Here is a 57289-nt window from a genome sequence, read left to right as displayed (position 1 = left end):
AAAAGCTTGAAGGCGGCTAAAAAAGGAGTGGATATCAATGTTTTCTGTATTATGGAAGCTCGGCTGGTTTTTTAAAAACGCATGGCGGCGCTATACGATCGCGATCGTCCTGTTGTTAATCGTAAATGTACTTGAGATGTTTCCGCCGAAACTGCTCGGAAACGCGATTGACGATATGCAGTCAGGCGCTTTTTCGCCGATGCGGATGTTCGGTTATATCGGTTTATTGATCGGGCTCTCGCTCGTTGTTTACACGCTCTCATACAACTGGATGTATCAGCTGTTCGGCGGGGCGAATCTGATCGAAAAAATCCTCCGGTCAAAGCTGATGGGGCATTTGTTAAAGATGACGCCCCCGTTTTACGAAAAGAACCGAACAGGGGATTTGATGGCGAGGGCGACAAACGATTTAAAAGCGATTTCGATGACGGCGGGTTTCGGAATATTGACGCTTGTGGACTCAACCATGTTTATGCTGACGATTCTGTTTACGATGGGATTTTTGATCAGCTGGAAGCTGACGCTTGCATCGATCATTCCCCTTCCGTTGATGGCTGCGGCGATCAGTATATACGGAGGAAAAATTCATCAGCGTTTTACAGAGGCGCAGAAAGCGTTTGGCGATCTAAATGATCAGGTGCTTGAATCCGTATCAGGTGTACGGGTGATCAGGGCATATGTTCAGGAGAAAAACGATGTCAGGCGGTTTAACAGCATGACGGCCGATGTTTATCAAAAAAACATGAAAGTCGCGCTGATCGATTCGCTGTTCGAGCCGACGGTGAAGCTGCTTGTCGGAATCAGCTATTTAATCGGTTTGGGGTATGGGGCTTACCTTGTATTCCGCAACCAGCTTACGCTCGGGGAGCTCGTCTCCTTCAACGTATACTTGGGGATGCTGATCTGGCCGATGTTCGCGATTGGCGAGCTGATCAATATTATGCAGAGAGGGAATGCATCGCTCGACAGGGTAAATGAAACGCTTCGCTATCAGCCTGATGTGAAAGAAGCACCGCATCCTGAAACTGCAGAACCCGGAGATATCGTCTTTGACAAGGTCAGTTTTACGTACCCACGCTCAAGCTCGCGCAATCTTTCGGGGATTTCATTCACGGTTTTAAAGGGACAGACCGTTGGAATCGTAGGGAAGACGGGGAGCGGAAAAACGACATTGATCAAACAGCTTTTGCGACAGTATCCGGAAGGGGAGGGGACGATCAGCATTTCCGGTGTGCCGATCGGGCGTCTGCCGCTTGATGAGCTGTACAGCTGGATCGGATACGTGCCCCAGGATCATGTGCTGTTTTCAAAAACGGTAAAAGAGAACATTTTATTCGGCGGATTACGGGCAAAAGAACAGGAGGTAGAGGACGTGATTCGGGCCGCCCATTTGGAAAAGGATATTGAGCTTTTATCCGAGGGGCTTGAAACGATGGTCGGCGAGAAGGGAGTGGCATTATCAGGCGGACAAAAGCAGCGGATTTCGATTGCGAGAGCGTTGATCGCCAACCCCCATATTTTAATTTTGGACGATTCGCTGTCAGCGGTGGATGCGAAAACGGAAGCGGCGATTATCGAAAACATCCGCCAGAATCGGAAAGGAAAAACAACCATTATTACCTCGCACCGTATGTCAGCGGTCGAGCATGCCGATTTCATCCTTGTCCTGGAGGGCGGCAAAATCTTAGAGCGGGGAACGCATGAAGAGCTGATCGAAGGGAAAGGTTGGTATTTTGAGCAGTATGAAGCACAGAAGCTGCCTTCAGGGGAAGAAGGGGGGACTGTGGCATGAAGACCGGAAAACGGCTTTTTCAATATGCACTTTCTTATAAACGCATTTTGATCTGCGCCCTCTTGATGCTCGCGGTGGCCGTCGCAGCCGAACTGACAGGGCCGATGATCGGAAAAAAAATGATTGACGACCATATTTTAGGGATTGAAAAACCGTGGTATGAAGTCTCGGAAAAGAGCGAGTATACAGTTTCCTATAAAGGAAAGGAATACGTCAGGGAGGACAGAGCAGATTCAACGCTTAACAAGCGGAAGGAAGTCCGCGTTTTCCAAGTCGGCATGGCATATTATTTCGTAGATGAGGCCGTTCCTTTTGATGGAAAAAGGACGGCAGAGGACGGAGCATTGCGAATCACGGGTGGAGGACAGACTGAATCCTTTCCGGCCGTCCGGCTGTCGGCGTCTGAAGTTTTCTCGTTTTATGAACCTGAAATCAAAGGGCTTTTATCGCTCGTATTGCTGTACCTCGGACTTCTCATCGTCTCGATCTTTTTTCATTACGGGCAATTCTATCTTTTGCAGATGAGCGCCAACCGCATTATTCAGAAGATGCGCCAGGATGTTTTTGCCAACATTCAAAGGCTGCCTGTACGCTATTTTGACAATTTGCCGGCCGGCAAGATTGTCGCGCGGGTAACGAATGATACGGAAGCGATCCGCGACCTGTACGTTACCGTCCTGTCGACGTTTGTGACCAACATGATATATCTGGCCGGGATTTTTGCAGCCTTGTTCATGCTTGATGCCCGACTTGCGGCCCCCTGCCTGATCATATTGCCGCTGATTGCGGTTTGGGCGGCCTTCTACCGCAAATTTGCGTCAGGCTTCAATCATAAACTCAGATCGATCAACAGCGAGATTAACGCCAACATGAATGAGGCGATTCAAGGAATGCCGATCATTCAGGCATTCCGCCGCCAAAAGGACATCATGCGCGAATTTGAAGAATTAAACGACAGCCACTTTCGTTATCAAAACAAAATGCTCAATTTGAATTCGCTGATGTCGCATAACCTTGTCGGCGTTCTGCAAAAAGTCATGATCGCTGTTTTAATCTGGTACTTCGGAGGAGCTGCGCTCAATGCAGAAGGGATGATTTCGATCGGCGTTCTTTATGCATTTGTCGATTACGTGACCCGGCTGTTTGAGCCGATTACCGGGATCGTCAACCAATTTCCGAAGCTTGAGCTTGCAAGGGTATCATCTGAGCGTGTATTCCGGCTTTTGGATGAACCGGGTGTCGATGTTGGAGAAACGAGCGGAGACAGCGTGAAAGGGCATGTTGTGTTCGAGGATGTCTCATTTCGGTACGGCGATGACGGTGAATATGTATTAAAAAACATTTCGTTCGAGGCGAAACAGGGTGAAACCGTTGCCTTGGTCGGTCATACGGGATCAGGCAAAAGCTCGATTATGAACGTTCTTTTCCGCTTTTACGATATCCAAAAAGGCGATGTCAAAATCGATGGAACAAGCATTTATGATCGGCCGCGGCAGGACATCAGACAGCATATGGGCATCGTGCTTCAGGACCCCTACCTGTTTGCCGGTACGATTGCTTCGAATGTCAGCCTTGAGAATGAAGAGATCACAAAAGAGCAGATTGAAGCCGCATTAATGCATGTAGGGGCTGACAAACTGCTTGCCCATTTGCCTGAAGGCTTTGACGAGCCGGTTATTGAAAAAGGCAGCACCCTCTCCTCGGGGGAGAGGCAGCTCATTTCATTTGCAAGGGCGCTCGCCTTTGATCCGGCCATTCTCGTGCTGGACGAGGCAACGGCCAATATCGATACCGAAACAGAAGCCGTGATCCAAAAGGCGCTTGACGTTGTCAAAAAAGGGCGCACGACCTTTATCATCGCCCACAGGCTGTCAACCATCAAAAACGCTGATCAAATTCTTGTGCTTGATAAAGGGCAAATCATCGAAAAGGGCAATCATGAGGAGCTCATGAAACAAAAAGGGCAATATTATCAAATGTATGAGCTCCAAAAAGGCCGGGGAACGCTTGTGGGGTGAGCCCCGGCGTTCAATAAGCCAGTCCGGCCCGTGCGCGGATAAACCGGCCGCTTTCAAGTTGCGTGTAAAGAAAGTGGGCGGTGTCGCCGGTTGTAATCTCTTTTCCATTGATCGGCAAGAAATCACGCTCAACCCGGTACCTTTCACTTGCCGGACCATCGGGAAGATAGGTCGGGCAGACGATTGTCCAGTCCAGATCTGTTTTCACGAGGCGCTCATACACGTCGGCATGCTCTTTTGCCGCACGAGTTGAGCGCCTTTTTGATTCATCTGATTCAAAGCGGTAAAGTGACGGATGTTGCCTCGAATTTAAAATTCCGGCGGTTCCGATTGTGATCAGCCTTTTTTTGTTTTGTTCATTCATGGCGCGTATAATGTTTTGGGTGGAGACGGTCAATGTATCGTCTCCATCTGTATTTAAACAGCTGACAACGATGTCGGCTTCTCTTATTAAAGCTTGAACGTCATCCGGGTTTCTTGCGTTTCCCGAAAGCGTCCGGCAGCATGTATTCGGCAGATTTGGATGCTCTGAGCGGACAAGAGCGTAGACGGAATGTCTGCCGTCTTCTGCAAGCCGATTTAGAAAAGCTCGTCCGACACGGCCTGTACCTCCAAAAAGCGCAATCTTCATGACGTATCCCTCCCATTTGGTCTATCATACGTCAGATCGGCCGAAAGAAAAAGTCCAAGGAAAGCGATAAGCCGCATAAAACGGCCGAATATTGACGACATATTCGTGCAAGAGGGAAATCCCGACAAATTGAAGCAGTTCCCAGTTTATGCTTGCGACAAGCTGCATGCCGACTCCTCCTTTCTATCAGCATATGAAAACCAGAGAAGACGGGTGCGGGATTTTCCCATGCAAAAAGAAGGTGCAATAGTGCACCTTCTGCTTTAGCCATGATATGAAGTTGATGATTATTGTTGTCCGCCCATAGAAGCTTGAGCTTGAGCAACGAGACGTTTTGTAATTTCTCCGCCGACGGAACCGTTTGCGCGTGAAGTTGTTTCAGCGCCAAGGTTTACGCCGAACTCGGAAGCGATTTCGTTTTTCATTTGATCGATCGCTTGAGCGGCTCCGGGTACAAGCAGCTGATTTGAAGAATTTTGGTTAGCCATTCTTTTCAAACTCCTTTATCAATTAGTGTGGTTGGGCCGGCTGGATTTGCACCAGCTTGCGGCTGAAAGCCGCTGCCTCTCTGGCTGAGCCCAATGCTGCCTTGTACTACGTATTATGATGGATTGGAGCGAAATCCATGCATAAATCAATCTGGTAAATGTTGAAAGGTGAAATTTAAGCGGAAGGGGAAAGCTAAGGGAAAAAGCAAGGAGGATGCCACATGTGTCCTGTGTGCAATGGAATGCTGGCCGAGGCAAGGATTTGCCCGAGGTGCGGCAGCGAAATGGCCGATGCCGGGAGAGTGACCGATTTTTACGGCCCTTACAGCCCGTATATGGAGTTTGATTCTTTTATGCGGAAAGAAACGAGCTGTATTCATTTATATACATGCCAAGACTGTTCTTACGATGAAAGGGTTGAAATTGAATTGACCGAAGGATAGCGGGTGCTAAGCTTCGGTCAACTTTATTTCCTGTCCGTCATCCTTCAGAGCGGATGCGGAGCTCTGTTTCTTTATCAAAGAAGTGCGATTTATTCATGTCAAAAGCAAGAGCAAGCGTATCGCCTGCCTGGACGTCGGTCCGCGAATCGACCCTTGCGATGAACGGCTGGCCGCCGGCCTGGGAGTAAAGCATTGTTTCGGCGCCCATCAGTTCAGCAACTTCAATAGCTGCATCGATTTTTGACTCCTTCGAGGCTTCGATGAAGACTGGCTCGTCATGAATGTCCTCAGGCCTGATGCCCATGATGATTTCTTTTCCGACGTAGCCTTTCGCGCGCAAAATTTTCATTTTCCCTTCAGGAACAAGAACGGAAACATCGCCGAATGTAAAGGTTTTTTCCGTGAGCTTGCCGGTGAAAAAGTTCATTGCCGGAGAGCCGATAAAACCGCCGACAAACACGTTTTCCGGGTTTTCATAGACCTCTTTCGGAGCGCCGACCTGCTGGATGACGCCGTCTTTCATGACAACGAGCCTCGTCGCCATCGTCATCGCCTCTGTCTGGTCATGCGTGACATAGATCGTCGTCGTTTGCAGGCGCTGGTGGAGCTTGGTGATTTCTGCGCGCATCTGAACCCGCAGTTTGGCGTCAAGGTTTGATAAAGGCTCATCCATCAAAAACACTTTGGCGTCGCGGACGATGGCGCGTCCCAATGCGACCCGCTGGCGCTGGCCTCCGGAAAGCGCCTTCGGCTTTCTGTCCAAATACTGTTCAAGGCCTAAAATTTTGGCGGCTTCATGAACCCGTCGCTTGATTTCATCCTTCGGAAATTTTCTAAGTTTTAAGCCGAACGCCATATTGTCATAGACGTTCATATGCGGATAGAGCGCATAATTCTGGAACACCATCGCGATGTCGCGGTCCTTCGGAGCGACATCATTCATCCGCTTTCCGTCGATGGTGAATTCGCCTTCCGTAATTTCTTCAAGGCCGGCAATCATTCTGAGCGTTGTCGATTTTCCGCAGCCTGAAGGTCCGACAAACACGATAAATTCTTTGTCTTCTATATGAAGATTAAAATTGTCCACAGCTGTCACTTTATTGTCGTACACTTTGTAAATCCGGTCCAGCACAAGCTCTGCCATGTTTCTCCCCCTTTTTATGTAAGCGCTTTTATTTGTTTTCAGTTTATAAAATTGAATCATTCGTGTAAATGGACATGATGCACAATTTGGATTCGTGCACTTTGCTGTTTAGCGTGCCAATGCATTCATGATCATGTAGACGGCGCAAGCTTCTTCAAACTGTCTGATATCGATTGCCGTTTTGTCGATAAATCTGTCGATTCTGTACTGCAGGCTGTTTCGGTGGATAAACAGCCGCTTCGCCGTCAGGGAGGCATTCAGGTTGCACTTCATATACGTCTTGATGGTCTGCGCTGTCTCAGAGTCTGACAGCGCGTCTTTAACCAGATCCGAAAACGCCCCCGTCTTGATTTTCCCCGGCTTTGCCGTCATAAAAGACGGAAGGAACTGATAAAAAGAGGAGACGCTGCCGTGATCGTGATTCGCCAGAATATGCTGAAACATCTGTTTCTCAAAGCCGATTTTTTCCCGAAGCGAAGCGTTGATGTGATGAAGCTGGCCGCTGAAAAAGACGGGATTTGCCAAAAAATCGCTTGTCAGCGCGTCCGCAAGCTCTGTGAGCTGCTGTTTGGAAAGGGACGGTGACGGATCTTCATGAATGATCAAGGCTTCATGAAGGCTGTACCACACCACGAGAGGGCGTTCGAAAAATCCGCTGACCGCTTCCTTTATAGCGTATCTTTCTTCGGGGGAATGTTTCATTTTGAAAAAATGCCCTTGGACGAACTGAGCGTTTTGCGGGTTTTCCAACGGGGCATTTTCGAAAAAATACCGGTGCCATTCTTTCTCACGGGGCGTCAATTCCGATGGATGCGGTTCATAAAAAGGCCGGAACAAAGCGAAAAGCAGCCGTTTTTCCCGATCGGTAACCGCCTCTTTCAAGACGCCGAATGTCTCTCCGTCGTCCGTTTGAAACCAGAGTGCTTGATGTTTTGGAACCGATCCGGAAGCGACCAGCCGTTCCCCGTACAAAGCTTTTAATTTTTCCAGCATTTGAAAAACTTCCTTTTCTGTTTACTCGTAAATATGGAAGAGCATTAACTCATGAATTTCGCTTTTAAGCGATGGTTCATCATCGTGCGGCGGATAGACGCTTCCCCATTCGATTTCCCCTGATTGATGATAAATCCCTTCATAATGCGTTCCTTTATGGTAAAACGAGATTTTCCAGCCGGGCAGTTTTTCTTTTTTAAACAACGGTTTCCATTGAAAGTGAGAAATCATAAAGTGCCACGCTCCTTCATCGATTTCAAAACGATCCGCCGAACCAAGCTGCTAACTAGACGTTTGATTTGTTATCATTGTATCTTATTCACAGGAAAGATCATAGGGCTCTTTTCATAGAAAAATGCCGCGAAGAGTCGTGTTCTCCGCGGCTTAAGAGTTTTGCCACAGCTTCTCGGGAAAAAGGATCGATTGCTCGGTTAAGTAAGAAGCGTATTCAAAATTCATTCTTTTCGTCAGCCGGCTGACGGATGTTAAACCGGGATGGGCGAAGATTGCCCGCCCGGGCCGGGAGTTGGCTTCAAACATCCAGACGTTTTTCGATTCGTCCATTCCAAGATCAAAACCGATTTCCCCGATAAAGCCTTCCGTTTTTTCATCGATTACACTGCTGATCAATAGGGCCGTTTTTGTCAGCTTTTGCAGAATATGAAGCCGTTCTTTCGGATCATCATAGATTTGGGCTAGCGTTTTCACGACGCCGCCCTTTGACATATGGGTTGTAATCCCGCCCCTTTCCGCGATTTTGACGGCGATCGCCGTAACCGTCCATGTGCCTTTTCTGTTTTTGTTCGTATGGACTCTGAAATCGGCCGGGTGGCCGTCAATCCTGATCAGTTCAATTCCCTGCTGTGCGATATACGGGATTTCTTCTTTTCGCTTTTGTATGTCATTCAAAAATAGGTCCGCAGATGAATAAGATTTGTCACCCTCCGCATGCCTGGCAAGGAGCCCGTTTTCCCCTTGTCTGGATAGCTGGAAAATTCCGTTTCCAAGGCTGCCGTTGGCCGGTTTCACATAGACCGTGCCGTATTGGGCGACCATGTCGTCGAGTTTTTTTGCCGACGGCGCAAGAACCGAGTACGGAAGGAGCGGTTCCGTTCTTTCGTCTTCCCGCAAGGATTCGTATATGTCCCATTTGTTAAAGAAGCCGGGATTGAACCACGGAATGCGGTACTCGTTCATCAGCCGGGCTTTCGTTTCCTGCAAGGCGTCTTCATCCTCAGATTGCCTATTCGGCAATCTGTCATATACGACATTTGGGAGGGGAACGATCACTTCCTGCCAGCCATTTTCCCGAAAAATAAGGCCGCGCACCGTTCCGTCCTCCCACTGAATCTGGTGGGCGCCGAACATGTAGCAGTAGCCTCCGGCCGGAAGATCCATCGTCAAAAGCTTTGAAAAAAACAAAGAGCGCCCCCTGACCGGCGCAAGTTCCGACTTTGTGAAGCCGGCGGTGAAAATGCCGATTAAAGGGCCGATATAGACGGTGCTGTCGTGAAACAGCAATGCCGCTTTTCCGCGGTATGGAATCCGTAAATTTTTATACAGGTTTTCAGAAAGCAAAACGGTTTGCTTCAAGTCGCTCTCAAAGGAAACATGACACCTTTCAACAGTCGTTCCGAAAGCGGCGTACAACAGGCCTTCCTGTTTGTAAGAAGCCGGAAGCAGCATCATGTTTTCGCTGTTTTGGTGAATCCCGACCGTCAGCGTTTTAGCGTTCATTTCCTTCCAACTCCTTTCTTGTCCCGCGATGCCGCCAAAAAGGAGCAATATTCGAGGGGCCCGTTGTATAAAAGTTCCCTGTTTTCAGGAGAATGCTGTAAAAACGCTTTTTTCCCCGGCTTTGAATTGACGTCGAGGAGCCAGACCTTCCCGTCTTTCGTCAAACAAATATCAAGGCCGAGCTCGAACAATGGGCCGTGCCCTGATTCGAGCGCATGGGGGACGGCGTTTGCGATCGTATCTAAATCGTCGAGAAGGACGGCCTGCCGTTTTTTCGGAACACTTGACAGCCAGCTGTCAAAGCTTACGGATTCGGAATCTCCGGCCAAGTTGGTGAGCAGTCCGTGCTGATAGCTTCGTCTCACCGTTTTTCCGACGGTCTCCCATTCGCCGGAGCCGTTTTTCTGCAATAACAGCCTGATGTCGCACGGATACCCGTCTTTATCTTGGATGTCGAGAAACGTTTGCAAAAGGTAGCGGTGCTGAAGGACTTTTTTGCACCATGTTTCAAAAGAAGCCTGTTTTGAAAATGATTTGATTTGCTTATGCTTTCCGACCTGGTAGGCGGCTTTCACCGTTTTCCCGGAAAGCTCAAGGTGAATGATTCCCCGGCCTCCGGAGCCGTATGCCGGCTTCAAGATGCACGATTTCTCTTTCGCCAGCCGCCGAAGGACGGCCTGCGCGCTTGCGGCGAGCGATGTCGGCGGCAGGTAAGCCTGAAGGACAGGGTCCGCTTTCAACGCATTGTAGACCGTCCATTTTTCGGGAAGTCCGAGTCCGAGAAATTCTGTTTTCGGGTATTTTTTCAGCCATTCCACGATCGGCTTCGCTTTTTTCGACTGCTGGTTTCTGCCGTAGAAACAGCGGTCATAGATCAGCTCGGGGATTTCGCGTTCAACCTCGTTCCACTGTCCCGATTTCGGGTGGTAGGTCAATGCTTTCACAAGCATGGATCCCGGGGAAATATCCAAAGGAGTAAACCGGATAAAACCGATTCCGTAATCTGAAGCCTTTTTCGCCAATTCTTCGGCATAGGCTTTTTCATGCTGATGGGACAGCGACATAAATCCAAGCGTCATCATGCTTATTCCTCCTTGTTAAAAACCCTCCTGTACATGAACTCCTGTATCATGATTCGCATTCCATGGTTCGGGCTCTGCCACTCGCGAACAGAAGCTTTTCAAAAATATCCACCTGACCCATTCTATTTTTGTCGCGCCCGTATCATTCCCGAATTTGCCCGTCTTTTGTTCAGCTACTATAATAACGATATGCATAGATGGCCGTTGAGAAATGCAGTCTATGTAACAAGTCAGGTGAAACGGAAGGCAGTGGAAAGAATGAATGTTGTCGGTACTTTTATTTTCATGATCGTCATCGGCGCTCTGATCGGAGCTGTGACGAATCATTTTGCGATTCAAATGCTTTTTCGCCCTTATAAGGCGCATTACATATTCGGGAAGAGGATCCCTTTTACTCCCGGATTGATTCCGAAGCGGCGCGACGAATTGGCGAGGCAGATGGGACAAATGGTCGTCAACCATCTGCTGACAACCGAAGGAATCAAAAAAAAGCTGGCCTCTGACGCAGTCCAGAAACAGGCGGTACAGCTGGGCGAACGGCTGATTTCAGCTGCAAGCGAATCACAGATGACCGTTGCAGAAGCGCTTGAAGCGATCGGGGTGACCAATGCAGCTCAGAAAGCGGATCAATTTGTAAACAAATGGACGGATGAAAAGCTATCCGCTTATTTGGCGACATATAAAAACGAACCATTGAAAGACCTGATCCCAAAAGAAGCCCAGGACAAGCTGAGCGAAAAACTCCCGATGGTGTCAGACTATATTTTAGAGCGGGCTGTCAGCTACTTTGAAAGCGAAGCAGGAAAAAGCCGGCTTGGCAATATGATTGACGATTTTCTGAAGGAGCGCGGCATGATCGGCAGCATGGTGCAGATGTTTTTAGGAAACAGCAGCCTCGTTGACCGCGTCCGGCCGGAGATCCTGAAGTTTTTGAAAAACGATGAAACCGCCCGGCTTTTAACAGATCTGCTGCAAAACGAATGGGACAAGCTGAAAGAGTACTCGTTTAAAGAAGCCGATGAAAAATGGAACCTGGAAAACCTCATCATGAATGTGAAGAAAAAGATCATGACAAGGTTTTCCCTCGCGCCATTTTTCGAAAGAACAACGGGGTCGTACGTCTCCATGTTTGAAACGGATGCAGCAAAGCGCCTGCCGGAGGTGACCGGCCGTTTGCTTGACGCGGCGTGCCGCCATCTTGATGACGTGCTGAAACAGCTTCGTCTCGAAGACATCGTTAAGGAGCAGGTCGACAACTTTCCGGTTGAACGGCTGGAAGAAATGGTTCTGTCGATTTCCAAGCGCGAATTTAAAATGATTACGTATTTGGGCGGGCTGCTCGGCGGAATCATCGGGGCGATTCAAGCCGTTTTTGTCATTCTGTTTTAAAGATGGAAACGGAATTGAAAGTATAACTGTGAAAAACGCTCCATAGTCTGTTATAGTGGAGTGGTGCCATATCCATAAGAATGCGGCAGGAAAGGAGCGTATGAAACATGACGGTCAATTTATACGACTCGGCTTACGATTTGGAAAAAGCCTTGCGCCAAAGCGATGAATACTCTCAATTGAAGGGCCTTTACGATGATGTAAATGCTGATCCTTCGGCAAAAAGGATGTTTGACAATTTTCGCGATATCCAGCTAAGACTTCAGCAAAAACAGATGAATGGTGAAATGATCTCCCAGGAAGAAGTTGAACAAGCGCAAAAATCTGTGGCACTTGTTCAGCAACACGAGAAAATTTCAAAGCTGATGGATGCAGAACAGCGGATGAGCATGCTGATTGCCGAATTAAACAAAATCATCATGAAACCGCTCGAAGAGCTTTACGGACATCCTGAAAGCTGATCAAAACCCCCGCTTTCCATTGAAAAGCGGGGGTTTTTTTATGTGCAGCCGATCCAGCCCGCCGGACTATACTTAATTAAGTAAACAAATAACTTCATTAATTTTTAAAAAAGACTTGTCAATTGATGAAATTGCTGAGATAATACAATGTGTAAGTGCTTACATTTTGCCGGGATACGATCATGAGCATATACGACTAAGCGGCAAAAGCTAAGGGGTACAGAGAATAAGCGCATATGCCGGTCAGACAAAAGGGGTTTATTATATCTTTTGCGAATTGAATGAAAGGGGCATTGAATTCGCAGTTTTTCAATAAGGGAGAATCATGATCGTATCCGAAAGATGCGAACGAAAAGTCTGTGCAGACAGGCTTTTTTAGTTTGAGGTCTGTTCTAAAGGAGCCCTTCGGGACATATTCTCTATAACAGGTACAGTCATCAAAGAAGGGGGACCTCCAGGTGTCAAAACAAATGCTTGCGCTGAATATAGACGGAACGCTGCTTCGGACAAACGGACGGCTTCATCCCGCAACGAAGGAAGCGATAGAATACGCTAAGAAGAAAGACGTTTATGTAACGCTTGTGACGAACAGACATTTTCGCTCCGCGTTAAAAATCGCCAAATCGCTAAAGCTCGATGCAAAGCTGATCACCCATAGCGGTGCAATTATTGCGGACAAAATTGATGAGCCTTTTTATGAAAAACGAATTTCTGAGGAAAAGACGTTTAATCTTGTTCAAATATTGGAGAGCTATGACTGCAATATCAGGATTCTGCACGAAAAATATTCGATCGGCAACCGGAAAAAAACAAACTCAAATCTGCTCGGAAAGACGATGATCCATCCGTCAGACCCGATTTTTTACCCCGTGCAGTTCGTCGATTCCTTGAGCGATATGCTGATGGATGAACCGGTCAGCGCGCCGGTCATTGAGGTTTACTGCACGATGGAAGAAAAGAAAGAGATCACGCATACGATCGAGAATGCCTTTCCTTCAGTAGATGTCATCCAGGCCGGGGAAAAGCTCTTGATCGTTCAAAAAGGGGTTTCAAAAGAATCCGGTTTGGCGATGCTTGCGGCAGACCTCGGCTTTAAAATGGAGGACGTCGTCGCGATCGGGCATGATACCGATGATCTCCCGATGATTGAACTGGCGGGGATGGGCGTCGCCATGGGGAATGCCCCTCAGGAGGTCAAGCAAAAAGCCGACTGGGTGACGCGGTCCAACGATGAACAAGGCGTCGCCTACATGTTAAAAGAATATTTCAGAAAGCAGCAAAGCAAAGACTTTCTCAAAAAATTTCATATCAGAAAAGTGTAAAACGGATGTTCATCCCTGTTTTCTAAGAAAACGGGGATTTTATTGTTGGCCTGCATTCTTTACAGCGGCAGTGCTTTTTTCGGCGATGTGTTCCTGGATTGATTTTGGCGAGGTATTTTTGTACACTAAAGAAAGTTTTGAAACGAAAAAGGTGATGATATTGCGCATTCATATAGAAGGGCTTCAGGACGACAGATTCGTGAGGCCGCTCGAGAATATAGCCAACCTGTTTTTTGAAGAGTCCGAGGTCGCGATTGGCGAAAAAGTTGCTCCGGACCTTTCAATCGCCCTGCATTATGAGCGGGACGTTTCGTCGGTCCGGGCTGCAGGGGCGATTGAAGGAACTGATATAAAAGCTGAGTACACGAAGTCACTGGACCCTGAGTTGCCGGAGAAAGAAGCGTTTAAGCAAGTGAAAAATACCGTTTCTTACGTATTTTTAAGCGTTCTTCAAGAACATACCGGGATCGTTCAGAAGTGGGGGATTCTGACGGGAGTACGCCCGACAAAGCTGTTGCACAAAAAACTGCAAAGCGGGGTGGCAAAAGAAACGGCACACGCCGAATTGAAAAGAGATTACTTAATCCATGACGAAAAGATCGAGCTGATGCAAAACATCGTTGACCGCCAGCTTAAAGCCGTGCCCGATTTATACGACCTTGACAGGGAAGTCAGCATTTATATCGGCATTCCGTTTTGCCCGACAAAATGCGCTTACTGCACGTTTCCTGCCTATGCCATTAGAGGGCAGGCAGGACGGGTCGGTTCTTTCTTATGGGGGCTTCACTACGAAATGCAGAAAATCGGCGAATGGCTGAAAGAACACGGCGTCAAGATCACGACCGTTTATTTTGGCGGCGGCACGCCGACAAGCATTACGGCCGAAGAAATGGATCTGTTGTATGAGGAAATGCACCGTTCATTTCCCGATGTCAAAAACATCCGCGAAGTCACGGTTGAAGCAGGCCGCCCCGATACGATTACCCCGGAAAAGCTTGACGTCTTAAAAAAATGGAACATCGACAGAATCAGCATCAACCCGCAGTCGTATGAAAACGAGACATTAAAGGCGATCGGCCGCCATCATACGGTTGAAGAAACGATCGAAAAATACCATTTGTCGCGCAAACACGGAATGTCAAATATCAATATGGATTTGATCATCGGCCTCCCGGGGGAAGGCGTTAAAGAATTCCGCAACTCCCTTTCGGAAACGGAGAAATTAATGCCGGAATCGCTGACCGTCCATACGCTGTCATTCAAACGCGCTTCGGAAATGACGAGAAACAAGCATAAGTATAAAGTGGCAGACCGCGAGGAAATCGTCGCAATGATGGATGACGCAGTGTCCTGGACGAAAAAGCACGGCTACCGTCCCTACTATTTGTACAGACAAAAAAACATCCTCGGCAACCTTGAAAATATCGGGTACTCTCTTCCGGGCCAGGAAAGCATCTATAACATTATGATTATGGAAGAAAAGCAGACGATTATCGGCATCGGGTGCGGGGCGGCGAGCAAATTTGTCGATCCGAAAACGGGAAAAATCACACATTTCGCCAATCCAAAGGACCCGAAATCGTACAATGAGAGATTTGAACACTATACAGAAGAAAAACTCCGCTACTTGTCAGAACTGTTTGGACAAGACGCCAAAAGCGGGGGATAAGAAAGGCTTCCGGCATCGCCGGAAGCCCTTTTGTTTACCATGCGCTTTCGATCTCTACACCTTCCGGAAGCTTGAACGGGTTTTCGCTGTTGATCCGGTCGTAAAACATGATTCCGTTCAAATGGTCGATTTCGTGCTGGGCCACGATGGCGGCGTATCCTTTCAGCCTGAGCACCACTTCTTTTCCGGTAATGTCGTATGCTTTCACTTTGATTCTCTCATACCTCGGAACATAGCCTTTTACGTCCCTGTCGACGGAGAGGCAGCCTTCTCCTTCAGGCAGATAAATCATCTTGACGGAATGGCTGACGATTTTTGGATTCAGCAGCATGTATTCGTGCTGCCTAGTCTTCTCGTCTGTAAAATACGCGGCAAACATCCGTTTATCAAGGCCGATTTGGTTTGCGGACAATCCCACGCCGGGGCGAAGACCGTACCTTTTGGCCGTCTCGGGGTCCTGGCTGTTTTTTAAAAACTGCAGCATCGCCAAAAGCTCTTCCTTTTCTTCTTCGGATGGAGGAAGGCTGACGCCGGCGGTTGCTTTTCTCAGTATGTCGTGCCCCTCTCTTACGATATCTTTCATCGTGATCGTATAATCTGAATGAAATTTGCTCATAGACCGAGACTCTCCACCTTTCTTTTTTGGAATTTCTAAAAAGCCGGATCAAATTTGGACAAGTTGATCATATCTTTTCAAAATGCGAATGTCCAATGGCTTGCATTTCCGCGAAAACGCAAAAGGAGACTCCGCAGGAGTCTCCTCAGCGTGTCGACAAACCCTCGCATTCGTTGTCAGGCCTGCGCGTCGGTGCTCACGAATTCCAACATTCGCTCCGCTCCGATGCTCGGCCTTCCTAGACTGCAAGGGTTTTCAATCACGCTGAAAGGATGACAAAATCCTAAAACTATAAACCGTTTTATGATTTTGTCAACAATCTGAGGAGACTCCGCAGGAGTCTCCTTTCTGTCACCCTCGCTGTTTTTTTGCTTCAGGTTTTTTCCATTTAAACACATGATTCAGCATATTGAAAATCCGTTTCGATTCCTTTGTGAGGAGCGGTCCCAATATGGCCAGTATCAGCACGTACAAAGCGGCAAACGGCTTTAATGTGGCTGAAAGTCCGCCGGCGATCCCGAGATTGGCGACGATGATCGAAAACTCGCCGCGTGAGACGATCGTTAAGCCGATATTGGACGAAGCTTTATGGGAAAGCCCGGCTCTTCTGCCTGCGACCATGCCGGCGATAAAGTTTCCGGCCAAGGTGAGGATGACGGCGCCTAGAGAAAGCCATACCGCATCTCCCAATGTAAACGGGTCGATGCTCAAGCCGAAGCTGAAGAAAAACATCGCACCGAAGAAATCGCGAAACGGCACGACCAGGTGCTCGATCCGGCTGGAATGCTCTGTCTCAGAAAACACGAGGCCGAGCAGCAGGGCACCGATCGCTTCGGCAACGTGAATCGTTTCCGAAAAGCCTGCGACAAAGAAGAGCAGCGCAAAAATCACGATAATAAAGACTTCGTTTGAACGGATATCAAACAGCCGATTTAACAATTTCGGCAGCTTCCTGGCGACGATAAAGAACAAAATCATGTAGCCGAAGGCGATCAAAATCGAAAGCAGCGCCTTTCCGACTGAAGTCGAATCGCCAAGGACAAGCCCGGAGACGACGGATAAATAAACGGCGAGGAAAATGTCTTCGAACATAATGATTCCGAGAATCAGCTCGGTTTCCGGATTCGCCGTCCTCTTTAGGTCGACGAGTACTTTGGCGACAATTGCGCTCGAAGAAATCGTGATGATCCCTGCGACAATCAGGACTTCGAGAAACTCAAAGCCCGCGATGAACCCGAACAGGACGCCTAAGCTGAAATTGATCAGAATATAAATCGTTCCCCCGACAGCGATGGATCGTCCGGATTTGATCAGCTTTCCGATCGAAAATTCCAGTCCGAGATAAAAGAGCAAAAACAGGACGCCCATTCTGCCGAAAAAGGCAATGATCTCTGAGCTTTCGATAAACCTCAGGTCTATGATGCCGATCCTCGGAGCGTGCGGGCCGACGATCATTCCCAGAATAATCAAAAAGGGAATGATCGAGAATTTAATCCGGTTCGCGATTAAGGCAGCGATTGCAACAAGCAGGAGCGCGGTGCCGACTTCAAATACGAGATGATCCAATGAGCATCACCCTCCCTTTCGGGAAAGAAAATCCTGTTTCATTTTCTTGAGGTTTTTTCTTTCACCGGACAGGACGAGCGTGTCGTTTTCTTCAAGAACAGAGTCTGCTCCAGGATTCAACAATTTTTCCTGATTCTTTTTAATAATTGCGATGACGGTCACGCCGTAGTTTTGCCTGACGTCGATTTCACCGAGGGTTTTGCCGACGGCATTTGCCCCTTTTTCGACTTTGAACCATTCGATGATCAGGTCGTTAAACGCCATCTCAATCGATTCAAGCGCCTGCGGCTTATAGACCATTCCGCCGAGGATGGCGGCGAGTTGCCTCGCCTCGCCGTCATCAAGAGAAATGTTGGTCACGATTTCATCGGGATCTTCGTCGTCAAAACGGTAGATTTCCCTTCTTCCGTCGTCATGAACGACAATCGTCATTTTTTCATGATTTCTCGTCTCTATTTCAAATTTTTTGCCGATGCCCGGCAGATCATTTTCTTTAATATTCAATCGTATCCCTCCAAAATAACTTTTTCCTTTTGATCTGATCATTATACAGACAAAACAGGAAAAGTCAGGAGAGGTAATTCGACTGGTATTTCACAGGGATGGCGCACGTTTTTTCCAAAAGCAAATCACCGTGCCGAACCTCAAGCTGAGGGTTGAAACGGGTTGCGCTTTCGGCTTGTGCAGAAGAAAAAACATTTGCATTCTTCCCTGTTTGATTCAGAAAGCTTTTTGCCAAAGGAGGGGGCTTTAAAACATGGGTCTCAGGGTTTGAGGAATTGAGAGACGTATGGCTGCTTGCTTCAGGATCGAAGCCGGTGATCTCGTCCTGAACGAAGAATGACACCGTTAAGATGGATAAACTTAACAAAAACGTCAAAATGGTTTTGATCACTTTCCCCCTCCTTTCTTCGCATGCTCTCTACCATCATGATATAAAAATGAAGACCATCATTCAACTAAAAAGGCTTATTTCAGTATCAGTTGATCTTGAAATGGAATAAATCAGCCGATTCTGCCTTGAAAAAAAGGTTTTGAAAATAAAAAGTGGAATAGTTAAGCAATCCCCTGATGGAAACGCATTCAATGGAGGTGGTCTCATGGAATTGATTAAATGGAAGGACAGCGGCGAAGTATTTGAGGTGGTGCTGAATCGGCCTGAGGCGTATAATTCCCTGAACGAAAACATGCTCAAGGAGCTGAAAGAGACTTTCATACTGGCGGAGGAAAGCACGTCCAGGATCATGCTGATCAAAGGAAGCGGAAAAGGGTTTTCAGCAGGCGGCGATATTAAGATGATGCTGTCTTCCGCGGATGAGAACTTGGCAGAAGAGGTTATCGATACGATTAACGACATTGTGATGATGCTCTACAATATGCCGAAGATCACGGTAGCGGCCGTCCACGGAGCGGCAGCCGGGCTCGGCATGAGTCTGGCGCTCGGCTGTGACCATGTGCTCGCTGAAAAAGAAGCAAAGCTGGCGATGAATTTTATCGGCATCGGACTGATCCCGGACGGCGGGGGCCATTTTTTCTTGGAGCGGAGAGTCGGCGAAACGGCGGCAAAGGAACTGATTTGGAGCGGCAAAAAATTGACGGCGGACGAAGCCCAGAAGCTCCGCCTTGTTGATGCCGTGTTCAGCGGCGATCTTGACAGGCATGCCGGCGCGCATCTCGAAAAGCTTCTTGAGTCGCCGCTTTGTGCGATGATCGAGACGAAAAAAATATACCGAACCTTGAACGCCGGACGCCTTGAGCAAACGCTCGCGCTTGAAAAAGCAGCACAGCTCAGAATGAGGATGACAAAAGATCATCAGGAAGGGATCCGCGCATTTTTGGAGAAGCGGAAACCGCACTTTAATCAGCATGCATGAAGAAAGCCGTCCCTCCTATTTTTAAATCGCGAAAAAACGCGCCATTTGTATGGTATAATGTTTGACATCTCTAAATATATTAGTCTTTTAGTCTTGGATGTGAGCTGCGAAAATCAATTTATGAAGTTAATCTAGACATCGAGATGTTCGAGCCGAGGGGGCGGGAGGAAATTGAAACAAAAGATTCCATCTGAATACGTTGCAGCAAAGCTGAATGACTGGTACAGCGCCATTCGGAAAAATCAGGTTGCCGCCAGCGAGTTGCTGAAAGCCGAAATATTGCGCGACTTCGAGGACATGGAAGAAAATCAGGATGTGCTGCTTTATTACTCTCTGCTTGAATTCAGGCACAAGCTGATGCTCAGCTATCTGAAGCCGAAAAAAAGCGAAAACATCGAAAAAAATCTTCGTGATTTAGAGGAAAAAGAGGACCAGATGACAGGTCTGTTAAATTATTATTTTTGGTTTTTTAAAGGAATGTACGAGTTTAAGAAAAGGGAATTCGTCAAAGCGATCAGCTGTTATAAAATGGCCGAACAAAAAGTGAACGCATTAGAGGACAAGGTTGAAAAAGCCGAATTTTATTATAAGCTCGCCGAAATTTATTACTATATCAATCAGAGGTACCTTTCCATCAACTACGCGACGATGGCTTCCGATATTTTTCAATCTTATGAAACATTAAAGGAGAAAAAGATTTATTGTGATTTTATCATCGCCGGAAATTTGGTCGAATCGATGAAATACAACGATGCGCTCACAAATCTTAAACATGCGCTTGAGGATGCCGAGACAATCGGAAACAGCCATTTGACGGCATCCGCCCATTTTAATCTGGGGAATTGTTACTTTTATCTTAAAGCGTATCAGCAAGCCTCAGAACATATGGAAAACGCTTTATCCATATTTGAAAAAGAAACGTCGTCATACGTGCCTAAGGTATTGTATAACTTGATGTACGTCCGTTTAAAGCAGTCAAGGCACGCTGAAGCGGCCGAGTGCTATGAAAAAGGCATCAAAAGCGCGGCATCCCTTCACGATGAAGAGCACGAGGCAAAGCTCAACATTTTGCGCGGCCTGTATTTAGACGGCGGGGACCGCGGCGCCGTCCAAAAGGGGTTTGATTATTTGGAGTCAAAACGTCTCTACGCGGCCGTTGAAGAGCTGGCTTTGGATGCCGCCCAATATTATAATCAAATTGAGCGACTAAAAGATTCCATTTTTTATTATGAAAAGAGCGCTCAGGCAAGACGAAAAATTCAAAGGGGAGATGCATTGTATGAAAGCTAAGCTGTTGTCCGTCACATTGTCGCTGGCTGCTGTGCTGACTTCTGCGGGCTTTTTGGGGGAAGGGCATTCCGCCCGGCTGTATGCTGACAAAATGATTACGAATTATGACGGGCCGTCCGCGGCACCTGCCGTTCAGAAAGCGTGACCCGCTGAAAAACACGATACTTTTCACAGCGGGCATGTCCGGCGTGTTTTTTTATGAAGCTGCTCGGCAGAAACGGATCGCTTATGCGTCTTTTTTACTTGGAGCGGTCAACCTTGGAGATCACGTATTACAGGAAACATTTCCGGCGGCAACATCTGGGCCCTTTCCTCAAATGCTGCCGCCCGTTTTTTTGTCAGCTGTGAAAGACGATCATTTTACCGGACGAATGGACTACGCGGTGCGTATGATCCAAAAACCGCTTTTCCTTCAGCAGATCTTTTCCTTTTTGTTTTGCCTCCTCTTCATTTTCCGCTTCAAAACGTTCGTTCAAAAGCGTTTCCCCGGTAGTTGCAAATACGGTTACATAATAGACTTCCATTCTGTTTCTCCTTTCGTAAAATTTGTTTGCTTTTCTTAAATTTATATAAAAATCAAAAAAATCCTTTTTAAAGTGATATGACTAACGTATGATTGTAAATTGGAAGGAGGAGTTTTTCTATGCTTAAAATCGATCATGTGACAAAAAGGTTCGGCTCGTTTACAGCTGTTGACGATCTGACGCTTGATATCCCGGAAAAGCAAATGTTCGGACTGCTCGGTGCAAACGGAGCGGGCAAAACGACGACGTTCCGGATGATATTGGGCCTATTGAATGCATCAGAGGGCACCGTTACCTGGAAAGGAAAACCGATTACATACGGCATCAGCAACGGAATCGGCTATTTGCCGGAGGAACGCGGGCTGTATCCGAAGCTTAAAGTAAAAGACCAGCTCGTATATCTTGGCCGCCTCAAAGGTATGACAAAGCAGGCAGCGCTCAAGGAGATGGAGAAATGGCTCGAGCGCTTCCACATTACAGAATATGCGGATAAACGGGTTGAAGAGCTTTCAAAAGGAAACCAGCAAAAAATCCAGTTTATTACGGCCGTGCTCCACAAGCCTGAACTGTTGATTCTTGATGAGCCGTTCAGCGGACTGGATCCCGTCAATGTGGAGCTCTTGAAGGATGCCGTCATCTCCCTGAAAAACGGCGGCACATCGATTGTGTTTTCGAGCCACAGAATGGAGCATGTCGAAGAGCTTTGCGAGCACGTCTGCATTTTGCAGCGCGGCAAACCGGTCGTTCAAGGAAAACTGAAAGAAATTAAGCGTTCCTTCGGCAAAAAGAACGTCACGATCCATTCGGACGATGATTTGACCTTTTTGAAAGAAGCGGACGGGATTACAAAATGGAGGGAGACTTCTGAAGGCGTGAGGCTCCAGGTCGAAAATGAGGGAGTTTCCCAAAAGCTGTTTTCAATGCTCCAAGGGCGCGGGTTTATCAGGAAATTTGAACTTGAAGAACCTTCTTTGCATGATATTTTCATAGAAAAGGTTGGTGCCCGATATGAATAAGTTTTGGATTGTACTGTTTCATACATATACAAGCAAGCTGAAAACGAAATCGTTTATCATCTCGACTGCGATTACGCTTGCGCTCGTCCTGGTTGTCACCAACCTGGGCAATATTATTTCGATGTTTGACAAAGACGGCGGCGAACCGGATAAAATTGCCGTCATTGATCAATCGAATCAACTGTATGAGACGTTTTCCCAGCAGCTTAAAATCGCTGACAAAGACGATGAGCTTGAGCTTGTAAAAGCGGATAAGCCGGAAAAAGAGCTGGAAAAAGACGTCAGAGGCGATGAGCTTGCCGGCATTTTGATTTTGTCAAAAGATCAAAAAGGCGAACTGACGGGAACGTACAAAGCGCTCGATATCGCCGATTCATCTGCCGTTTCCACGATGGAACAGGCGCTCTCCCAAACGAAGATCGCCGTCGGTACGGCTGAGCTGAACGTACCGTCTGACAAGCTGAATAAGCTGTTCACACCGGTTAAAGTAAAAAGCGTCGCCTTGAAAGAAGGGGCCAAAACAGAAGAAGAGCTTCAAAAGGCGTCAGGCCTTGTCTACATCGTGCTGTTCGTCATTTATATGTCCGTGGTGATGTACGCTTCAATGATTGCGACTGAAGTGGCGACGGAAAAATCGTCCCGCGTCATGGAAATCTTAATTTCAAGCGTCCCGCCCGTCCAGCAGATGTTCGCCAAACTGTTCGGCATCGCTTTGCTCGGGCTTACACAGCTTGCCGCTTTGTTTCTTGCGGGATATCTTTCCCTCAAGGGGAACCAGGAGGCAGCAGGCGGAGCGTCTGAGCTGATTAAAGGCTTTTTGGACGTGTCAGGCGTTCCTGTATCAACGCTTGTGTACGGCGTGATTTTCCTGGCGCTCGGCTATTTCCTGTATGCGACGCTTGCAGCGTTTCTCGGAAGCGTCGTCAGCAGGATCGAAGATGTTCAGCAGACGATTTCACCGATGATCCTGCTTGTTGTCGCCGGGTTTATGATCGCAATGTTTGGATTAAGTGCACCTGATTCGACGTTTATTACGGTGACGTCGTTTATTCCGTTCTTTGCGCCGATGATCATGTTCCTCAGAGTCGGAATGCTCGATATTCCGTTTTGGGAAGCGGCGTTGGGCATCGGAATCACCGCCGCAACGATCGTCATCCTTGCGATCGTCGGGGCAAGGGTCTATAAAGGCGGAGTTTTGATGTACGGAAGCGGAGGCGGACTGAAAAATATCAAACAGGCGCTTCGGCTCTCAAAAGACCAATAATGAGAAAACGAGAAAAGCAGCTTTCAAGAAAAGCTGCTTTTTCGGGCGGAGCAGTAGAACGTGCATTCGCCTGAAAGCCGTGATAGAATGGGGGCAGAAACGTTTTGAAAAGGAGCAAAAGATTGACAAACCTTACGTTCATTCATGCGGCCGACCTGCATCTGGACAGCCCGTTTCGCGGCATCAGCGGGCTTCCGGAGCCGGTTTACAGGCGGATTAGAAACAGCACATTTGAAAGCGCCGCGAATATGTTTAAGCTCGCCGTCAGAGAACAGGCCGATTTCGTGCTGCTTGCCGGTGATCTCTTCGATGAAGCCAACCGCAGCTTAAAAGCTCAGCTCTTTTTGCGCAAACAGTTTTTAAAGCTTGAGGAAAGCGGCATTCAGGTTTATGTAATCTTCGGAAATCACGATCACATGGGCGGCGAGTGGACGCCGATCGAGTGGCCTGACAATGTTCACGTGTTCTCATCGGCCCGCATTGAAGAAAAATCGTTTTATAAAAACGGCAGGCTTGCCGCAACCATCTACGGCTACAGCTATCCGGAGCGATCTGTTTTTGCGAACAAAGCCGCCGAAATGAAAAGATCATCGAACGGCGCCCCTTTTCATATCGGCATGATCCACGGCACGCTTTCAGGAGAAAGCGGCCATGATCCGTACTGTCCTTTTTCTCTTCAGGATTTAAAAAACGGGCAGATGGATTATTGGGCGCTCGGCCACATACATAAACGGCAGGTCGTTTCCGCCGAACATCCGGCGGTAATTTATCCGGGGAACACCCAGTCCCGCCATATGAAGGAAACAGGCGAAAAAGGCTGCTATCTCGTCAGGGCGGACGAGAGCGGGGTGTCTTTTGAATTTAAAGCGACGTCAGACGTCCTCTGGGAAGCACTTCCCATCGACGTGTCAGAGACACGGCATTTGACGGATTTGATCAGCAGCATGGAGGATGCCCTCCAGCCCTTCAGAAGCAAGGGGGCGGCAGTCTGCATCAAAGCGGTGCTGACGGGAGAAACACCGCCTTATTTGGCGGAAAGGCCGGCCGGCATCATCGACGAGCTGCTTGACGTCTTTCGCGGCGAGGAGGAAGACGGTGAGTCGTTCATCTGGCTTGCCGCTGTCGAAGACCGCACCGTGGGGAGTGTGAGCGCGATCGAAAGCGATGCGTTTTTTCAGGAGCTCACCCGCGAGATCGATGATTTTCAAGACTTTGGGCAGGTTCTTGGCGATTTGGAGAGGCACCCCGTCTTTAGAAGGTACGGAGCGCGTTTTCATGAAGAGGACCTCTGCGGAATTCGCGAAGAGGCGAAAAAAGTGCTGCTCGATGAACTAAAGAGCATGAAAAGATAAGGGAGGATACGGGGTGAATATTCATACGCTGCATATATACGGATACGGCAAATTTACCAATCAGACATTTCGCCTCCCGACTGCTAACCTTCACTTAATCTACGGGCTGAATGAATCCGGAAAAACGACGCTAATGTCTTTTATTGAAAGCATGCTGTTCGGCTTTCCGAAAACAAAGCGGTATGAACCGAAAGCAGGCGGCGTGTACGGAGGAATGCTTGAAGCGTTGCATCCGGCCTTCGGCAATATCCGCATCGAACGGACGGCTGGCAAGCCAGACCGGGTCAACGTGTTTTTGGAAGACGGCAGCATCCGCTCGGAGGACTTTCTAAAGAATCTGTTATCGAACATGGACAGGCGTCTGTATAAAGCGATCTACTCATTCGATGTGTTCGGGCTTCAGGAAATTCATAAATTCAACCGCGACAAAATCGGCCGCTTTTTGCTTTTTTCAAGTTTATTCGGCTCGGACGCGATTGCAAACATGGATGCAAGCCTTACGAAAGCGCAGGAAGAGCTGTTTAAGCCGAATGGACGGAAGCCTGAGCTCAACCGGGAGCTCGATCATTTAAAACGGCTTTCAGAGGAACTGAAAAAAGCGAAGGCGCGTGAAGGCGAATACCATCTCATCCTGAACGGAAAAAGGACGGCAGAAGCGGCGATCAAGGAAAACGAGCAGCTGCTGGAAGATGCTGTGCGGAACATCGCCATATGCGAGCAGGCGATCGAGATTCATCCGCTTACAAAGGAAGAACGCCGGCTGAAAGGGCAGCTTGAAGCAGCCGGCGAAGGGGAAGACCGCTTTCCCGAGTCAGGCCTTTTCGAGCTTGAAAAGTATGAATCCCACCTGCATCCAAAAGAGGCCCAGCTGAAGGCGCTGGAAGAAAAGAAACGCGACTTGGAAAAGCAGTCGTCAGCCCTTCTCCCTTTAAAAGCCTATGTCCGGCACGAGGGGCAAATCGAAGAGATTCTGTCAGAATACCCGGTTTACCAATCTTACAAGGAAAACATCACGGCGCTGACAGAACAGCTCAAGCAGGCTGACGAACGGGTGAAGGCAGGAACGGCTCGCCTTTCAATCGAAGACGAGTCGCAAATCCTTAACATCGACACAACGTACGATTATGAGTGGAAGCTGCAGGAGGCGATCCGCGCTTACCTTCAATTGCGCGAACAGAAACGGGTTCTAGACGATCGCTTTGAACAGGCGAGGGCCGATCTTGAGGAAGCCGAGCAGGCATATGCTGAACTCTCGGAAGAAGTGATGCCTGACGATGTCCGCAAGCAAAAAGAAAAAACCGTCAGCCGTTTGGAAGCTGCGGGAGGAAAGGCGGAGAAGCGGGAGGATCTCATCAGACAGCTGTCCCTGCTTAAGAGGGAAGAAAAAGAGCGGGAGAAGAGGAGGAAACTGGAAGCATTCTCGGCCGTTTTCACAGCCTTTGCTGCTTGTCTGGCGGCTCTGTTTTTTCAGCAGTGGCTCCTTGGCGGCTTTATCGTTGTAGCTGCCGTTCTGTTCCTCTTTTCTTTGAAAAAGGCCGGTCCTTCTTCAGCGTCAGCATTCATCCGCGAGCAGCTTGAAGGACTCGAAGGGGACGCTTCGGATCATGCTCCGGAGCTGACATCCTTGAGAGAAGAGCTGTGGCGGGACGATCAAAACAGGCGCTTTCTCGTCGCAAAACAGGCAGAGCTGAGGCAGAAGGAAGCGGACTACGAACGGGCGATTCAACAATTTGAAGAATGGGAAAAGGAGATGTTTCCTTACCAGGAACAAACCGACCGCTTTTTAAAAGAGCTTAATCTGTCGATAGACCCGTCGTTTTTGTCTGATGCATATGCCTTAATCAAGGAGCTCAAAGAAGAAATCGCGAAAAAGCGGGAAATGGAAAGGGAGCTCGCCCGCTTTGAGGAAAAGAGGGCATCTTTTGAAAAACGGCTCAACAATCTTGCCTCATCGCTCGGCCATTCCGAAGGAAGCGTGCAGGAATCGATTTTCAGGCTGAAACACGAGCTCGATTTGCAAAAAGAAAAGCTGCGCCAAAAGCAGGAAATCGATTTGTCGCTTCAGCATACGCTTGAGCAGATGAAAGAATTGGCAGGGGAAGCGGAATACTTCAAATCGCGGATCGCCGAGCTGTTTCAAAAGGCCGGGGCAAATGATAGGGACTCATTTTTAGAGCTTGCCAAACTGGATCAGGAAAAAAAGGAATTAAAAGCAAAGCTGGCATCCATCGAGGCGGAGCTGGGCAAAAAAGACGAGAATGTTGTCCGGCTTGCCTCCGGCCATACGCTCGCAGATCTGGAAAATCAGCTTGCAGCGGCGAAAGAAACAAAAACCCTGACAGAACAGCAGCTCAAAGAAGAGAGAGAAAAAGCTGCGCTGCTTCTTGCAGAGCAGCGGAGGCTGGAAGAATCGGGCACCGTTTCCGAACTGACGCATGAGGTGGAGCTGCAAAAAGAGCGGGTCGCCGCACTCGCCAAAAAGTGGGCTTCGATCAAGCTCGTCAGGCAGGCCGTCAAAAACAGGATGGATGATCATAAAAAGATCCGTCTTCCGAAACTCCTGGAAACGGCCGAGGCCTTTCTGAAGCCGTTAACAGGCGAACGTTATGAAAAAATTTATTTTTCCGAAAACCCCGATTCGATGATGGTAATGAGAACGGACGGAGCCGTGTTTCACGCGCACGAACTGTCACAGGCGACCTGTGAGCAGCTTTATTTAGCGATACGATTCGCTCTCGCTTTGTCCCATCAAAATGACATCAATCTTCCGTTTCAGCTTGATGACAGTTTTGTCCATTTTGATCAAGAAAGGCTCAAGAAGGTGATTGACATGTTAAAGCAGCTTTCGGGAAAAGAACAGCAAATATTCTATTTTACGTGCCATGAGCATGTGAAGGATGCATTTCGGGAAGAGGAAGTGATGATGCTTTCTTCCTTGGCGGAAAAGGAAGCAACTAGCAATTAAAGGATTATGCTATAATAATTTTATGTAGGAAAACGGAGGGAGCTTTAGAATGGCAAAAGGTATCATGCTGCACGAGGTTGGCGAGCAGGTTGACTGTTATTTGCTCATCAAGTCGTCAACAAAAGGAATCGCAAGCAACGGAAAACCGTTTTTAACACTGATGCTGCAGGATCAGTCAGGCGATATCGAAGCTAAACTTTGGGACGCCAAGCAACATGACGAAACGATCTATGGACCGCAGACGATCGTTAAAGTGGTCGGCGACATTCATCATTATCGCGGGCGCAACCAGCTCAAGCTGAGAAATATTAGACCTGCGGCAGAGCATGAAAATGTGAAGATCGATGATTTTCTGGAAACCGCGCCGATTCCGAAAAATGAAATGATGGAGACGATCACCCAATATATTTTTGAAATGAAAAATCCGAATATCCAGCGGATCACGAGGCACCTTGTCAAAAAATACGGAAAGGAATTCATCGATTTTCCGGCGGCGACCAAAAATCACCACGAATTTGTGTCTGGACTGGCTTATCATGTCGTGTCAATGCTCAATCTCGCCAAAGCGGTCGCCGATTTATATCCGACTCTTGACCGCGATCTCCTGTATGCAGGCGTCATCCTGCACGATCTCGGGAAGGTAAAAGAGCTCTCAGGCCCGGTGTCAACGACATATACGGTTGAAGGGAATCTGCTCGGCCACATTTCGATCATGGTGACCGAAATTTCAAAGGCTGCAGAAGAGCTGCAAATCGACTCTGAGGAGATTCTCATTCTTCAGCATTTAATTCTGAGCCACCACGGCAAACCGGAATGGGGAAGCCCGAAGCCGCCGATGGTCAAAGAAGCTGAAATTCTCCACTACATCGACAATCTCGACGCGAAGATCAATATGATGGACAGGGCGCTTGAAAGGGTCAAGCCGGGAGAGTATACAGAACGCGTCTTTGCCTTGGATAATCGTTCCTTTTACAAGCCCGTTTTTCATAAATAACGTCATAACTTGTCTCCCTTTTGCATACATTTCAGGTATATCACGTTCTTGAAAAAGGGGGATAAGCCGTGCTGTTATTTCCGTGGTGGGTCTACCTTTGTATCGTCGGCATTGTTTTCAGCGCCTATAAGCTGATGTCAACGGCAAAGGAAGAAGAAAAGATCGATCAGGCTTTTATAGAAAAGGAAGGCAGGATTTACATCGAACGAATGGAGAAGGAAAGGGAAAGGCGGATGAAGCAGTCTTCGAAAAAGCAAGAACAGCATGAAACGGAAAACAACCACTCGATCGCATAAAAAAGCTGTCCGGCCCCGAAAAGGGGAGGACAGCTTTTTTTGAATCAGCTGTTGCCGCTTGTAGTTGCCGCCTGATTCTGTTCGACTTGTTTTTTCAGCTCTTTGTCTTTTACCTTCATGTTGGCATCTTTGACAAGTTTGTTCATGACTGTCTGAAGTTCGGTCGTATCGCTTTCTTTTTGTGCCAGAAGCTCTTTTTTCAGATCTTTTTTCATGTCATCGTATTTGCCGCGTTCTTCTGTTTTCTTAATGATGTGATAGCCGAATTGCGTTTTCACAGGTCCGCTGACTTCGCCGGTTTTCAAAGCAAAAGCTGCTTTGGTGAACGTTTTGTCCATATTGTCGTTTTTGCCGATCCAGCCGAGGTCGCCGCCTTTTTCAGCCGTTCCGTCAGTTGAGTATTCTTTTGCAAGGTCTTCAAATTTTTCGCCTTTTTTCAGCTTTTTCTCAACTTCTTCAGCCGTTTTCTTTTCTTTGACGACAATGTGGCTTACATGGACTTTGCCTTTCAAGCCGTCATAATACTCTTTTACTTCCTTGTCTGTTACTTTTATGTTATCTTTTGCGGCTTTTTGCATAAGAAGTTCATATTTGATCTGTTTTTTGACGTAGTCTTCGCCTTTTTGCTTAATGAGCGCGTCAATTTGGTCGCTCGCGGTTTTTTTATACTCATTCAGCTTTTTGTCGATTTCTTTGTCAGTAACCTTGTACTTTTTATCGAGCACTTTTTGCTGAACAAGCATGTTAAGCGCATCTGCCCCAGCATTTTCTTTTAGTGTTTGATAAAGCTCTTCTTTCGTTACGTTTCCGGCCTTCGTTTCAGCGACAACTTGAGAGTCTCCGCTGCTGCACGCGCTTAAAGCAAGAACGCTTGTCGCCGTAATCGCCGCAATAGCAATCTTTTTCATAAATGAAAACACTCCTAATCATAACAGTTTAAACTTTCCTTTGAATTGTATCATATCATATTCTGACATGCTGTAAAAAGATTTTCAAGGGGAGGGCATCCGTCTAGTCAAATTTTCTTTGGGATCATACACATGTAGTGATCAAGAAAAGGAGGTCAATAACATGAGCGGAGGATACTCAAGCGGTTTTGCTTTGTTGGTCGTGTTATTTATTTTGTTAATCATCGTTGGTGCAGCTTATCTGTACTAAAATCGTGGAAAATAGGAAAAGAACCGCTTTTTTTCAGGCGGTTCTCAGCTTGTAGAGAAAAACATGTTTTTTCCTACAAGCTTTTTTATTTCATAAAATTTCTTGTTCATTTTTTAATCTTTATAAAAGGAAAAAGCCCTCCCACACACTTAGCCAAGCTTGGCTAAGTGTGTGGCAATCTTCTTCATATTCTGGCAAGCGGCGGTGAGGAGAACTTGTTCGCTCACATTTTGTTTTCCCCTCAACCGGCAGTAGCGAAGCCCATGCAGCTGTTTTGAATCTGCAAAGCTCCGCTCTATTTTTTCTTTTCTTTTTTTGTAGAGGATTTTTCCGGAGTCGGACAAACGATTTTGCCTGACCTTTTCTTTATGGTCCTCCCATATGTGTCTTGAGACGACCTTCTGGTGGTTTTTCGATCTTGTACAGTTTTCAAGCAGAGGGCATGAGACACACTTTTCAGGGTTGGACTTATAAAATCTGTTGCCTTTTCGATCTGTTGTTGAGTATAAGAGTGTTTGTCCGTTCGGACAAATGTACTGATTTTTTTCACGGTCATAATGAAACTTCCACTTCGGAAACAAACCTTTTGTAGGATGAAAGCGTCTATGAGCAATAACGCCAAAAATTCGACGGTCGGACAGTCCTTTACAGATTGGAGTTGTCAGATAGCCAGAATCAAGAGCGACGGCTTCAACTTGAAAACCAAATCGTGCGATTTGGTGGTCTAATCGATCGAGATAAGGCGCAGAATCATGGACATTACCGGGCGTTACATAGGCATCGGTGATGATATTGAATTTCATATCCGTTGTTCGGTGATCTAAATAGAAAAAACCTTCAGGTTTGTTTTCACGGTAAAGATAGCCGCTTTCGGGATCAGTTGTACTATGACGAATTTCCTTTTTAGTTTTCACCTCCTCTTTGGCTTTTAAAGGCTTTTTTCCGCGTGCTTCCCGATCTTCTTGGACGGCTTTATCCAAGTCCTTTATATAGTTTTGTGTATCCTGCTCAATCGTTTTTCGCGTATATTTATGCTTATTGGCATTGGCTTTGAGGTGAGTTGAATCTGTGAAAAGGACACGGCCTCCTACCATATCATGATTAATGGCCTGAAGAACGATCTCATCGAAAATGTCTTGAAAAATGGTCGTATCTTTAAAGCGTGTACGTCTATTCCAACTGATGGTTGAATGGTGAGGAACTGGATCGTTGATGTTTAACCCTAAAAACCATCGGTAAGCCATATTATAGTAAATTTCTTTTTCGAGCTGTCTTTCTGAACGGATACCGTAAAGGTATCCGATAAACATCATTTTGAATAAAATCAACGGATCAAGTGAGGGGCGGCCTTTATTTTCGCTGTAGTAAGGTTTAACCTTTTCAATGATAAAAGAGAAATCGATGTACTTGTCAATTTTACGAAGCAGGTGATCCTCTTCAACAAGCTGATCAAGCAATACAAATTCAGCTTCGTTCTGGGAAGAATTCCTTGTGTAGAACATGAACAGACACCGTCCTTTTAGAAGGCTTTTCTTTATTATAAAATGGTGAAATGGATAATTTAAGGAAAAAATGAAAAAGGCTGTCGATTTTCTCGACAGCCTGAGAACCGCTTTTTTTCAGGCGGTTCTTTTCTTTTGTGAGGAGAGCCTAATCGTTTCATGACATTCGTGCATACACTATCGTAACGACTGGGGCAGAGGAGGTGTCAATATGGGCGACGGTTACGTTGGAGGTTTTGCTGGCGGCTTTGCGCTGCTGGTGGTGCTGTTCATTTTATTAATTATTATTGGTGCTTCTTGGATATGCTAATAAACAAAAGGATAGCTGCCGGATCGATTTGATCGGGCAGCTATCCTTTTTCTTTATGCCGTAAAGGAAATCTCGATGAATGATGAGATCAATAATATCAAAATCAGCACGTTAATCATTCTGAATACCTTATCCTGCCGTTCTTCAGGAATCTCTCTGACAAGGCATAAAGAATTTGTAAGCTTGTTTATGTTAAACACAGTAAATATCGCAAACAGGATGAAATAAAAAAGGATAATAGGAGATCCCCCTCTCTGTTTCTGCTCCATATTACATTACCAAATATTTATTAAAAAAGATAGAAAATAGACTGAAAAAAAGGTTTTTCCAACCGCCTGCCGCCTATTTTTGTATCAAAATATCAAAATCGTCGGCTTCCTGATCGACAAAGCAATTTTTTGGCGCTTTGATCAATTTCCAGGCGAACAAAAAATCGGGCAGGCAGTAGCCGAAATGAATGCTGGAAATGATGCAAAAATAGTGGGAAAAGCTTGGCATGACGGCCCCTGCATAAAAAAGAACCGGCGTGATAACCAAAAACGGGCAGAGAAGGGAGACAAGCATCGTGTTTTTCGGGATCTCTCTCCATGTTCTCATTTTCAGCCAATATATCTTCTTTTCTAGTTTTTTCTTGCCCACGATCGGGAAGATATGAAGGATTTTATGAGCGATAATCGCAAGAGCTAAAACGCCTGCGAACAAAAGCGCATGGTCGCCTCTTTGAACGGTTTGAGGATGAATCAGCTGCATGGCCAAATATTCGGGAATAAAAAACAAAATCATTAAACTGACTGCGGTGAGTGCGATCCGCATGCCTCCATAATCTTTTAACAGATTGATGGTTTTCCAGCAACTCATGTGTGGCATCCTCCGTTTTTAAAACTGTTATATGAAATCCTCAGAATAATTTACTCCTCCGCCGGAGAAAAATCAATCCCTTTTCGAAAAAAAATCGTCATTTTCAAAAGAAATGAGAGGAGGGAAATCACGATGTTGAACTTTCATCAAAAAGGATAATCGGCTAAAATAAAATAAAGGAGAGAAGTGACAAATATGGATTCAATGGAGCATCGTCTTGAACGATTGGAATATTACATAAAGCTTTTGCTGAACAATGCGGATATGGATCAATACCCGTACTATAAAATGCTGATTGAACGGGGATTATCAGAGGAGGAAGCAAAAGAAACGGAGAAGCTGTGCGAAGAACTGGCAGAAGAGCTTGAAGCGCAAAAAGCGCAAGGATTTGTCATGTTCGACAATCTTCTCGCGCTTTTTGCAGGACAGTTAAATGAAAAACTCGAAGTGCACGAAACGATTTTCGCCCTTCACAAACAAGGTCTTTATAAACCGCTGATGAGCGAATTTATCGGCATCATGAAGCAGTACGGCCTGGATTAGTTTTTAACGGGCTCAAGCTGTTTGTCCATCTCCGGCAATTCACCGTTTTCTGTTGCTTCATCTTTTTTCTTCATTTTGCCGTTGTCACTGGTAAACTGATTTTCGATATTGGAAAATGATCTTTCGAAAATCTCCATGAAATCATCGCCGTAAATGTGGCGGATGATCGACATCATTTCGACGATCTCAGGGAATTTCCCATACAGCTGATGAAGAGGCTGGGCGCCTTTTAACACAGCGTTCCGGGAGGGATCATAGGACTCGAGGATTTTAAGGAAAACCTCCTCGCCTTTCGGAGTCAGCTGAATGTATGTGTTGCGTTTATCGTTTAATTTTTTTGAGAACTCGAGGTAGCCTCTTTCCTCAAGCTTTTTTGAAAAGTTAAACGCCGTGGATACGTGCATTACGCCAAACTTGGCGATTTCAGAAATCGAAGCGCCGTTCAGCTGGTAGGCGATCCACAAAATATGATGCTCATTAATGTTCAAGTCATAAGGTTTAATCCATTGCTGCCAATCCTTTTCTATCGATTTCCAAAGCGCCTTGCTCAGCTGTGCCATTCTTTGGCTGAATAAAAGGGCTTCTTTCACCGTATAGGGCTCTTCCGATCGATTCATTCACTTCACCTGCTTCTCTTTATCTTATAATTCTATTATGCCAATAAAATAAAGATTAATAAAGATGTAAATTTACGAAATTTTTAAAAAATCGCTTTTTTCAGTGTGAAATCAGCATTTTAATGAAAAAAGAGCGTGAAAATGATTATTCACACCCCTTTTTAAAGGCTTATTTTTTTTCGCTGAATATATTAGTTTTGTAAGGTTTTCTCCAGCTGTTGAATCTTCTCTTCAATATCAGCGAGTTCTTTTTTGAGATCCTGCTGATGGGGCTTGATTTCCTCTCTCCATTCCTTAATGGACGATTGCAGCTCACTGCCGACATCCTTGATGATCTCTGCACTTTCCCGCGCTGTTTTGACGACTTGCTCTTTTAAAGCGATTCCGTCAAGTTTCAGTCTTTTTACCGTGTCTTCGAATTTTCCGCAGTTCGCTTTAAGCTGCCTTCTTAATTCTTTTCCTGAAGTAGGCGCGGAAAGCAGTGCCGCAACGCCTCCGATAACTCCGCCTACAATCAGTCCTGCTGCTAAAGATCGTCCTTTTGACATATACATCACCCCGGTTATATTTTTGAACGATCAGGCTTTGGACAGCCTTTTCATCGTTTGATAATGATTGCTTAGGGGCTTTCCGCGAGGGATAATCCCGGGAAAACTTCTGCATAGCTTGCTTTATTTTAGCATACTTTTTAAAAAAGGAGGGAGAGGGTTGTCTGTCATCATCGCTTTTTTAACGATTTTAACCGCCGTTTTTTCCGCCGGCTCCTTTTATTATCTCAGGCTTCTCGGATTTCGTGCATCTTATCCGCCGAAACGCGTACTGAAACAAAAAGCTTATTTTTGCGCCGGAGCCGCGGGCTTGTTGCTCCTGTTCCTTTTTTTGATCAAGCTTCTTATATAAAATATCGGGCGTATCCTCCTTTTTTTGACCATATATGCGAAAAAAACCTCTTCAAAAAAGAAACAATCCTTTTTTAAAGAGGTTTTTTGCATTATTTTACTTCTTCGGTCAGCCTTGACCGCTTCAGGATCGCCTGTACGATCGGATAGATCACGAACATGGCGATCGTGCTGATCACGGCCGTCGGCAAAACGACGGCGAAGAACAGTGTCATCAATCCCTGATTTCCCGGAAGGCCGACGATCAAGAGGGCCGACGTCAGGAAAACCGTTCCCGAAATGAGCGTTCCCACGGCAGTCAAACCGGCGGCTGTCAGCGTTCTGCTGCCCAGTTTTCTTACAGCGAGAAAAGCGCCGAAGAAGATTAGAGACGTAATCGGTTTATCGATAATATTTGGCAGCTGTCCTCCCGGAAACGCAGTGGTTAAAGCGGAAATGATGCCGGTCACAATTCCGATGACAAGTACGTTTTGCAGCTTTGGAAACAAAAGGATTCCCATAAACATCATAATCAGCATCATATCGGGCTTCATACCGTAAAAAAACGGCGGAATCACTGCGTGCAGAGCCGCTCCGATGGCGACAAAAAGGGCCAGTGCAACCAATTCTTTTGTTTTCATATCTATTCTCTCCTCGTCTCAGGCTAAAAGTACCCGCTTTCCAATAATATGCTCGTCATTTATTGCGAAAGCTTTATAGTAGTATATCAAACTTCTGAATGAAGGTGATAGTGTTTTTTATCTTCCAAAAACAGGATCGTGCAGTTTAATGAGCTTCCCGGAACTTTTTCATAAAGGCGGCGAGCTTTTCGCAATCTTCAATAGAAACCGCGTTGTAGATCGACGCGCGGCAGCCGCCGACTGAACGGTGTCCGCCGAGTCCGGACATTTTTTCCTCCTTCGCTTGTTCGATAAACGACTTCGTCAGCTCATCATTTTTCAGCGTAAAGGTGACATTCATGTTGGAACGGCTGTCCGGTTTTGCATGCCCGCGGTAAAATCCGTTGCTTTCGTCGATCGCGCTGTACAAAATCCGGGCTTTCTCGCTGTTGCGCTTTTCGATGGCTTCAAGCCCGCCTTTTTCTTTCAGCCATTCAAGCACAAGGGACAACATGTAAATCGCGAAAGTCGGCGGCGTGTTGTAGAGCGAATTCGCTTTTGCATGCGTTGAATATTTTAAGATCTTCGGCACCTGTTCGTTTTCCTTTGTGAGCCACTCTTTTTTGATGATCACGACGGTAACCCCTGAAGGGCCAAGGTTTTTTTGTGCGCCGGCATAGATGATGTCAAACTTTGAAACGTCGATTTTTCTGCTTAAAATATCGCTCGACATATCGGCAACAACCGGAATAGGGGAGTCTGGGAACTCTCTCCACTGCGTCCCGAAAATCGTGTTGTTTGACGTCAGGTGGAGATAAACTCCGTCAGCCGGAATGTTTGATACGTCAGGAATGTGGTTGTATGTGTCAGCTTCGCTTGATGCAATAATCGAAGTGTTTCCGAAAAGCTTTGCTTCAGCAAGCGCTTTTTCGGACCATGCGCCTGTCATGGCGAAATAAGCCGTTTTCTCCTTGGAAAGGAAGTTCATCGGAATCATTGAAAACTGAAGGCTTGCACCGCCTTGAAGAAACAGGATCTCATAATCGTCGGGTATTTCCATAAGCTCCTTTAAAAGAGATTTTGCATGTTGATGAACGGCATCGTATTCTTTGCTGCGGTGGGACAGCTCCATAACGGACATTCCCGCCCCTTTGAAATCAAGAAATTCGTTTTGCGCCTTTTGTAACACCTCTAAGGGCAGTGCTGCGGGTCCTGCATTAAAGTTTGTTGTACGTATCATCACAATCGCTCCCTGTTTATGAATAAAAATATAAAACAATCCTATCATAAAAGAATCTCATGATACACAAAAATTTGAATAGTGCGAAAAGCGGGACAGGCGCTGATTCTCGGGGGAAAAGGGGCTGCTGTATATGTGAATTTTTTTTGACGCAGCGTTACAGCAAAAGGGCACCTGCGCTTAAGCCGGTGCCCTTTTCAATATTATAGATGTTTGCCGATGGAAGAAGCGATCGTTTGCAGATCTTCCGGGGTATAGTCGTCCGCATGCGTTTTCCAGACGGCTCCGAAGCCGTCGCCCTTCCCGTAGCGGGGGATGATGTGCATGTGATAATGGAAAACCGACTGTCCCGCTTTTTCGCCGTTGTTATTCAGAAGGTTTAAACCGATCGGCTCATACTCTTCTTTAATGGCCTGGGCGATTTTCGGAACCGCTTCAAAAAAATCTCTTGAAACATCAGGGGTCATTTCGTATATGTTCGTTTTGTGGACCTTTGGAATAACAAGGGTATGTCCTTTTGTAACCTGGCTGATATCGAGAAAAGCCATGACGTGCTCATTTTCAAACACTTTTGCGCAAGGTATTTCCCCGTTAATGATTTTACAAAAAATGCAATCGCTCATACTTTTCCTCCTTTTTCCGCTTTGGAAAGGTTATGTATAAGCATAATATTACCACAATTATGACGGAAACACGAAAACAGGATGAACGGCTCCCGCGTTCACCCTGCCGGAAGAAGGTTGGCTTTAATAAGAAATGTTACACAATGCCTTTTGCAAGCACCTCATTTTCATTAAAATGAAGACTTGAAACGCCTATACATTTCCTGTCCCAAACACCTCATTTGATCATCACACCTTTTTTATATGTCAATGCCATATAAAGCTGATGCTTTCTCAATTCGGTGAATGTAAGAAACTTCTAAGCCTTGACATGCTTCAAATTCTTTTCAAACTGACTTTCGAAGATCCTGTCTTTGACAAACACCTCATTCGCCAGATGATCAGCTTTCCCTTCTTCATCCATTAGATTGTCCCGGATCGTTTTCGTTTATGCGCGAAGAACGGAAGGGAAAACGTTTCAAATACCTCCTTATTTTTGGTACTATTAAGAAAAATGCAAGAAAGGAACGAACGTATGTCACTACTCTCTGTAAAAGATCTGACCGGCGGGTATACAAGAAACCCTGTGCTCAGGGATGTATCATTTGAGATCGACCGAAAGCAGATCGTCGGCTTGATCGGCTTGAACGGAGCCGGAAAAAGCACGACGATTCGCCATATTATCGGCCTGATGGAGCCTCACAAAGGATCCGTTGAGCTAAACGGGAAAACATTTATCGAGGATCCGGAAAGCTATCGTTCACAGTTTACGTTTATTCCGGAAACGCCGATTTTATATGAAGAGCTGACGCTCAAGGAGCATTTGGAACTGACCGCGATGGCGTACGGGCTGTCAAAAGAAACGTTTGAAAAACGGCTTTCTCCCCTGTTAAAAGAGTTCAGAATGGAAAAGAGGCTGAAATGGTTCCCGGCTCATTTTTCAAAGGGAATGAAGCAGAAGGTCATGATCATGTGCGCTTTTTTAGTCGAGCCTGAGCTTTATATCATCGACGAGCCTTTTCTCGGACTGGACCCGCTCGCCATTAACGCCTTGCTTGAGAGGATGAACGAAGCGAAGAATAACGGTGCTGCCGTCTTGATGTCGACGCACATTTTGGCAACCGCTGAACGGTATTGCGATTCATTTATTATTTTGCACAACGGCCAAGTGCGGGCAAAGGGAACGCTTGAAGAGCTCAGAGAGCAGTTTTCCATGAAAGATGCAAGCCTTGACGATCTGTATCTTGAGCTGACGAAGGAAGAGAGCTATGAATAGCATTCAAGGTATTTGGAAGGCGAGAATTGAGGAGTATATAAAAGAGACAAGATCTTACTTGAAATATATGCTGAACGACCATCTCGTCATCGTCATGATTTTTTTTATCGCCGGTGCAGCAAGCTGGTACAGCAAGTGGCTGAAAGAGATGCCGGAAGGATTTCCCGCATACTGGGTGATGGCCGTCTTGTTTTCGCTCGTTCTGACAAGTTCCTATGTCAGGACGCTGATCAAAGAAGCGGACCTTGTGTTTTTGCTGCCGCTTGAAGCAAAAATGGGTCCTTATTTAAAACAAGCCTTCAGGTTCAGTTTTATGACGCAGCTGTTTCCGCTCATTGCGGCAGCGCTAGTTTTGGCGCCGCTGTACTTCGAAGCAAGCGGAAGGACATTTGCAGCTTATGCGCTAATTTTGGTTCAATTGCTTATATTAAAAGCGTGGAACATGGCGATGCAATGGCGGATGACGTATTTCGGCGAAAAAAACGTGCGGATCACGGATCAAATCGTCCGCTTTCTGCTGAATGCGCTTGCCTTGTATTTTGCGTTAGAAGCGTCTTACGGTTTTGCGCTTGCCGTGTACGCGATCATGCTTGCGCTCGTCGTGTATTTTTCGGCTGCTGAAAAGAAAAAATCGTTTAAATGGGAGCTGCATATCGAAGACGAAATCAGAAGGAAGCAGCGGTTTTACAGGCTGGCCAACCTGTTTACTGATGTCCCGCACCTCAGAAAGCAGGCGAAGAGGAGGGCGTACCTTGACTGGATTCTTGGATTGATCCCGTATGAACAGAAAAAGTCGTATGCGTACATGTATGCGAGGGCCTTTATCAGGTCAAACGATTATTTCGGGATCGTTCTCAGGCTGACCGTCATTTTTGGACTGATCATCGCTTATTTCTCAACGAATGACTGGGTGTCAGCGGTCCTCGTCGTTTTTACCGTTTTTATCACGGGCATCCAGCTGACGCCGTTGTTTGATCATTTTTCGCATTTGTCATTGCAGGAGCTCTATCCCGTCAGACAGGAGGAGAGACGAAAAAGCTTCTTCGGGCTGCTCCAGACCGTTCTCAGCATTCAGGCGCTATTATTGTCACTGGCAGCGGGCATCGGCATGCACTGGACAGGGATGCTTGCAGGTCTTCTCGGCGCCGCGCTGCTCATTTTTGCCGTCATGAAGCCTTATTTCACAAGCAGGCTGAAGAAACATACACGCAGATGAATCCTTTTCCTTTGCCGTCAGTATGTATAAAGAAGAGGTGAAGGACATGAACGAAAATCAGCTGTATTTGGATGAGGCCTACCGCTGGAAAATGAGGTTTTTGCGAAAGTCATCTATGGCAGAACGAATGTCAAAAGGCGTGCAGGCTAAGATTAACGCCCGCATTCCCGGCAAGGTGCACAAAGCGGTGACCGAGGGCATTAAAAAAATGGTCGAGGCTACGTTAGTCGGGTCAAATTTGACGACGGCCCAAAAGGAAACGGGTCCGCTTTCTTTAAAGGAAAAAGACGGGCTTGCCCAAAAAGCGGTTGCCCAATACCAAAAGGCCGCGGCTGCATCAGGCATCGGCACGGGAGCTGGGGGGATCTTTCTCGGGCTGGCGGACTTTCCGCTGCTGCTCGGCATTAAAATGAAATGCCTGTTCGAATTGGCGTCGATTTACGGCTATGACATCAAACAGAAAGAAGAGCGGCTGTTTCTTCTCTACATCTTCCAGCTTGCCTTTTCGGGGGAAGAGCATCGAAAAGAGATTTTCCGCATCATCGAAAATTGGGGAACGGAAAAACGGGACATCGATTGGCTTACATTCCAGCAGGAGTACCGTGACCATATTGATCTCGTTAAATTGTTTCAGCTTGTCCCAGGGCTGGGCGCCATCGTCGGCGGAACGGCCAATTATAAATTGCTCGGACATCTCGGAGAAACGGCGAGACATGTCTTTCACTTGCGATGGATCAAGGAGACTGCCGGGTATTAACCCAGGCTTTGGTTTACATTTCGATGTACACGTTTAGGAAAGAACGGCTGCTGCATCTAAACCGGGGGATTAACCCCGGTTTTTGTTTTTTAGTTCAAACCTCGGCCGCTGCCGGGGAAGCTTTTCCTTGTTCCTGATAAGAAACCGCGGCGTTTGCCATTACCTTGGCGGCGATAAGCATTGCTTTTTCATCGATGTCGAATTTCGGATGGTGGTGGGGAAAGGCATGGTTTGGATTTTCGGGACGCGCTCCCGTAAAGAAAAAGGTGCCTTTTACATGCTGGAGATAATAGGCGAAATCTTCTCCGCCCATCTGCAGTTCGCTTTCTGTCACCTTTTCGACGCCTTCCGTATTCCGGGCGATATCTGCTAAAAAGCCAGTTTCCTCGGAATGATTGCAGACTGCAGGATAGCCCCTTTCATACGAGTAGTCAAAGCCTGCTCCGTGCATGGCGCAAATCCCGCTGACGACCTGTTCGATTTCTTTTTCAATAAGCGTCCGCACGTCTTCGCTGAAGGAACGGGCTGTGCCGCTTAACACGGCTTTATCCGCAATGACATTAAAGGAATTCTCTGCGACAAATGATCCGGTCGAGACGACGGCAGGCTGTATCGGATCAAGCCTGCGGCTGACGATGTGCTGAAGGGCCGAGACGATCTGCGAACCGATCAATACCGCATCCTTTGTTTTATGAGGCTGAGCGCCGTGGCCGCCTTTGCCGTTGATCGTGATCGTAAAGCGGTCAGAAGCCGCCATAATGGGACCTGCTTTGTATTGCACTGTACCGAGGGGCTCTGTTGCCCACAAGTGCGTGCCGAAAATAACGTCGACGCCGTCGAGGCAGCCGTCTTCAATCATCGGCTTTGCTCCGCCTGGTGAATACTCTTCGGCGTGCTGATGAATCATGACAAGCTTTCCTTTTAAATCGTTTTTGTTTTCATGGAAAACTTTTGCAAGGACGAGCAGTGCTGCGGTATGACCGTCATGGCCGCAGGCGTGCATGACGCCAGGAACCGTCGACCGGTAAGGAACGTCTTTTTCATCCTGGATGGGCAGGGCGTCAAAATCTGCTCTTAAAGCGATGACAGGGCCGGGCAGTCTGCCTTCGATATAGGCGAGGATGCCGCCTCCGCCGACATTCGTGCGAATCGGAACGCCGAGGGCTTCATAATAAGCCGCGATATACGCGGCTGTCTCCTTTTCCTGGAAAGAAAGCTCAGGGTGCTGGTGAAAGTGGCGTCTCAGTGCGACCATCTCATCGTAATGCTTGTCAAGCTGTTCACAGATCGTCTGCTTTAATGCGTCTGTGTTCAAACTGATTCCTCCTCTAAGGGATATCCCATTTTTTAAATTTTATGACAGTTCAAGCCGTTGTTTCAACTTGTCTGTTAAGGTTTTATAAGAGAAATAAAGCCATAACCGTTGTTGCGGTCAGCCCTGCTGCGACGGGAATGATATTAAGTCTGGCCAGTTCAAACGGGTCGACCTTGCAGATGGCCGCCAACATCTAAAACGATACAAAGGATTATATTTGACTCGACACTATTATGACTTCTCTAGGATTTTCATATTCTATAGATCCCAAAGTATATATTTAAAATTTGATTTTAAAAAAACTACCCCGGCTTGTGAAAAAATAGTAGTATTGTCAGAGAGGATAGGAGATTGAACTAAATATTATAGCTCTTTTGTATGCATTCCAAGCGGATTTTTCAGTGAATAAAATGAATTTCAAAAAATCAAAGAGCTTAATATGAATGATATAAAATCCATTGTCATTTCTAAGCCTCTATACAAGTACTTAGTCATTAAAAATAGAGAGGGTGGTCAACAAAACATGAAAGCAGAAGTAACATCATTTTCTTTTAATGCAGCTAACGGTGACATGGGATTGGAGATCTATAGTGATTTCAGTGCGGAAAACTTACAGTTATTATGGCAAAAAAGGCAGGATAGCAGCAGTTTAAGCTTATATGAGGGAAAGTTTTTTAAGTTAGTTAAGGATGACAAGATAATCAACATTCGCTTAAATATTAATGACATTATCGATGCAGAAAATCTTGACCAAAAAGATGAAATAATGTGGGACTGTTTCTTAACAGATGGAGTTGAAAAACTTAGTGTTTCTTTTCCAAACTCACTATTAAGACAATATCACTATTATTTCTTTGATTTGAATAATTTATTCAAAATTGTACCATACGTTACGAAAGGTTCTAAAACATTGGCTCTGTATGTAAGACCTGTAAGTGTTGAATGCTCCTTAGAATCTATGTCTATTAAAGAAGAAAAGATAAGCGGAGAGATAGCAATAAAATCAAACGACATAGATATCCGAAAATTTGATTTAACTTTATGCTACAGAAAAAGAGAGTGCAAGGATATATTTCATTATATTGAGACCATAGATGCCAATATAAAAATAAATTCTTTTTTATTTGAACATGATCTCAATGAAGTATTCCTTGATAAATTAGAGGAAGCGTTATGGGATTTTTTTGTGAAAGTGGAAAATGAACATAGCAGTATTTTTATTCCGGTAACCATAAAAAGTTTACCGCTTGATTCAACAACTGTTCCTTTTAATAAAGATGGTTTTTATCAAATTAAACCGCTAATAAATGAAAAAGAAACTTTAACATTACATCTAAAACAAAAAGAGTTAAAAGCTGCCGCCACTTCTGTAATTGAAATAAAAAATCATTTGAATATTAAAGGGACAGTTCCTTTCGATGATTTTTCCAATTATAGTATTGTAAGTAAACAACGCAAAGAAGTTGGAACAGCCTTTGAACACTATACAGTATTTGAAAAGAGAATAGGAATGAGTGGGAATCTTTTTGATGTTACTGTTTCCTTTGAAGATTTAATACAATTTGCTAAAGAAAAGGACATTTTGGATTTATTTATTAGATGTGAAAATACAGCAGGTGAAAAAATAGATTTACCTTTATTCGCAAAGAATAAAGACAAAATTGTATCCAGTAAAGCAGCTTTGTTTACAAACGGTTTTGGCAACTATTCAATTTGGGTTAATGTTAATAGACAATTCAATGAAAATGTTACGAATATCGCGGTTCTTGGTACTTGTTATAGCAGAAATGCGTTTAATACAATGGACTATTTCAATCCGGGATATAAAAAGTTATATAAATGTGCTTATACTCAATTTCACTCAAATATTATTAGCCTTGTTTCTGATCCTGTTGATTTTAATAAGGATGATTTTATACAAAGTGAGTTGAAAGAATCTGATATTAATTATTTGAAATCAGACTTTGAGAAGAGCTTTTTCGAAAATTTAAAAGACACCAAACCGGATTACTTAATTATTGATCTTTATGTAGACGCGTGTAGAGAAGTGATTGAGATTAATGATAGCTCTTATATTACTTTAAACTATCTGCTTCCACGGACTGCTTTTTATAAAAAATTAAAAGGGAAAAAAGTGATTTCTAGTTCTGATGCTAATGAGTACTTCGACCTTTGGGAAAAGAGCTTAGAAAAGTTCATCGAAAAATTGTTGTCAATTATCCCTGAAGATAAAATCATCCTGAACCGGGGGCGTTTAACTACAAAGTATAAAGACGCTAATAACAAAATTGTTGAGTTTCCCCACAAGGAAATTAAAAGAAACAATTATATTTGGGATAAGCTTGAGAACTGCTTCTTATACCATTTTCCAAATGTGAGAATCATTGATATGAGAAAGACAAAATATATTGGTTATCATAAACATCCATTTGGGAATAGTTATGCACATTATGAGCCGGATTATTATAAAGAATTTCTTTTCAGGTTAAACGAAATTGTATTAGAGGATATGAACAAATAAAATATGGTGATTAAATTAAGGAGAAGCAAATTCAGCTTGTAGAGAAAAATATGTTTTTTTCTGCAAGTTTTTTATTTTTGGAAATTCCATTAGAGAAAAACATCTGCAATCCACATTTTTATTAAACGGATGCTATCTGCCATATTGAAATAAACCAGCCGGTTCAAGCGAGGATTGACCAATGTTTTGATTTAACTTTTTCAATGTGAAAAATATCAATATACAGAACAATTTAACGAAGCGGATACTCCTTTTAGACAAGATAATCAGCAGTTTCGATTTTTTTTAGGCCTTTTCTTTATTATAGAAAATAAAGGCTGTCGACAAACTCTCGCACTCGTTGTCAGGCCTGCTCGCCGATTTTCATGTTAAGCAAGGAATGGCGGCTAATTGCTCAGGTGTCATGCTGAACGCCGCCGTCGCCACATCCTGTGAAAGTCGGCTGCGATGCTCGGCTTCCCTAAAACTAGACCGCTTTTGACGATAAGGCAGTCATTCGACGGAATAATAGGAAGAAATATAGGACGGACGGGAAAAGATCGTGCCTTTTTGGTTGATTCCTGCGGAAGATTGCGGTTTGTCGTGGGCCTCTTTGAATGATGTTGAATTTTTCCAGTCCTGAAACGCCTGCTCTGATTCCCAGAGCGTCAAGACGATGTACGTATCGCTGTCCTTCGGCCTGAGCACTCTCAGCGCTTTAAAGCCTGGCTGGCTTTCGATTTTTCCGGCTCTGTTTTTAAACCGGGTTTCAAACAGCGGCCGGCCTTCTTGCGTGACAGGGATATTGTTAAGAACGGAAAAACCGGTCTGTTCCAATGTTCCGGACTGATCGATGACCTCGTAGCTGTGCGGCGCCTGAAAGACGCTTTTCCCGTCAGTTTCGTGGAAAAGAACCGCAGAATCCGGTCCTTTCATAAAGAGCATGTTTTCAAGATCATGCCGCCGGGCAATCTTTTTTAAAAAATCGAGCGTTCCGTAAGTAATGTAAAAATTCACTTTTTCTCACCCCTTTTTGATAGTATAACAAAAGGACGATTTAAAATTCTATCGATCATATGCTCGAACCTTGAGGAACATAATTTGAAGAAAAAATTCCCATACTAGCTATAGAAAGGAATGAGGTGAATAGATGAGAAAGAGATTTTTCATTCCAATCATCATTGTTGTTGCAATTGTTCTTTTTGCTTTACTTGCATATATTGCGATTATATTTCTCGGCGACTATGTCATCGACGAAAAAAAGTTGATTTTCAACGCTTCTTCAAAAATCGTTGACCAAAATGGGGAGGAAATTGCAAGCCTGTATACGGAAAACCGGAGGCCCGTCTCGATCGATGAAGTGCCGGACGATGTCAAACATGCGTTTATTGCCGTTGAAGACAAGCGCTTCTATGAACATCACGGCATCGATTTAAAATCGGTGAGCCGGGCTGTGTACAGAGATATTTTAGCGGGAAGCAAAGTCGAAGGGGGAAGCACGATTACCCAGCAGCTCGCCAAAAACATCTTTTTGACACATGACAAAACATTTTTAAGAAAAACAAAAGAAGTCATTATCGCCATTAATTTGGAGCGGGACTACAGCAAGGACAAGCTGCTGGAAATGTACCTGAACCAGCTTTACTTCGGACACGGCGTATACGGGATTCAGGAAGCGGCCAATTATTTTTTCGATAAAGATGTTAAGGATTTAACGGTCAGCGAGGGAGCGGTGCTGGCTTCGCTTCCAAAAGCGCCGACAACGTATTCTCCGATTCTCCATCCGGATAAATCGAGAGAGCGGCGCAACGTGATCCTCGGCATGATGAACGAACAAGGATATATCAGCTCGAAGGAAACGGTAAGGGCTCAAGGGAGCACATTGGGGCTGCATGTCAAAGAAACGTCAAAACATCCCTGGCTTGCCAGCTATATCGACCTTGTCATAAAAGAAGCGGAAGACCGATATTCGATTTCAGGCGACCAGCTTCTCCGGGGCGGTTATACGATCACTGTTCCGCTTGACCCTTCCGTCCAAAAAGCCGCCTACACCTTGATGAAACAGGACGGCTATTTTCCGGGCACAGACGATAAAGCCGAAGGGAGCGCCGTGTTTATCGATAACAAGACAGGCGGTGTGATCGCGGCGATCGGAGGCAGGGATTATGTGTCAAAAGGGTATAACAGAGCCGTTGCTTCAAGGCAGCCCGGTTCGACGTTTAAGCCGCTTGCCGTCTACGGGCCGGCTCTTGAAGAAAAGCTGTTCAAGCCCTATTCGCTGCTTGAGGATAAGCAGCTTTCATATGACGGCTATTCACCTAAAAATTATGACGGACAATATGAAGGAAAGGTGTCGATGGTCGATGCTTTGACATACAGCAAAAATGCGCCCGCTGTATGGACATTGCAAGAGGTCGGCATTGAAACCGTCAAGCCTTATTTAAGCCGTTTGGGGATGAACATCCCGGATGAAGGCCTCGCACTCGGGCTCGGCGGGCTGCAACAAGGCGTGTCACCGCTTGAAGTGGCAGGCGCCTATCGGACGTTCGCCAATATGGGAGAGTATGAGAAGCCTTACTTCATCCAAAAGATTCGTGATGAAAGCGGAAATGTTTTATACAGCCATAAAAAGAAGCCTGAAAGGGTGTTCAGCAGGCAAACGGCCTGGTATATGACGAGAATGCTCCAAGAGGTTGTCAGGAGCGGAACGGGCAAAGCGGGCGGATTTTCCGGAGAAATAGCCGGAAAGACAGGCTCGACGACGTACACCGGAAAAGAGGGAGCAACAAATGACGCATGGTTTGCAGGCTATACCCCTAAAGTTACCGGAGCCGTCTGGATGGGCTATGATAAATCCGATGAAAAGCACTATTTAACAGGAGGAAGTTCGTATCCGACAAGGCTTTATAAAGATATTTTAAAGCGTTCCAATCAAAAGCCTGCTGCCTTTAAAAAGCCTGAAGGAGTCAAGGATCTGGACAGGCCGATTCATCTCGAGGATTTGGACAGCGCAGAGGCCGGTTATTCCTTCACGCCGATGGGTTTGATTACGGTATCGCTAAAATGGCATGAGCAAGAGGATAAACGGGCCGAATACAGAATATATGAAAAGAAAAACGGAAAAGAGAGGCTGGTGGACACCGTCAAGGGAAAAGGAAGCTGCGACATTCCTTATGCAAATCTCTTTTCTGACGCGGCCTACAGGATTGTTCCGTACAATCCGCAGACGAAAGAGGAGGGGAATGGAACAGACTTTATTGAGGCAAGAGTCTTCCCTTCAGGTCATTAGCTGCTCGAAATTCATCAATTTCTTGAACATTAAGTCTCATGAGTATACCGTTTCCAAAAAAAACGGTATATTTGAAGGAGTAATTTTGCGAACGTATGGTTGCAGTCTGAAAGGTGGAAATCATTGTGAAAAACGACAAGGCTTTTAATGATGCGTTTTTAAAAGCGTGCCGCGGAGAAAAAAGCGCCCATGTACCTGTATGGTACATGAGGCAGGCCGGCAGGTCACAGCCGGAGTACAGGGCGCTAAAGGAGAAATACGGATTGTTTGAAATTACCCATCAGCCTGAACTGTGCGCTTATGTGACAAGGCTGCCCGTCGAACAGTACGGGGTGGACGCGGCCATTCTTTATAAGGATATTATGACACCGCTTCCGGGAATTGGCGTAAATGTCGAAATCAAAAACGGAATCGGTCCTGTCATCGACAATCCGATCGCCTCGGCAAAAGACGTCGAAGCGCTCGGCGAACTTGAGCCGGAAGAGCACATTCCATATGTGCTTGAGACGATTAAGCTGCTGACGGAGGAGCAGCTGAACGTGCCGCTGATCGGTTTTACAGGAGCTCCATTTACATTGGCAAGCTATATGATAGAAGGCGGACCGTCGAAAAACTACAATAAAACGAAAGCGTTTATGTACAGCCAACCTGACGCATGGAGCAAGCTGATGGAGAAGCTTGCCCGGATGGCGGCAGTCTACGTAAAAGCCCAAATCAAAGCCGGGGCAAAAGCGATCCAGGTGTTTGATTCATGGGTCGGAGCGCTCAGCGCCGATGATTACCGCCGCTATATCAAGCCGGCGATGGACGGGCTGTTTACAGAGCTCAAAAAAGAAGGCGTGCCGCTGATCATGTTCGGTGTTGGCGCGAGTCATCTCGCCCGCGACTGGCATGATCTTTCCCTCGATGTCGTCGGACTCGACTGGCGCATGAGCATAAAGGAGGCCCGGGAAAAAGGCCTGACCAAGACCCTTCAGGGAAATCTCGACCCGTCAATATTGCTTGCTCCTTGGGAAGTCATCGAGCAGAGGACGAAAAAAATACTTGATGAGGGTATGCAGACGGACCGGTTTATTTTTAACCTCGGCCACGGCATCTTTCCGGAAGTCAGCCCTGAAACGCTGAAAAAATTGACGGCATTTGTTCATGAGTATTCCGCCTCAAAAAAATCGAGCCTGATTCCATGAGCATTTCAGTTGGTGTTTTTCGATATAAACTGTCAAAATACGTATAGATCTAGATCTTTAAAGAGGTGTTCATGTTGGGTAAAAAGAAAATGGGGCTTCTCGTGATGGCGTACGGAACGCCGTACAAGGAAGAGGATATCGAACGGTATTATACGCATATCAGAAGAGGCAGAAAGCCGGAGCCTGACATGCTCCAGGATTTAAAAGACCGCTATAAAGCGATCGGCGGAATATCTCCTCTTGCTAAAATTACCGTGGAGCAGGCGGAGCAGCTCGAAAAGCGTTTAAACGAACTGCAGGATGACGTTACTTTTAAAGCATACATCGGCCTGAAGCATATCGAGCCTTTTATTGAGGATGCCGTCCAACAGATGCACAACGACGGTATAACGGAGGCGGTCAGCCTTGTGCTGGCGCCGCACTTTTCGACGTTCAGCGTTCAATCGTACAACAAACGGGCGAATGCGGAAGCAGAAGAAGCCGGCTTAGCGATCACATCTATTAACAGCTGGTATGATGAGCCGAAATTTATTGCGTATTGGGCTGATCAGATTAAAAAGATATATGCAGGGATGCCGCCGGAAGAGCGCGAAAAAGCCGTGCTGATCGTTTCGGCGCACAGCCTTCCCGAAAAGATCGTCAGCATGGGGGATCCTTATCCCGAGCAGCTTGAGGAATCAGCGAGGCTGATCGCCGAAAAAGCCGGGGTAAAAGAGTATGCCGTCGGCTGGCAAAGCGAAGGGAACACGCCTGATCCTTGGCTGGGACCCGACGTACAGGATCTGACGCGGGACTTGTCAGAACAAAAAGGCTATAAAGCCTTTGTCTACGCTCCTGTCGGTTTCGTAGCCGACCATTTGGAAGTGCTGTACGATAATGACTATGAATGCCGGATCGTAACAGATGATATCGGAGCAAGCTACTACAGACCGGACATGCCGAATGCGAAACCGCAGTTTATCGATGCTTTGGCGTCCGTCGTATTAAAACGATTGGAGAAAGAACAGTAAAGAAGGCGATTTTATATGAGTGGAGAACGTAAGCAGATTGTCATTATCGGCGGCGGGATTACCGGATTGGCCGCCGCCTTCTACTTGGAGAGGGAAATCAAGAAGAACGGTCTCCCCGCCGAAGTGACGCTTGTTGAAGCGAGCCCGAGACTAGGCGGAAAGATCCAGACCGTTCATAAAGACGGCTATATCGTTGAAAAGGGACCGGACTCGTTTTTGGAACGAAAACAGAGCGCTCCCCAGCTTGTCAAGGATCTGGGGCTGGGGCATCTGCTTGTGAACAATGCGATAGGCCAGTCTTATGTTCTCGTAAATGAAACGCTCTATCCGATTCCCGAAGGGGCTGTCATGGGCGTTCCGACAAAAGTCGGTCCTTTTTTAACGACAGGGCTTTTTTCTTTGCAGGGAAAACTGAGGGCAGGGATGGACTTGGTGCTGCCAGCGAGCAAACCGCAGGACGATCAGTCGCTCGGCGAGTTTTTTAGAAGGCGCGTCGGCGGCGAAGTGGTTGAAAACCTGATTGAGCCGCTCCTCTCAGGCATTTATGCCGGAGATATCGACCGCCTCAGCCTGATGTCGACGTTTCCGCAGTTTTATCAAACCGAGCAGAAGTACAGAAGCCTCATTCTCGGAATGAAAAAATCGGCCGGTAATAAAAGCAAGCAAGCAGCGGCGCCCGTTAAAAAGAAAGGACAGTTTCAGACGCTGAAAACCGGCTTGCAGGCGATTGTCGAAGAGCTGGAAAAGAAGCTCGAGCTGACGAAAATCTACAAAGGCACCAAGGCCGTCGGCATTGAACGAGGACAACATTACAGCTTCAAGCTTGACAACGGCATTGTTCTTCATGCGGATGCTGCCGTCATCGCTGCTCCTCATAAAGCGATTGCCGCGATGTTTCCAGACGAGGATTGGCTTTTAGGCATGCGGGAGATGGTCTCAACGTCTGTCGCCAATGTAGCGCTCGGCTTTCCTGAGGAAGCCGTAAAGATGGAGCATGAAGGCACGGGTTTTGTGATCTCAAGAAACAGCGATTTCTCCATTACCGCCTGCACGTGGACGAACAAAAAATGGCCCCATACGACGCCGGAAGGCAAAGTTCTGCTTAGGGCTTACGTCGGAAAAGCGGGGGATGAATCTGTCGTCGAGCAGTCTGACAATGAAATGGTCAGGATTGTGCTGGAAGATTTGAAGAGGATCATGAAAATCGAAGGCGAGCCGGAAATGACCTGTATCACGAGATGGAACGAGGCTATGCCGCAGTATCATGTCGGCCACAAAGAACGAATCAAAAAGGTAAGGGAAGGCCTTCAAACGTCATACCCCGGCATTTTCGTGACGGGCGCTTCCTTCGAAGGCGTCGGAATCCCGGATTGCATCGACCAGGGCAAACAGGCCGTAAAAGACGTGCTTGCCCATTTATTTGAATAAATAATGTAAAAAGCTGCCCGAAAGTGAAATGAAGTGACCCCCAAAAGTTAGACAGCTTATTTTCTCAAGTAACATGACTGGCATGAATCCGGTATTGTACTGGGCTCATGCCTTTTAATTTTGCCTTGATCCGTTTGTGATTATAGTAATCGATATATGTTACGAGCTCTTGTTTAAAATGCTCGATGCTTTGAAATTCGTTGAAATGGATAAACTCTGATTTTAAAATACCAAAGAAACTTTCAATGACCGCGTTATCGTAACAGTTTCCCTTACGAGACATACTTTGAATAATATTTCGTTCCTTTAGGGCGTGGCGATACTGTTTCATTTGATAGTGCCAGCCCTGATCGGAGTGAATCAACAGATTTTCTTTATCTGTCAGCTGTTCAAATGATTTTTCCAACATCTCGGATACCAATGAATACGTTGGCCTGGATCCAATTGTATAAGCAATGATTTCGCCATTAAATAAATCAAGCATTGGCGATAAATAGAGCTTCTCCCCAAATAATTTAAATTCCGTGATATCTGTTACCCATTTCATCTTCGGCTTTTCCGCCTTGAAATTCCGCTCTAGCCTGTTTGGTGCCACCGTGCCGGTTTCTCCTTTATACGAACGGTATTTTTTCATCCGTACGAGACATTTCAACCCCAGTTCCTTCATGAGGCGATATATTTTTTTATGATTCATTTGATATCCCCGGTTTTTAAGCTCGTCGCGTATCCGGCGGTACCCGTAACGGCCTTTATGTTCATGATAAATCGATTGAATCAGTGTTTTTAATTTGGCATCTTTGTCTGGAAGACCGAAGGTTTTGACCCAGTAATAATACGTACTGCGCGGAATTCCAGCCAGTTTAAGCAGGGCTTTTACCGGAAATTCAGTCCTTAGTTCAAATACTACTTGGGCCTTTTCTTGTTTTGTAATTTTTCCTTGTTTTGAACTAAGGTATTCAACTTTTTTAAGTAGGCATTCTCCATTCGCAGACGTTCAATTTCAGCCTGCATGGCTTCCACTGATCCTTCTTGCGGTGTTTGTTTCTTCGTTCTTTTTTGATTTTTCTTTGTCATTGACGGCCGCCCCTTTTTCATCGGTTTTAGGGCATCGATTCCTCCGGTTTCGAACAGTTTCTGCCATTGAGCCACCGTAGAAGGTGCTTGAATATTGAAGATGGCGGCTGTTTCACGGATCGACGTCCCATTTTCGATCATATAGTGAAGTACCTTCAGTTTATCTTCTACAGAATAGGTTGTATAGAGTTTTTGAAACGCACTTTCTCCATGGTAATGGTATTTGCGAATCCATACCTGAAACACACCTGACGAAACACCGATCTCTCTGGCGATTGTTTTATGCCCTTCCCTACCCGCAAGATACCTTTTGACCGCTTGTATTTTTTCCTCAGCTGTAAATTTAGCCATAAAAAACTGCACCTCCGATTGTTAGATGGTGTCTAACAATTGGGGTGCAGTTCAAAACGGCAGCTTTTTTATTTTGGCTTATATTGCGGCTCCACATAAACAGAGTCTGAAAATGGAAAAAATAAAATTTAAAATATTGCATTTTACATGTGAATATGTTAAATTTACATTCTGTACTTAATGACCAAAATGTTCAAATAGTCATTTTTGGAGTGAGAAAACATGACCATCGACCGGAAAGCACTGATCATCGATGCGGCTACAAAATCGTTTACGCAATTCGGATACAAAGCGACGACAATGGATCTTGTGGCAAAGCTCGCAAATGTCGGGAAAGGGACGATTTATACCTTTTTCAAAAACAAAGAAGAATTATTCGACGAAATCATTTCTTCGCTGTTAATGGAAATGAAACAAACGGCTGACAATGCGATTGATCCCGACCTGCCATTCCACGAAAATGCACATCGTGCGCTGATCGCCATATTGGAGTACAGAAAAAGGCACCAGCTGACGATCAAAATTTTTCAGGAAGGCGCAGAACTGGGCACACATGCCGTAAGGGAAGTCATTGAAAAGTTTGAGCACATGATTATCAGCTACATCGAGAAAAAAATTAAAGAAGCGATTAAAAATGGCGATATTAAACCGTGTAACCCTGAACTGAATGCATTTGTCATTTTTAAGCTGTATATTGCGCTTATCTTTGATTGGGAAAAACACCATGAACCATTAAAGAAAGAAGAAATAGCAGAAACGCTGAAACTGTATATTGTCAAAGGATTATCCCAATAGATCATTCTTTCTTTTTTTAGGGGTGCGGCCAATATAGAGAAAGCGGTCATCAATTAGGAGGCGTATCAACGATGAATGTACTACGACACCAGTGGAGAGAACTGATAACAAATAAAAAGCTGCTGATTTCCGTGATCGGTGTTCTCTTTATTCCGCTGATTTACAGCAGCGTATTCTTGGCGGCATACTGGGACCCCTACGGACATGTCGACCAGCTTCCCGTAGCCGTTGTCAATTCTGACAAGGGAGCGACGTATGAAGGGAAGGATCTTCACATCGGCGATGATCTTATTAAAGAGCTGAAGAAGAACAAAAAATTCGACTGGCATTTTACGACGAAAGAAAAGGCGTTGACAGGCCTGGAAAACGAAGAATATTACATGGTCGTTGAAATTCCCGGGGATTTTTCCAAAGATGCCAGCACGGTCATGAATAAGCATCCGAAAAAGCTGAATCTCATTTATCATACAAATGCCGGACGAAATTACGTCGGCGCCCAAATCAGCGATAAGGCGATTGAGCAGCTCCAGCATTCGATCGGCTCAGAAATCAGCGAACAGTATGCAGAAGTGATCTTTGACAACTTCGGAAAAATCGCCAAAGGGCTCGGCAAAGCAAGCTCAGGCGCGGAAAAGCTGAATGAAAGCTTAAAAGATGCAAAAAGCGGAAGCAAGAAGCTCAAAGAGAACCTTGAAAAATTGGCAAAAAGCCAAATCACATTCGATAACGGAATGGGCCGGTTCGGCACAGCATTCAATACGTTGAATGAAAAAATCCATGACCTTGATTCTGCGCTCGGACAATTCCAGGAAAAGGGGGGACAGCTTTACAACGGAGCCTACCAGCTGCAGCAGGGCATGCCGCAGATCGTGGCGGGATTGGAGAAAATGAATGAAAAAGCCCAAGCGATTAGCAAATTTGAAGACGCGATTTCATCGGAGAAAATTGCACAGCTTGAAACCGCGCTGACAAACGCAGAGCAGGCGAAAAAAGAAATCAGCAGGATTTCAGATGACATTACAAAGCTTGAAGGGGCCTTGAAAAATCAAAACAGTCAAGTGAAGCAAATTATTGAATCCAGCAACATTTTGACGGATGAACAAAAAGCGGCGCTGTCAAAGCAGGTTGATCAAAAGATGGACGAAGTCAAACTGCCGGAACTTGACCGCCTCAAAGCCCAGATTCCGGATATGAGCAAGCTTCCTGACCTTTCGGGCATCAAACAGAAGCTTAACGATTTAAAACAGCTCCCCGGCTCGGTCAATAAGCTTTATAAAGGCTCTGAAAAAATTCAAACCGGACTCGACAGTCTGGCGAAAGGACAGGCGGCTTATAACGAAAAATTCGCCGAAGCGAGAAGCGGTTCTTCCAAAATCGCCGAAGGCAGCCAGACATTGAAAGAGAAGTTTGGCGAATTGCAGGATGCTTCAGGAAAGCTGAAAGACGCTTCTTCCAAGCTGGCATCTGGGGCAAAAACGCTTGATGAAGGTTTAGGAAAGATTACCGAGGGCAGCGGCAAGCTGTCAAGCCAGCTGGCCGACGCGGCTGATCAGACGGGCGGCATACAGGCAGGTGAACAAAATTACAATATGTTCTCAGACCCTGTCAACGTCAAAGGCGAAAAAATCACAAAAGTTTCAAATTACGGAACGGGTTTAACACCGTACATTTTATCGCTCGGATTATTCGTCGGCGCGTTGATGATCACCGTTGTGTTTGACGTGAAAGAGCCGGCAAGCCGGCCTGAATCTGCAATCGGCTGGTTCATTAGCAAATTCAGCATTCTCTTACCGGTCGGCATTCTTCAGGCTGTGATCGCATGCACGGTCATTCTCTTCGGCATCGGCCTTGATGTGCAAAGCGTCTGGAGATTCTATCTGTTCAGCATCATCATGAGCATCACGTGTCTTGCGCTCATTCAGTTCCTTGCGGCAACAATGGGTAATCCGGGCCGCTTCATCGCCGTGATCCTGCTCGTGCTTCAGCTCGGCGGAAGCGGAGGAACGTTCCCGCTGGCGCTTGTGCCAAGGTTCTTCCAAATCATCCACTCCGCTCTGCCTATGACGTACAGCATCGCAGGCTACAGAGCGATTATTTCCAGCGGGGATTATGCTTTCATGTGGGAGCAAGCGGCGATTCTCGGGGGAATAGCCGTCGCCATGATGGCGTTGACTATCCTTTATTTCTGGAGGCTGCTGAGAAAAGAGAAAATAGAGGAGCAGCCTGCCTGATCGAAAAAACACCTTTATCGACGATAAAGGTGTTTTTCTTTTAAAGGGTTCACTTTCAGGAAGCGGAAACGCCCCATTTTATGAGCAGCCCCGTATATGTAAAACCTCCGCCAAAGCCGTAAAGAATCAGTGTATCTCCTTCTTTTAACTTGTCGTGTTTAACGGCTTCATTGAGCGCGAGAACGATCGAAGCCGATGACGTATTGCCGAACCATTCGACACTTGTCAGCGCTTTTTCGACCGGAATTCCCGCTTTTTCACAAATCGATTCGATCATTCTCATATTGGCGCTGTGAGGGACGAACCAATCGATGTCTTCGAGCTCCATTTGCGCCTGTTCAAGCAGCAGTTTAATTCCTTCGGGAATGGACCTGGCCGCCCATTTATATACTTCGCGTCCGTTTTGCACCATTTTTCCGGCGCCGGCAAGCTCTTCCCCCTTTAAATCGCTTCGCAAACCCGTTCTGTACAAATGACGGGCGCCGTCTCCTTTTGTGCCCTGGACAAATGTAATAAAGCTTGGGGATGAGTCTTCGCGCTCGACAAGCAAGGCGCCTGCCCCGTCGCCAAACAATACACACGATGTGCGGTCTGTATAATCCGTCACTTTCGACAGCGACTCCCCGGCAACCACGAGAATTTTCCGGTGCAGTCCTGAGGTGATCAGGCCGTTTGCCGCATGGAGGCCATATGTTAATCCGGCGCATGTCGCATTTAAATCGAACGCTCCGATGTCACTCCATCCGAAATGATCCTGAATTTGGCACGCTGTGCTGGGAAAAGCATAGTCTGCCGTCGTTGTTGAAACAATGATCATATCAAGGCCGTCCAATGCGCCCGGGTATCTGTTTTGTAAATTTTCTACAGCTTTAATGCAAAGGTCTGAAGTAAATTCCTGCTCGGATGTCAGCCGTCTTTCTTTCATGCCTGTCCGCTGAACGATCCATTCGTCAGAGGTATCGACGATTTTTTCTAAATCTTCATTTGTCAGCCGCTTTTCCGGAACATAAGCCCCGATGGCTGATATACGTGCTTTTGATAAAGTTTTCAAGATGATCACGCTCCTTTTTTACATTATAACACCTAGTATTAGTATCTGGTACTAATTTTTTATTCTAATTGAGTAATGTATACTATATAAATAACGTAAAGGGAGGAATGAAAATGTCATCTGTTCAGGAAACGATGCAGCTTATTAAAGAGCTCGTCTCAATTCCGAGCCCGACCGGAAATACATATCAGATCATAGAGCATATTCATCAGCTTCTGCAGGAGCAGGGAGTCGAAACAAGGCTCAATCGTAAAGGAGGGCTGATCGCCACGATTCCGGGGCGCGACAAGTCGAAGCACAGGATGTTGACTGCCCACGTCGATACACTCGGCGCGATGGTGAAGGAAATCAAACCGGACGGAAGGCTGAAAATCGATTTAATCGGCGGTTTTCGGTACAACTCAATCGAAGGCGAATATTGCCGGATCGAAACGTCCTCAGGCAAGACTTACACGGGCACGATTTTAATGCATCAAACGTCAGTTCACGTCTATAAAGACGCGGGAAAAGCCGAACGCAGCCAGAAAAACATGGAGGTCCGCATCGATGAACCGG

Annotated in this window: 57 protein-coding genes and 1 pseudogene (1 of these 58 running past the window's edge); 31 read left to right on the top strand and 27 right to left on the bottom strand. The window is 46.1% G+C overall.

Features of this window, described 5'->3' with window-relative positions; all coding sequences use genetic code 11:
• The first annotated feature begins 37 nt into the window (after nucleotides 1-37).
• The gene (locus tag MHB78_RS18315) at nucleotides 38-1792 is read left to right on the top strand and encodes an ABC transporter transmembrane domain-containing protein (protein ID WP_046129748.1); all 1755 of its coding nucleotides are present in this window, start codon (nucleotides 38-40) and stop codon (nucleotides 1790-1792) included.
• Entirely contained in the window at nucleotides 1789-3810 is a 2022-nt protein-coding gene (locus tag MHB78_RS18310; RefSeq protein WP_046129749.1) for an ABC transporter ATP-binding protein, read from the top strand. The genes MHB78_RS18315 and MHB78_RS18310 overlap by 4 nt, the downstream gene beginning before the upstream one ends.
• Nucleotides 3811-3820: 10 nt before the next feature.
• On the opposite strand, the gene MHB78_RS18305 is transcribed toward MHB78_RS18310, so the two are convergent.
• The 3 genes from MHB78_RS18305 to MHB78_RS18295 form a co-directional block, all read right to left on the bottom strand.
• The gene (locus tag MHB78_RS18305) at nucleotides 3821-4441 is read right to left on the bottom strand and encodes an NAD(P)H-binding protein (RefSeq protein WP_046129750.1); all 621 of its coding nucleotides are present in this window, start codon (nucleotides 4439-4441) and stop codon (nucleotides 3821-3823) included.
• 24 nt (nucleotides 4442-4465) lie between these two features.
• Complete coding sequence (locus MHB78_RS18300) at nucleotides 4466-4609, bottom strand: hypothetical protein (RefSeq protein WP_164918138.1); 144 nt, start codon at nucleotides 4607-4609, stop codon at nucleotides 4466-4468.
• A gap of 119 nt (nucleotides 4610-4728) precedes the next feature.
• Nucleotides 4729-4929: an alpha/beta-type small acid-soluble spore protein gene (locus MHB78_RS18295; RefSeq protein WP_046129751.1), complete on the bottom strand. Its 201-nt coding sequence runs from the start codon at nucleotides 4927-4929 to the stop codon at nucleotides 4729-4731.
• 221 nt (nucleotides 4930-5150) lie between these two features.
• Here MHB78_RS18295 and MHB78_RS18290 point away from each other — a divergent pair, with 221 nt between their 5' ends.
• Nucleotides 5151-5372: a hypothetical protein gene (locus MHB78_RS18290; RefSeq protein WP_046129752.1), complete on the top strand. Its 222-nt coding sequence runs from the start codon at nucleotides 5151-5153 to the stop codon at nucleotides 5370-5372.
• A 37-nt stretch (nucleotides 5373-5409) separates the two neighbouring features.
• Here MHB78_RS18290 and ugpC read toward each other — a convergent pair whose 3' ends face one another.
• The 5 genes from ugpC to MHB78_RS18265 all read right to left on the bottom strand — a co-directional run bounded on the left by ugpC (nucleotide 5410) and on the right by MHB78_RS18265 (nucleotide 10328).
• Complete coding sequence (ugpC, locus tag MHB78_RS18285; protein ID WP_046129753.1) at nucleotides 5410-6516, bottom strand: sn-glycerol-3-phosphate ABC transporter ATP-binding protein UgpC; 1107 nt, start codon at nucleotides 6514-6516, stop codon at nucleotides 5410-5412.
• 108 nt (nucleotides 6517-6624) lie between these two features.
• On the bottom strand, nucleotides 6625-7509 hold the full coding sequence (locus tag MHB78_RS18280) for a helix-turn-helix domain-containing protein (protein ID WP_046129754.1): 885 nt from the start codon (nucleotides 7507-7509) through the stop codon (nucleotides 6625-6627).
• A gap of 21 nt (nucleotides 7510-7530) precedes the next feature.
• Nucleotides 7531-7740: a YheE family protein gene (locus MHB78_RS18275; protein ID WP_046129755.1), complete on the bottom strand. Its 210-nt coding sequence runs from the start codon at nucleotides 7738-7740 to the stop codon at nucleotides 7531-7533.
• A 153-nt stretch (nucleotides 7741-7893) separates the two neighbouring features.
• Nucleotides 7894-9246 carry a YheC/YheD family protein gene (locus tag MHB78_RS18270; RefSeq protein ID WP_046129756.1) on the bottom strand — a complete coding sequence of 451 codons (1353 nt, stop codon included), beginning with the start codon at nucleotides 9244-9246 and terminating at the stop codon, nucleotides 7894-7896.
• Entirely contained in the window at nucleotides 9243-10328 is a 1086-nt protein-coding gene (locus MHB78_RS18265; protein WP_046129757.1) for a YheC/YheD family protein, read from the bottom strand. Before MHB78_RS18265 ends, MHB78_RS18270 begins: the two co-directional genes overlap by 4 nt.
• Nucleotides 10329-10586: 258 nt before the next feature.
• Between MHB78_RS18265 and MHB78_RS18260 the strand changes: the two genes are divergently transcribed.
• The 4 genes from MHB78_RS18260 (at nucleotide 10587) to MHB78_RS18245 (ending at nucleotide 15169) form a co-directional block, all read left to right on the top strand.
• Nucleotides 10587-11717: a DUF445 family protein gene (locus MHB78_RS18260; RefSeq protein ID WP_046129773.1), complete on the top strand. Its 1131-nt coding sequence runs from the start codon at nucleotides 10587-10589 to the stop codon at nucleotides 11715-11717.
• Between the two features lie 107 nt (nucleotides 11718-11824).
• A complete protein-coding gene (locus tag MHB78_RS18255) occupies nucleotides 11825-12178 on the top strand; it encodes a YlbF family regulator (RefSeq protein WP_046129758.1) in 354 nt (117 codons plus the stop codon).
• A 458-nt stretch (nucleotides 12179-12636) separates the two neighbouring features.
• Complete coding sequence (locus MHB78_RS18250) at nucleotides 12637-13500, top strand: Cof-type HAD-IIB family hydrolase (protein ID WP_046129759.1); 864 nt, start codon at nucleotides 12637-12639, stop codon at nucleotides 13498-13500.
• Nucleotides 13501-13660: 160 nt separating this feature from the next.
• Nucleotides 13661-15169: a coproporphyrinogen III oxidase gene (locus tag MHB78_RS18245; RefSeq protein WP_046129774.1), complete on the top strand. Its 1509-nt coding sequence runs from the start codon at nucleotides 13661-13663 to the stop codon at nucleotides 15167-15169.
• A 34-nt stretch (nucleotides 15170-15203) separates the two neighbouring features.
• On the opposite strand, the gene def is transcribed toward MHB78_RS18245, so the two are convergent.
• The 4 genes from def to MHB78_RS18225 form a co-directional block, all read right to left on the bottom strand.
• Nucleotides 15204-15785, bottom strand: coding sequence for a peptide deformylase (gene def / locus MHB78_RS18240; protein ID WP_046129760.1), 582 nt, complete (start codon nucleotides 15783-15785; stop codon nucleotides 15204-15206).
• Between the two features lie 351 nt (nucleotides 15786-16136).
• Nucleotides 16137-17351: a cation:proton antiporter gene (locus MHB78_RS18235; protein WP_046129500.1), complete on the bottom strand. Its 1215-nt coding sequence runs from the start codon at nucleotides 17349-17351 to the stop codon at nucleotides 16137-16139.
• Between the two features lie 6 nt (nucleotides 17352-17357).
• Nucleotides 17358-17855 carry a cation:proton antiporter regulatory subunit gene (locus MHB78_RS18230; RefSeq protein WP_046129501.1) on the bottom strand — a complete coding sequence of 166 codons (498 nt, stop codon included), beginning with the start codon at nucleotides 17853-17855 and terminating at the stop codon, nucleotides 17358-17360.
• Between the two features lie 64 nt (nucleotides 17856-17919).
• Nucleotides 17920-18246: a hypothetical protein gene (locus MHB78_RS18225; RefSeq protein WP_046129502.1), complete on the bottom strand. Its 327-nt coding sequence runs from the start codon at nucleotides 18244-18246 to the stop codon at nucleotides 17920-17922.
• 205 nt (nucleotides 18247-18451) lie between these two features.
• On the opposite strand from MHB78_RS18225, the gene MHB78_RS18220 reads away from it, so the two are divergent.
• The 3 genes from MHB78_RS18220 to MHB78_RS18210 all read left to right on the top strand — a co-directional run bounded on the left by MHB78_RS18220 (nucleotide 18452) and on the right by MHB78_RS18210 (nucleotide 20660).
• Nucleotides 18452-19225, top strand: coding sequence for an enoyl-CoA hydratase (locus MHB78_RS18220; RefSeq protein ID WP_046129503.1), 774 nt, complete (start codon nucleotides 18452-18454; stop codon nucleotides 19223-19225).
• A gap of 171 nt (nucleotides 19226-19396) precedes the next feature.
• Nucleotides 19397-20515, top strand: coding sequence for a Rap family tetratricopeptide repeat protein (locus MHB78_RS18215; protein ID WP_046129504.1), 1119 nt, complete (start codon nucleotides 19397-19399; stop codon nucleotides 20513-20515).
• Nucleotides 20505-20660 (top strand): hypothetical protein, encoded by a 156-nt coding sequence (locus MHB78_RS18210; RefSeq protein ID WP_157759327.1) that lies wholly within the window; start codon nucleotides 20505-20507, stop codon nucleotides 20658-20660. Before MHB78_RS18215 ends, MHB78_RS18210 begins: the two co-directional genes overlap by 11 nt.
• A 193-nt stretch (nucleotides 20661-20853) precedes the next feature.
• Here MHB78_RS18210 and MHB78_RS18205 read toward each other — a convergent pair whose 3' ends face one another.
• Nucleotides 20854-21039 (bottom strand): YhzD family protein, encoded by a 186-nt coding sequence (locus MHB78_RS18205; protein WP_046129505.1) that lies wholly within the window; start codon nucleotides 21037-21039, stop codon nucleotides 20854-20856.
• 119 nt (nucleotides 21040-21158) lie between these two features.
• On the opposite strand from MHB78_RS18205, the gene MHB78_RS18200 reads away from it, so the two are divergent.
• The 6 genes from MHB78_RS18200 to MHB78_RS18175 all read left to right on the top strand — a co-directional run bounded on the left by MHB78_RS18200 (nucleotide 21159) and on the right by MHB78_RS18175 (nucleotide 28926).
• The gene (locus tag MHB78_RS18200) at nucleotides 21159-22055 is read left to right on the top strand and encodes an ABC transporter ATP-binding protein (protein WP_046129506.1); all 897 of its coding nucleotides are present in this window, start codon (nucleotides 21159-21161) and stop codon (nucleotides 22053-22055) included.
• A complete protein-coding gene (locus MHB78_RS18195; RefSeq protein ID WP_046129507.1) occupies nucleotides 22048-23319 on the top strand; it encodes an ABC transporter permease in 1272 nt (423 codons plus the stop codon). The genes MHB78_RS18200 and MHB78_RS18195 overlap by 8 nt, the downstream gene beginning before the upstream one ends.
• A 122-nt stretch (nucleotides 23320-23441) precedes the next feature.
• Complete coding sequence (locus tag MHB78_RS18190) at nucleotides 23442-24671, top strand: DNA repair exonuclease (RefSeq protein ID WP_046129512.1); 1230 nt, start codon at nucleotides 23442-23444, stop codon at nucleotides 24669-24671.
• Nucleotides 24672-24684: 13 nt separating this feature from the next.
• The gene (locus tag MHB78_RS18185; protein ID WP_046129508.1) at nucleotides 24685-27636 is read left to right on the top strand and encodes an AAA family ATPase; all 2952 of its coding nucleotides are present in this window, start codon (nucleotides 24685-24687) and stop codon (nucleotides 27634-27636) included.
• A gap of 49 nt (nucleotides 27637-27685) precedes the next feature.
• On the top strand, nucleotides 27686-28630 hold the full coding sequence (gene yhaM / locus MHB78_RS18180; protein WP_046129509.1) for a 3'-5' exoribonuclease YhaM: 945 nt from the start codon (nucleotides 27686-27688) through the stop codon (nucleotides 28628-28630).
• 68 nt (nucleotides 28631-28698) lie between these two features.
• Nucleotides 28699-28926, top strand: coding sequence for a sporulation YhaL family protein (locus tag MHB78_RS18175; RefSeq protein WP_046129510.1), 228 nt, complete (start codon nucleotides 28699-28701; stop codon nucleotides 28924-28926).
• A gap of 44 nt (nucleotides 28927-28970) precedes the next feature.
• Here the strand turns inward: MHB78_RS18175 and MHB78_RS18170 are convergent, their stop codons facing one another.
• Nucleotides 28971-29834: a peptidylprolyl isomerase gene (locus MHB78_RS18170; protein WP_046129511.1), complete on the bottom strand. Its 864-nt coding sequence runs from the start codon at nucleotides 29832-29834 to the stop codon at nucleotides 28971-28973.
• A 163-nt stretch (nucleotides 29835-29997) separates the two neighbouring features.
• Here MHB78_RS18170 and MHB78_RS18165 point away from each other — a divergent pair, with 163 nt between their 5' ends.
• Nucleotides 29998-30084 carry a YjcZ family sporulation protein gene (locus tag MHB78_RS18165; RefSeq protein WP_003180245.1) on the top strand — a complete coding sequence of 29 codons (87 nt, stop codon included), beginning with the start codon at nucleotides 29998-30000 and terminating at the stop codon, nucleotides 30082-30084.
• 149 nt (nucleotides 30085-30233) lie between these two features.
• Here MHB78_RS18165 and MHB78_RS18160 read toward each other — a convergent pair whose 3' ends face one another.
• Nucleotides 30234-31586: an IS1182 family transposase gene (locus tag MHB78_RS18160; protein ID WP_046131917.1), complete on the bottom strand. Its 1353-nt coding sequence runs from the start codon at nucleotides 31584-31586 to the stop codon at nucleotides 30234-30236.
• A 211-nt stretch (nucleotides 31587-31797) separates the two neighbouring features.
• Between MHB78_RS18160 and MHB78_RS18155 the strand changes: the two genes are divergently transcribed.
• Nucleotides 31798-31896: a YjcZ family sporulation protein gene (locus MHB78_RS18155; protein ID WP_081605348.1), complete on the top strand. Its 99-nt coding sequence runs from the start codon at nucleotides 31798-31800 to the stop codon at nucleotides 31894-31896.
• Between the two features lie 53 nt (nucleotides 31897-31949).
• On the opposite strand, the gene MHB78_RS18150 is transcribed toward MHB78_RS18155, so the two are convergent.
• Entirely contained in the window at nucleotides 31950-32165 is a 216-nt protein-coding gene (locus MHB78_RS18150) for a hypothetical protein (RefSeq protein WP_046130850.1), read from the bottom strand.
• Nucleotides 32166-32238: 73 nt separating this feature from the next.
• A complete protein-coding gene (locus tag MHB78_RS18145; protein WP_046130849.1) occupies nucleotides 32239-32754 on the bottom strand; it encodes a DUF3267 domain-containing protein in 516 nt (171 codons plus the stop codon).
• Between the two features lie 195 nt (nucleotides 32755-32949).
• On the opposite strand from MHB78_RS18145, the gene MHB78_RS18140 reads away from it, so the two are divergent.
• A complete protein-coding gene (locus MHB78_RS18140) occupies nucleotides 32950-33297 on the top strand; it encodes a YhaI family protein (protein ID WP_046130848.1) in 348 nt (115 codons plus the stop codon).
• Here the strand turns inward: MHB78_RS18140 and MHB78_RS18135 are convergent.
• The gene (locus tag MHB78_RS18135; RefSeq protein WP_046130847.1) at nucleotides 33294-33914 is read right to left on the bottom strand and encodes an HTH-type transcriptional regulator Hpr; all 621 of its coding nucleotides are present in this window, start codon (nucleotides 33912-33914) and stop codon (nucleotides 33294-33296) included. The genes MHB78_RS18140 and MHB78_RS18135 overlap by 4 nt on opposite strands.
• 191 nt (nucleotides 33915-34105) lie before the next feature.
• Nucleotides 34106-34462: a YtxH domain-containing protein gene (locus MHB78_RS18130; RefSeq protein WP_046130846.1), complete on the bottom strand. Its 357-nt coding sequence runs from the start codon at nucleotides 34460-34462 to the stop codon at nucleotides 34106-34108.
• Nucleotides 34463-34622: 160 nt separating this feature from the next.
• Between MHB78_RS18130 and MHB78_RS18125 the strand changes: the two genes are divergently transcribed.
• A complete protein-coding gene (locus MHB78_RS18125) occupies nucleotides 34623-34814 on the top strand; it encodes a hypothetical protein (RefSeq protein WP_046130845.1) in 192 nt (63 codons plus the stop codon).
• A 91-nt stretch (nucleotides 34815-34905) separates the two neighbouring features.
• Here MHB78_RS18125 and MHB78_RS18120 read toward each other — a convergent pair whose 3' ends face one another.
• The 3 genes from MHB78_RS18120 to MHB78_RS18110 form a co-directional block, all read right to left on the bottom strand.
• A complete protein-coding gene (locus MHB78_RS18120; protein ID WP_046130844.1) occupies nucleotides 34906-35433 on the bottom strand; it encodes a tryptophan transporter in 528 nt (175 codons plus the stop codon).
• 145 nt (nucleotides 35434-35578) lie between these two features.
• A complete protein-coding gene (gene serC, locus MHB78_RS18115) occupies nucleotides 35579-36652 on the bottom strand; it encodes a 3-phosphoserine/phosphohydroxythreonine transaminase (protein ID WP_046130854.1) in 1074 nt (357 codons plus the stop codon).
• A 203-nt stretch (nucleotides 36653-36855) separates the two neighbouring features.
• Entirely contained in the window at nucleotides 36856-37275 is a 420-nt protein-coding gene (locus MHB78_RS18110; protein WP_046130843.1) for an HIT family protein, read from the bottom strand.
• 514 nt (nucleotides 37276-37789) lie between these two features.
• On the opposite strand from MHB78_RS18110, the gene MHB78_RS18105 reads away from it, so the two are divergent.
• The 3 genes from MHB78_RS18105 to MHB78_RS18095 are packed head-to-tail and all read left to right on the top strand — an operon-like array spanning nucleotide 37790 to nucleotide 40503.
• The gene (locus MHB78_RS18105; RefSeq protein WP_046130842.1) at nucleotides 37790-38530 is read left to right on the top strand and encodes an ABC transporter ATP-binding protein; all 741 of its coding nucleotides are present in this window, start codon (nucleotides 37790-37792) and stop codon (nucleotides 38528-38530) included.
• On the top strand, nucleotides 38523-39746 hold the full coding sequence (locus MHB78_RS18100) for an ABC transporter permease (protein ID WP_046130841.1): 1224 nt from the start codon (nucleotides 38523-38525) through the stop codon (nucleotides 39744-39746). The genes MHB78_RS18105 and MHB78_RS18100 overlap by 8 nt, the downstream gene beginning before the upstream one ends.
• 46 nt (nucleotides 39747-39792) lie before the next feature.
• A complete protein-coding gene (locus MHB78_RS18095; protein ID WP_046130840.1) occupies nucleotides 39793-40503 on the top strand; it encodes an EcsC family protein in 711 nt (236 codons plus the stop codon).
• 94 nt (nucleotides 40504-40597) lie between these two features.
• On the opposite strand, the gene MHB78_RS18090 is transcribed toward MHB78_RS18095, so the two are convergent.
• Both MHB78_RS18090 and MHB78_RS18085 read right to left on the bottom strand, forming a co-directional pair.
• The gene (locus MHB78_RS18090) at nucleotides 40598-41818 is read right to left on the bottom strand and encodes a M20 family metallopeptidase (RefSeq protein ID WP_046130839.1); all 1221 of its coding nucleotides are present in this window, start codon (nucleotides 41816-41818) and stop codon (nucleotides 40598-40600) included.
• A gap of 82 nt (nucleotides 41819-41900) precedes the next feature.
• Nucleotides 41901-42008: pseudogene (locus MHB78_RS18085) on the bottom strand (MFS transporter); the annotation flags it as partial.
• Between the two features lie 333 nt (nucleotides 42009-42341).
• Between MHB78_RS18085 and MHB78_RS18080 the strand changes: the two are divergent.
• A complete protein-coding gene (locus MHB78_RS18080) occupies nucleotides 42342-44339 on the top strand; it encodes a DUF6270 domain-containing protein (protein WP_128747941.1) in 1998 nt (665 codons plus the stop codon).
• Between the two features lie 492 nt (nucleotides 44340-44831).
• Here the strand turns inward: MHB78_RS18080 and MHB78_RS18075 are convergent, their stop codons facing one another.
• The gene (locus tag MHB78_RS18075) at nucleotides 44832-45335 is read right to left on the bottom strand and encodes an antibiotic biosynthesis monooxygenase (RefSeq protein ID WP_046130838.1); all 504 of its coding nucleotides are present in this window, start codon (nucleotides 45333-45335) and stop codon (nucleotides 44832-44834) included.
• A 133-nt stretch (nucleotides 45336-45468) separates the two neighbouring features.
• On the opposite strand from MHB78_RS18075, the gene MHB78_RS18070 reads away from it, so the two are divergent.
• The 4 genes from MHB78_RS18070 to hemY all read left to right on the top strand — a co-directional run bounded on the left by MHB78_RS18070 (nucleotide 45469) and on the right by hemY (nucleotide 51232).
• On the top strand, nucleotides 45469-47607 hold the full coding sequence (locus MHB78_RS18070; RefSeq protein WP_046130837.1) for a transglycosylase domain-containing protein: 2139 nt from the start codon (nucleotides 45469-45471) through the stop codon (nucleotides 47605-47607).
• Nucleotides 47608-47732: 125 nt separating this feature from the next.
• Nucleotides 47733-48794 (top strand): uroporphyrinogen decarboxylase, encoded by a 1062-nt coding sequence (gene hemE, locus MHB78_RS18065; RefSeq protein ID WP_152654484.1) that lies wholly within the window; start codon nucleotides 47733-47735, stop codon nucleotides 48792-48794.
• A 74-nt stretch (nucleotides 48795-48868) separates the two neighbouring features.
• Nucleotides 48869-49804: a ferrochelatase gene (gene hemH, locus MHB78_RS18060; protein ID WP_046130851.1), complete on the top strand. Its 936-nt coding sequence runs from the start codon at nucleotides 48869-48871 to the stop codon at nucleotides 49802-49804.
• Nucleotides 49805-49819: 15 nt separating this feature from the next.
• Nucleotides 49820-51232 (top strand): protoporphyrinogen oxidase, encoded by a 1413-nt coding sequence (gene hemY / locus MHB78_RS18055; protein ID WP_046130836.1) that lies wholly within the window; start codon nucleotides 49820-49822, stop codon nucleotides 51230-51232.
• A gap of 64 nt (nucleotides 51233-51296) precedes the next feature.
• Here the strand turns inward: hemY and MHB78_RS18050 are convergent.
• A protein-coding gene (locus MHB78_RS18050; RefSeq protein WP_099047013.1) for an IS3 family transposase occupies nucleotides 51297-52657 on the bottom strand; the annotation gives its coding sequence in 2 pieces (ribosomal slippage) (nucleotides 51297-52186 and nucleotides 52186-52657; 1362 coding nt in all).
• Between the two features lie 222 nt (nucleotides 52658-52879).
• Here MHB78_RS18050 and MHB78_RS18045 point away from each other — a divergent pair.
• Nucleotides 52880-53452, top strand: coding sequence for a TetR/AcrR family transcriptional regulator (locus MHB78_RS18045; protein ID WP_046128900.1), 573 nt, complete (start codon nucleotides 52880-52882; stop codon nucleotides 53450-53452).
• Between the two features lie 71 nt (nucleotides 53453-53523).
• On the top strand, nucleotides 53524-55683 hold the full coding sequence (locus tag MHB78_RS18040) for a YhgE/Pip domain-containing protein (RefSeq protein ID WP_046128899.1): 2160 nt from the start codon (nucleotides 53524-53526) through the stop codon (nucleotides 55681-55683).
• A 55-nt stretch (nucleotides 55684-55738) separates the two neighbouring features.
• On the opposite strand, the gene MHB78_RS18035 is transcribed toward MHB78_RS18040, so the two are convergent.
• Complete coding sequence (locus tag MHB78_RS18035; RefSeq protein WP_046128898.1) at nucleotides 55739-56734, bottom strand: ketoacyl-ACP synthase III; 996 nt, start codon at nucleotides 56732-56734, stop codon at nucleotides 55739-55741.
• A 113-nt stretch (nucleotides 56735-56847) separates the two neighbouring features.
• Here MHB78_RS18035 and MHB78_RS18030 point away from each other — a divergent pair, with 113 nt between their 5' ends.
• Nucleotides 56848-57289 carry the beginning of a M42 family metallopeptidase gene (locus MHB78_RS18030; RefSeq protein WP_046128897.1) on the top strand. It continues 599 nt past the right edge of the window, so the window shows 442 of its 1041 coding nt (coding positions 1-442); its start codon is at nucleotides 56848-56850; the stop codon falls past the right edge of the window.

The organism is Bacillus sp. FSL K6-0138, from assembly GCF_037982765.1.
GTDB lineage: Bacteria > Bacillota > Bacilli > Bacillales > Bacillaceae > Bacillus > Bacillus glycinifermentans.
Note: the sequence above shows the minus strand (reverse complement) of the source record. Positions and strands in the feature narration are given on the sequence as shown.

Bases quoted from the DNA above. Each gene is read 5' to 3' on its own strand.
- MHB78_RS18315 (WP_046129748.1), top strand. From the start codon at position 38: ATGTTTTCTGTATTATGGAAGCTCGGCTGGTTTTTTAAAAACGCATGG.
- MHB78_RS18310 (WP_046129749.1), top strand. From the start codon at position 1,789: ATGAAGACCGGAAAACGGCTTTTTCAATATGCACTTTCTTATAAACGC.
- MHB78_RS18305 (WP_046129750.1), bottom strand. From the start codon at position 4,441: ATGAAGATTGCGCTTTTTGGAGGTACAGGCCGTGTCGGACGAGCTTTT.
- MHB78_RS18300 (WP_164918138.1), bottom strand. From the start codon at position 4,609: ATGCAGCTTGTCGCAAGCATAAACTGGGAACTGCTTCAATTTGTCGGG.
- MHB78_RS18295 (WP_046129751.1), bottom strand. From the start codon at position 4,929: ATGGCTAACCAAAATTCTTCAAATCAGCTGCTTGTACCCGGAGCCGCT.
- MHB78_RS18290 (WP_046129752.1), top strand. From the start codon at position 5,151: ATGTGTCCTGTGTGCAATGGAATGCTGGCCGAGGCAAGGATTTGCCCG.
- ugpC (WP_046129753.1), bottom strand. From the start codon at position 6,516: ATGGCAGAGCTTGTGCTGGACCGGATTTACAAAGTGTACGACAATAAA.
- MHB78_RS18280 (WP_046129754.1), bottom strand. From the start codon at position 7,509: ATGCTGGAAAAATTAAAAGCTTTGTACGGGGAACGGCTGGTCGCTTCC.
- MHB78_RS18275 (WP_046129755.1), bottom strand. From the start codon at position 7,740: ATGATTTCTCACTTTCAATGGAAACCGTTGTTTAAAAAAGAAAAACTG.
- MHB78_RS18270 (WP_046129756.1), bottom strand. From the start codon at position 9,246: ATGAACGCTAAAACGCTGACGGTCGGGATTCACCAAAACAGCGAAAAC.
- MHB78_RS18265 (WP_046129757.1), bottom strand. From the start codon at position 10,328: ATGATGACGCTTGGATTTATGTCGCTGTCCCATCAGCATGAAAAAGCC.
- MHB78_RS18260 (WP_046129773.1), top strand. From the start codon at position 10,587: ATGAATGTTGTCGGTACTTTTATTTTCATGATCGTCATCGGCGCTCTG.
- MHB78_RS18255 (WP_046129758.1), top strand. From the start codon at position 11,825: ATGACGGTCAATTTATACGACTCGGCTTACGATTTGGAAAAAGCCTTG.
- def (WP_046129760.1), bottom strand. From the start codon at position 15,785: ATGAGCAAATTTCATTCAGATTATACGATCACGATGAAAGATATCGTA.
- MHB78_RS18220 (WP_046129503.1), top strand. From the start codon at position 18,452: ATGGAATTGATTAAATGGAAGGACAGCGGCGAAGTATTTGAGGTGGTG.
- MHB78_RS18210 (WP_157759327.1), top strand. From the start codon at position 20,505: ATGAAAGCTAAGCTGTTGTCCGTCACATTGTCGCTGGCTGCTGTGCTG.
- MHB78_RS18205 (WP_046129505.1), bottom strand. From the start codon at position 21,039: ATGGAAGTCTATTATGTAACCGTATTTGCAACTACCGGGGAAACGCTT.
- MHB78_RS18200 (WP_046129506.1), top strand. From the start codon at position 21,159: ATGCTTAAAATCGATCATGTGACAAAAAGGTTCGGCTCGTTTACAGCT.
- MHB78_RS18195 (WP_046129507.1), top strand. From the start codon at position 22,048: ATGAATAAGTTTTGGATTGTACTGTTTCATACATATACAAGCAAGCTG.
- yhaM (WP_046129509.1), top strand. From the start codon at position 27,686: ATGGCAAAAGGTATCATGCTGCACGAGGTTGGCGAGCAGGTTGACTGT.
- MHB78_RS18170 (WP_046129511.1), bottom strand. From the start codon at position 29,834: ATGAAAAAGATTGCTATTGCGGCGATTACGGCGACAAGCGTTCTTGCT.
- MHB78_RS18165 (WP_003180245.1), top strand. From the start codon at position 29,998: ATGAGCGGAGGATACTCAAGCGGTTTTGCTTTGTTGGTCGTGTTATTT.
- MHB78_RS18160 (WP_046131917.1), bottom strand. From the start codon at position 31,586: ATGTTCTACACAAGGAATTCTTCCCAGAACGAAGCTGAATTTGTATTG.
- MHB78_RS18155 (WP_081605348.1), top strand. From the start codon at position 31,798: ATGGGCGACGGTTACGTTGGAGGTTTTGCTGGCGGCTTTGCGCTGCTG.
- MHB78_RS18150 (WP_046130850.1), bottom strand. From the start codon at position 32,165: ATGGAGCAGAAACAGAGAGGGGGATCTCCTATTATCCTTTTTTATTTC.
- MHB78_RS18145 (WP_046130849.1), bottom strand. From the start codon at position 32,754: ATGAGTTGCTGGAAAACCATCAATCTGTTAAAAGATTATGGAGGCATG.
- MHB78_RS18140 (WP_046130848.1), top strand. From the start codon at position 32,950: ATGGATTCAATGGAGCATCGTCTTGAACGATTGGAATATTACATAAAG.
- MHB78_RS18135 (WP_046130847.1), bottom strand. From the start codon at position 33,914: ATGAATCGATCGGAAGAGCCCTATACGGTGAAAGAAGCCCTTTTATTC.
- MHB78_RS18130 (WP_046130846.1), bottom strand. From the start codon at position 34,462: ATGTCAAAAGGACGATCTTTAGCAGCAGGACTGATTGTAGGCGGAGTT.
- MHB78_RS18120 (WP_046130844.1), bottom strand. From the start codon at position 35,433: ATGAAAACAAAAGAATTGGTTGCACTGGCCCTTTTTGTCGCCATCGGA.
- serC (WP_046130854.1), bottom strand. From the start codon at position 36,652: ATGATACGTACAACAAACTTTAATGCAGGACCCGCAGCACTGCCCTTA.
- MHB78_RS18110 (WP_046130843.1), bottom strand. From the start codon at position 37,275: ATGAGCGATTGCATTTTTTGTAAAATCATTAACGGGGAAATACCTTGC.
- MHB78_RS18105 (WP_046130842.1), top strand. From the start codon at position 37,790: ATGTCACTACTCTCTGTAAAAGATCTGACCGGCGGGTATACAAGAAAC.
- MHB78_RS18100 (WP_046130841.1), top strand. From the start codon at position 38,523: ATGAATAGCATTCAAGGTATTTGGAAGGCGAGAATTGAGGAGTATATA.
- MHB78_RS18095 (WP_046130840.1), top strand. From the start codon at position 39,793: ATGAACGAAAATCAGCTGTATTTGGATGAGGCCTACCGCTGGAAAATG.
- MHB78_RS18080 (WP_128747941.1), top strand. From the start codon at position 42,342: ATGAAAGCAGAAGTAACATCATTTTCTTTTAATGCAGCTAACGGTGAC.
- MHB78_RS18070 (WP_046130837.1), top strand. From the start codon at position 45,469: ATGAGAAAGAGATTTTTCATTCCAATCATCATTGTTGTTGCAATTGTT.
- hemY (WP_046130836.1), top strand. From the start codon at position 49,820: ATGAGTGGAGAACGTAAGCAGATTGTCATTATCGGCGGCGGGATTACC.
- MHB78_RS18045 (WP_046128900.1), top strand. From the start codon at position 52,880: ATGACCATCGACCGGAAAGCACTGATCATCGATGCGGCTACAAAATCG.
- MHB78_RS18040 (WP_046128899.1), top strand. From the start codon at position 53,524: ATGAATGTACTACGACACCAGTGGAGAGAACTGATAACAAATAAAAAG.